This is a genomic window from Pseudomonas oryzicola (genome assembly GCF_014269185.2).
In the GTDB taxonomy this organism is placed as follows: Bacteria; Pseudomonadota; Gammaproteobacteria; order Pseudomonadales; family Pseudomonadaceae; genus Aquipseudomonas; species Aquipseudomonas oryzicola.
This window is the reverse complement of sequence record NZ_JABWRZ020000003.1, coordinates 1-53,417: the sequence shown is the minus strand read 5'-3', so window position 1 is coordinate 53,417 and position 53,417 is coordinate 1. Positions and strand designations below refer to the sequence as shown.

Below are 53,417 nucleotides of genomic sequence, written 5' to 3'. Positions count from 1 at the left end.
CGCGCCCGACCATAACGTCCGGCATTCGCCTGGGCAGCGCCGCGTGCACCTCGCGAGGGATGGGCTGCGATGAGTTCCTGGAGATCGGCGACATGATCCTGGCGCTGCTCGGCGGCGTACGCAGTGGCACCATCGACCGACGAACCGAGAACTCCATCCGCGAGGGTGTCGCCGACCTGACCCGGCGTTTTCCACTGCCTTACTGAGGCCCGATAGGCTATTGCAAAAAGGACTTTTCAATGCCGGACAAAAACTACAATGGCCAGCCCAGCCAGCCCGTTCTGATGCCCGCTGTGCTTGGCGAGCTCGTGCTCGTCAGCGAGTCGCAGCTGGCATCCATGGAGCTGAGCGTGGTCGCCCGTGTGCAGGCGATCAAGCGTGCCTGGCTTACTGCACAGGTCCATAGCCTGCTTATGGATTACGCCCTTGGGCACTAGGGGGCAGGTCATGAAAGGAGCCCCGACCTTGACGCTGAATTTGAAGGAACACACGATGACTCCCTATTCCGAGTGCGAAAACCTGCTGACCCAGATGCTTGATCTGCAGCGCTCGATCAACAGCATCATCAATCCGCACTGGCGCAACGCCCGGCAGCAGTATTACCGGGCGATCTGGATAGAATCAGCGGAACTGGCCGATCACCTGGGCTGGAAGTGGTGGCGGCAAAACGAATGCAACCTGCAGCAGGTGCATCTTGAACTGGTCGATATCTTCCACTTCGGCCTGTGCGACCTGTTGATGCGCTGGCCCGAAGACCAGCCGCCACCCGCAGCTGCGGTCAACGCCATGACCCGGCTGTTGCCCCTGCGCCACCCGGCGCCAAGCGAAAACATCCTCCGCTGCCTGGAAGACTTCGCCGGACTCTGCCTGCAAACGCGACGGTTCGATATCGCGGCGTTCTGCGAGTTGGCCGGGCAGTGCGGGCTGTCGCTGCATGGGTTGTTCAAGTCGTATGTCGCCAAGAATGCCCTCAACCGTCTGCGCCAGGAGCGTGGTTACCAGACTGGTAACTACCGCAAGACCTGGGCCGGGCGCGAAGACAACGAATGGCTGGCCGAGCTGCAGGCCAGTGTGCCGTTCTCTGCCCAGCACTATGGTGCCGATATATTCGCCGCTTTGTCCTGTACCTACGATGAGTGCCAGGCAAGGGAGGCGGTGGCCTGAGCTACTTCTTGTTCAGGGCATTGGCCAGGCGCAGCATCGCCGCTTCGATTTCATAGGCGGTGAGTGACGAGTATCCCAGCAACCAGCCCTGTTTTTTCTCTTCGCCAGCGTACAGCCGGCTCAGCCCTGGCAGTTGCACGCCGGCACTGGCAGCCTGGCGGATGGTCTGTTCTTCCGACCAGCCATCGGCCAGCAGGCAGGGAATCTGCAGGCCGCCTTGCGGACGCAGGGCGACTGCGATGCCGTCCAGGTGCTTGGCGATGGAGTCGAGCATGATCGAGCGGCGCCCGGCGTAGAGCTTGCGCATGGCGCGTACGTGGGAGTTGTAGTGGCCGTCCTCCATGAACCGCGCCAGGGTCAGCTGGAGGATTTGCGGGGTGTGGCCGTCCATGATGCTGCGCGCACAGCTGAAGGGCTTGACCAGTTCATAGGGCAGCACCATGTAGCCCATGCGCAGGCCGGGGTAGAGGGTCTTGCTGAACGTGCCCAGGTAGATGGTCCGTTGGTACTTGTCCAGGCCCTGCACGCAGGCGGTGGGCAGGCCGTCGTAGTGGAATTCGCTGTCATAGTCGTCCTCGATGATCCACTTGCCGTGCTCAGCGGCCCAGTTGATCAGTTCCAGCCGCCGCTCCAGCGGCAGGGTCGCACCGGTGGGGTATTGATGCGACGGCGTCACATACAGGCAGTTGGCACCGCTGCGGTCAGCCTGCAACAGGTCGGTGCGGATGCCCTGGTCATCGACGTCGATCGGTACGACCTTGGTCTCCGCAGTTTCAAATGCCTTGCGGGCGCCGTAATAGCCGGGGTTCTCCAGCAGGATCGGCTTGCCGGCATCCGCCAGCAGTTGAGCGCAGAGGAATAGCGCTTGGCGGGTACTGCTGAGTACCAGGACCTGGTCGGGCGAGCATTTGGCACCACGCTCAAGGTTCAGGTAGGTGGCGATGGCCTTGCGCAGCGGCTCGGCACCTTGCGGGTCGCCGTGCAAGAGGACGCTGGCGCGGTAGTCCTTCATGGCCTGGCGCTGCAGGCGCTCCCAGACATCGGTGGGGAAGGTGCGGGTTTCCGGCAGGCCGGTGGCGAAGGCCTTGATCACCTGTGTGTCGCTGATGCCGCCGCTGTCAAAGATCATCTGCCCGCGCCGACTGAGGCCAGGGCCGGCAGGCGCAGTTTCGCTGCGACGGGTGTCTTGCTGCTTCATGCGTCGGCGTGCTGCGCCACGCAATTCGGTACCGACGTTTTCCGATACGTAGCTGCCCGAACCTTCGCGGCGGCTGATGAAGCCGTCCCGGTGCAGTTGCACGTACGCGTTCTCGACAGTATCGCGGGCCACCCCCAGCGACTTGGCCAGGACACGGGTAGCCGGCAATTTGAGGCCGGGGTCCAGGGCGCCATCAAGAATCAATGAGCGCAGGGCGCGCTGGATCCGTTGATGCAGGTCGAGCAACTGAAACTCGGCGTCGCCCAGCCGCATCTTCAGGGTCTCAAGCTCGAAGGTCTTGGTCATGTGGTCTGCCTCAAGCCTTTAAAATGGCCTACAAAGGCAGGCCATTCTATCCGTAGACTCTGTTCGTCGCCAGTGCAATGCCACAGGCGCTCCCAGGCCTTTATGGCGAGATTGAACAGGGGTTGGATAAAGCATGGCAAGGTCACACAATTTCAGCGCAGGGCCTACGGCGCTGCCGATCGAAGTGCTTCGGCAAGCTCATGATGAGTTCTTCGACTTCGCCGGCACCGGCATGTCGGTGATGGAAATCAGCCACCGTTCCGAGGTGTTCATGGAGATCGCCCATGAGGCCGAGCAGGACCTGCGCACGATACTCAAGGTGCCTGACCGATACCGGGTGCTGTTCGTCCAGGGCGGGGCATCGCTGCAGTTCGCCCAGGTGCCGATGAACCTGCTGGGTGCCAAGGGCAGTGCCGATTACCTGCACACCGGGCTGTGGTCGGGCAAGGCTATCGAAGCGGCGCGGCGTTATTGCGATGTGCGCGTCGCCGCCAGCAGCGCGGCCACCGGCTTTGATCGTGTCCCGACGGTGGGGGAGCGCAACCTCGACAGCAACGCCGCCTACCTGCACTACACCGAGAACGAGACGGTGCATGGCGTGCAGTTTGTCGATGTTCCCCAGACCACTGTGCCGCTGGTGTGCGATGCCTGTTCGAGCCTGCTGTCCAAGCCCATCGACGTGGCCCGCCACGGCCTGATCTACGCCGCCGCGCAAAAGAACATGGGGGCGGCCGGTATTACCGTGGTGATCATCGACGAGGCACTGCTCGACCGCGCCCTGGCACTGACGCCGGACATCCTCAGCTATGCCCGGATCGCCAAGGCCGACTCGATGCTCAATACCCCGGCGACCTTCCCCTGGTACCTCACCGGCCTGACCCTGAAGTGGATCATGCACCAGGGCGGTATCGAGCGGATTCACCAGATCAACCAGGCCAAGGCCGAACTGCTCTACCGCACCATCGATGACAGCGAAGGTTTCTACCACAACCCCGTGCAGGCGCCTTATCGCTCGCTCAACAACGTGCCGTTCACGCTCGCCGACCAGACCCTGGAGGACACCTTTCTGCGCCTGGCCGAACAGTCCGGGCTAAATGGGCTGAAGGGCCACGCCTCGGTCGGCGGCATGCGCGCCAGTATCTACAACGCGGTATCGCTGCCGGCGGTCGAGGCCCTGAGCGATTTCATGAAAGATTTTGCCCACGTGCACGGTTGAGGCCAAGCCAGTCGGGAGACTGATGTGGTCCGCCAAGTGGTCTGGACGACCCAATGAAAGTGTAGGGGCTAGACAGGCCAGTGCGGCGCTATAAATCGATTTCCAGTCGGGGCTTGCACCCCGCTTTGCAAGGAGCACACAAATCATGCCTTCAACACCCTCCAGATCTGCATTGCGTCTGAGCGATCTGACCCACCCGATCGTCGCCGGGCTGATCTCGGTGATCGTCAACTATGGCGGTACCTTCATCCTGGTATTCCAGGCCGCCAAAGTGGCAGGGTTGAGCCCGGAATTGACGGCATCCTGGGTCTGGTCGGTGTCCATTGGCGTCGGCGTGACCGGGTTGTTCCTGAGCTGGGTCTCGCGCGAGCCGATCATTACCGCCTGGTCGACCCCGGCAGCGGCATTTCTGGTCGTGGCCCTGTCGACTACGCCCTACGCCGAAGCGATCGGCGCTTACCTGATTTCCGCCGCCGCCTTCGTGCTGCTGGGCTTGTCCGGTTATTTCGAAAAGGTCATCCGCTTGATTCCCCCGGGCGTTGCCGCCGGGTTGCTGGCCGGGATCCTGTTGCAGTTCGGGATCGGTGCCTTCGGCGGCATGAGCATCGACCCGCTGCTGGCCGGCCTGCTGATCGTCGCCTATGTGGTGCTCAAGCGTTTTACCGCTCGCTACGCGGTGGTCGGCATCCTGGTGCTGGGCCTGGCCTTCCTGCTCACCCAGGGCCGGGTCGACCTCTCGGGGCTGCAGCTGCAGTTCGCCGCCCCCGTGTTCACCATGCCGGTGTTCTCGCTCAATGCCTTGCTCAGTGTCGCCTTGCCGCTGTTTCTGATCACCCTGACCGGCCAGTACATGCCCGGCATGCTGGTGCTGCGCAATGATGGTTTCAGCACCAGTGCCAACCCGATCGTCACGGTAACCGGCCTGGGATCGCTGTTGATGGCCCCGTTCGGTTCCCATGCCTTCAACATCGCAGCGATCACTGCGGCTATCTGCACCGGCAAGGAAGCCCATGAAGAGCCGTCCAAACGTTGGGTCGCCGGTATTGCCGCCGGGGTCTTCTACATCCTCGTGGGGATCTTCGGGGTAACCTTGGCTGCCGTGTTCATGGCCTTCCCGGCCACCTTCATCACCACCCTGGCCGGCCTGGCGCTGCTGGGCACCATCGGTGGCAGCCTGGCCAGCGCGATGGCAGATGCCAAGTCCCGCGAGGCGTCGCTGATCACCTTCCTGGCGGCCGCCGCCAACATCACCTTGTTCGGTATCGGCGGCGCGTTCTGGGGGTTGCTGATCGGCCTGGTCGCCTACGCAGTACTCAATGGCCGGCTGCCTCGCCGCCAGGCCGCCGCCAACCCAACCGTCGAAGTCGCAAGCAGCAAAGGAGCCGCCAACTGATGACCAGCCTTCTGCAACAGGCCACGAATGCTGACACCATGACCCTGCATGAGCGCCACGGGCGCTACCCGCAGGCCAACACGGTCGAGGATTTTCGCCGCAACCTGGCCGCCGTGCAGCAACGAATCGCCGATGCCTGCCTGCGGGTCGGCCGCGACCCGGCGAGTGTGCGCCTGCTGCCGGTGAGCAAGACTTTCGACGAGGCCCATCTGCGCCTGGCCTATGCCGCCGGTTGCCGACTGCTGGGCGAAAACAAGGTGCAGGAGGCCCAGCGCAAGTGGGAAGCGATGAGCGACCTGAGCGACCTGCAATGGTCGGTCATCGGCCACCTGCAGACCAACAAGGCCAAGCAGGTGGCACGTTTTGCCTCGGAGTTCCAGGCGCTGGATAGCCTGCGTGTGGCTGAGGCGCTGGATCGACGCTTGCAGGTCGAAGGCCGGCAGCTGGATGTATTCGTGCAGGTCAATACCTCTGGCGAGGTCAGCAAATATGGCCTGGCGCCCGAAGCTGTTGCCGATTTTCTGCAAGCCTTGCCAGCGTTCCCGGCCCTGCGGGTTCGCGGCTTGATGACCCTGGCGCTGTTTTCGGCCGACGTTGCCCGCGTGCGCCCGTGCTTCGTTCTATTGCGCGAGTTGCGTGAGCAACTGCGCCAGCAGGCGCCGGCGGGAATCAGCCTGGACGAACTGTCGATGGGAATGTCCGGCGATTTCGAGATCGCCATCGAGGAGGGCGCCACCGTCGTACGCGTCGGCCAGGCCATCTTCGGTGCCCGGGCGATGCCCGATGCCTATTACTGGCCGACTGCGGATGCCCGTCCCGCTGATGGCAAGTAGCACCTGCAGTGCTCATTCAAGCTTTGATCCACGACCTACTGGAAGGAATGCCAATGACCTCATCACCCTCGTACCTCATGCACACCTATGCCCGTCAGCCCGTCTTGTTCAGCCGCGGTGAAGGCGCGCGCCTTTGGGACACGGAAGGGGTCGAGTACCTGGACGCAATCTCCGGCGTGGCGGTCACCAGCCTCGGTCATGCAAACCCCGAAATTGCCACGGCCATTGCCGAGCAGGCCAGCCAGCTGTTGCATACCACCAACATGTTCCGCATTCAGTGGCAGGAACAGCTGGGCCAACGCCTGTGCGAAAAGGCCGGCATGCAGCGGGCGTTCTTCTGCAACTCCGGCGCCGAAGCCAACGAGGCCGCGCTCAAGCTTGCCAGGTTGCATGGCAATGCCCGCAAAGTCGCCCAGCCACAGGTGCTGGTCATGGAAAACAGTTTTCATGGACGCACCCTGGCGACGCTCGCGGCCACCGGCAACCCGGCCGTGCAGCGCGGCTTCGAGCCGCTGATGCCGGGCTTTTTGCGCGTGCCCTATGATGACATCGAAGCCGTGCGCCAGGCCGCGGCGCAATCGCTAGGTATTGTCGCGGTGCTGGTTGAAACGGTGCAGGGCGAGGGCGGCGTCAATCCGGCATCGACTGCCTACCTGCAGGCCCTGCGTCAGGTTTGCGACGAGCACGACTGGTTGCTGATGATTGACGAAGTGCAGACCGGCATGGGTCGTACCGGCGAGTGGTTTGGCTTCCAGCACTCGGGGATCAAGCCGGATGTCATCACCTTGGCCAAGGCATTGGGCAACGGCTTCCCTATTGGTGCCTGCCTGGCACGGGGCAAAGCCGCAGAGCTGTTTTCCCCGGGGCACCACGCTTCGACCTTCGGCGGCAACCCGCTGGCCTGCCGGGTTGGTTGCACGGTGTTGAACATCATGGAACGCGAGAACAGCCCGCAACGTGCTGCCAGCCTTGGCCGGCGCTTGCTGGCAGGCCTCCAGGAGGCGCTGGCCAACCACCCTGAAGTCCTCAGCGTGCGCGGTTTGGGCCTGATGGTTGGGATCGAGTTGAACCGTCCCTGCACCGAGCTGGTGGGACGGGCACGAGATGAACAACACCTGCTGATTACCGTTACCCGTGGCACCACGATTCGCTTGCTGCCACCGCTGATCTGCGATGAGGCACAGATCGACGACATCGTCGTGCGCATCAGCCGTTTGCTGGCGTAGCCGGCACCGCTGGCAGCTATTTCTTTTTCTTGTTACAGGACCTGACCTACATGTATGACTCATCCCTGACCCTCAGCGATTTTGATGCCGAGTTGTGCGACGCCATTCATGGCGAAGCACTCCGCCAGGAAGATCACGTCGAGCTGATCGCTTCGGAAAACTATGCCAGCCCGCTGGTCATGAAAGTGCAGAACTCGGTGTTTACCAACAAGTACGCCGAAGGCTACCCGGGCAAGCGTTACTACAGCGGTTGCGAATATGTCGACGTGGCCGAGCGCCTGGCCATCGAGCGGGTCAAGAAGCTGTTCGATTGCGATTATGCCAACGTCCAGCCCCACGCCGGGGCCCAGGCCAACGCTGCGGTGTTCCTGGCGCTGATAAGCCCAGGTGATACGGTGATGGGCATGAACCTGGCCCAGGGCGGACACCTTACCCATGGCAACCCGTCCAACTTCTCCGGCCGCCATTACAAGATCGTCCCCTACGGCCTGGACCCCGAGACCGGGCTGATCAACTACGACGAAATGGAGCGCATCGCCCTCGAGACCCGGCCCAAAATGCTCATTGGCGGCTTCTCGGCCTACTCGCGTCACAAGGACTGGGCGCGCATGCGTGCCATCGCCGACAAGGTCGGGGCGATTTTCTGGGTCGATATGGCCCACGTTGCCGGCCTGGTGGCGGCGGGCGAATACCCCAACCCGCTGCCCCATGCCCATGTCGTCACCAGCACCACGCACAAGACCCTGCGTGGTCCGCGAGGCGGCCTGATTCTTTCCAAGGGGCAGGACGATACGTTCTACAAGAAGCTCGATTCGGCCGTATTCCCCGGGGTTCAGGGTGGCCCGTTGATGCACCAGATCGCGGCCAAGGCGGTGGCATTCAAGGAAGCCCTGGCGCCGGAGTTCAAGACCTATCAGCAGCAGATCGTAGTCAATGCCCGGGCGATGGCCGCGGTCTTGCAAGCGCGCGGTTACAAGATTGTTTCCGGCGGCACCGACAACCACATGATGCTGATCGACCTGTCCGCCAAACCGTATACCGGCAAGGAGGCTGATGCAGCGCTGAGCAACGCGTATATCACCGCCAACAAGAACTCGGTGCCCAATGATCCACGCTCGCCATTCGTGACTTCGGGCCTGCGCATCGGCACCCCGGCGGTGACTACCCGTGGCTTCAGCGTAAGCGACTGCGAGCAACTGGCGGGCTGGTTGTGCGATGTGCTTGACGCCCTGGAGACTGGGCGTATCGAGCAGGTCACCCAGCAGGTGCGCGAACAAGTGGTCGCACTGTGCAGGCGTCATCCGGTTTATCGTTGACGCACCCTGATTTTCCCCCAGGCTCCAACCTTTGAAGGGTTGGAGCCGCCTCAATGTCGCCCACGGACAGGAAGCCCGCGCCCAGGCCTTCTTTCTGCACGAAGGGCGACCTGCGCAAAGCTGATAGCGACACCCTCGTAGCTATTTGACACTATTCTGATGTCAGCCACTTGTTCATCGGCTGGCAACGTTGCCACCCTTGGCCTTCAAGATAACCTCGCCAGCAGAAGGGGAATCGGCATGGGCGCGAGCAAGCACGGTGTGCTGGCCAACCTGGGCATGGCCCGCAAACTCGGCCTGGGCTTTGCCCTGGTGCTGGTGCTGACCCTGGCGGTGGCGGCCATTGGCATTGCGGCGCTGCACAGTGTCAGCCAGCGCTTCGACAGCTTGCGTCAGTTGGCCCAGTTCAATACCGACCTGCTGCGCCTGCGCCAGCACGAGCAGGCGTTTGCCCTGCGCTCCGACATACAGCAGGCCGAGGCCTTGCGCAGTGGTCTGAAGAGCCTGGTCGAACGCGCCCGTGGCCTGCCGGCGCTGGCCGCGACGGAAGCCGACCTGACGGCCTATGGGCAAGCCTTCGAGGCGTTTGTCGAGGCGGTGCAGGCCAAGGAGCTGGCGCTGGACATGGCCAGCTGGTCGGTGTCCAGCGTGGCCAACAACCTCGATGTGCTGCAAGCCGGCCTGGCCGATGATGGCGTGTACACCCTCAAGCAGTCGCAAGGGCAGCAGGGCGGTGAGTTCCTGGAGCAGGCCGCGCAAGTGGCGCAGGTATCGCGGCTGATGCTGCAGGCCATGGACGAAGCGCGGGTACGCCTGGAAAAAAGCCGCAAGGGTGAAGAAGGCGTCAGCCAGGAGCGCATTGCCCAGACCGTTGAGGCCGCCAGCCTGGTCGGCCAGCTGCAGGGCGCGGTCAGCGATGCCGGCTACCAGAGCGTGCTGGGCGAAGTGGCGGGGCACATCGGCAGCTTCTCGGAGAAACTCAACGAATACACTGACCAGCTGGCCCGCGAGCAGGGCCTGAAGGCGCAACTGCAGGCCAGTGCCGAGCAGGTCACCGGGCGCGTCGACCAGGCCTACCTGGGCCAGGAGCAGGCGCTGCAGGGCGACCTGCAACGCAACGCCGTGGCCATTGGCGTGGCGACGGCGCTGGCGCTATTGGTCGGTGTGCTGGCTGCCTGGTTGATCACCCGCGCCGTGGTCGGCCCACTCAAGCACGTGATTGCCCGCGCCCAGCGCATTGCCGCCGGTGAACTGGGCTTCGACGCCCAGGCGCCACGCGGTGATGAGGTGGGGCAGCTGATGCAGGCCATGCAGCAGATGGCCGAGGGCCTCTCGGGCATTGTCAGCGGTTTGCAGCAGGGTATCGAGCAACTGGCCGGTAATGCCCAGGCGCTGTCGGCGGTGACCGAGCAGACCAACCGCGAGGTGGGTAGCCAGAAGGACGAAACCGAACAGGTGGCGACGGCCATGCAGCAGATGACCGCCACCGTCCACGATGTCGCGCGCAACGCCGAAGAGGCGGCCCAGGCGGCCCAGGCTGCGGATCAAAAGGTCGATTCCGGGCAGCAGGTGGTGCGCCAGAGCATGCAGCGTATCGAGCAACTGGCGGCGGCGGCGGAAACGGCCAGCGCTGGTATCGATAGCCTCAGTGCCGAGATTCACACCATCGGCGACGTGCTGGAAGTGATCAAGAGCGTGGCCGAACAGACCAACCTGCTGGCGCTCAATGCGGCTATCGAAGCGGCCCGGGCAGGTGAGCAAGGGCGTGGTTTTGCCGTGGTGGCTGATGAAGTGCGCGCCCTGGCGCGGCGTACCCGGCAATCGACCGAACAGATCGAGACCCTGGTCGCCAGCCTGCGCGGCAATGCCCAGCAGTCGGTGGCGCAGATCCGTGGCAGTACCGAACTGGTGCGCCTGGCAGTTGCCGATGCATTGCAGACTGAAAGCGCGCTGGGCAGCATTGCTGCAGCAGTGTCGTTGATCCAGCAGATGAACCAGCAAATTGCCGCAGCGGCCGAGCAGCAGAGTTCAGTGGCCGAAGAGATCAGCCGCAGCGTCACGCAGATCCGCAGCAGTGCCGACCAGGCGGCATTGGCAATGCAGGACAATGCCCGGTCGAGTGTCGAGCTGGCGCAGTTGGGCACCGACCTGAAGGGGATGGTGGGGCATTTCAGGTTGTGATCTGGCCCTGGGGCTTGTGTTGCCTGTACCGGCCCCTTCGCGGGCATGCCCGCTCCCACAGGGATATCACTGGGGCAGTGTGGGAGCGGGCGTGCCCGCGAAGAGGCCGGTACAGGCAACAAATACCTTCAGGCCTTGCGCGGGTTGAGGATCAGCAAGGTCAGCACCCCCGCCACAATCCCCCAGAACGCCGAACCGATGGAGAACAAGGTCAGCCCGGAAGCCGTGACCATGAAGGTAATCAACGCCGCCTCACGCTCACGTGCTTCGCTCATGGCCACGGTCAGCCCGTTCATGATCGAGCCAAACAGTGCCAGCGCGGCAATCGACAGCACCAGTTCTTTCGGCAGCGCCGCAAACAATGCCGCCAAAGTCGCGCCAAACACCCCGGCAATGCCATAGAAAATCCCGCACCACACTGCTGCGGTGTAACGTTTGGCCGGATCTTCATGGGCATGCGGGCCGGTGCAGATCGCCGCGCTGATCGCCGCCAGGTTGACCCCGTGCGAGCCGAATGGCGCCAACAGCAGCGAGGCAAAGCCGGTGGCCGAGATCAGCGGCGAGGCCGGCACCTGGTAGCCGTCCGCGCGCAGCACCGCCACGCCAGGCATGTTCTGCGAGGTCATGGCCACCACGAACAGCGGAATGCCGATACTGATAGTCGCCGCCAGTGAAAAGCTCGGCGTGGTCCATACCGGTGCAGCAACCTCCAGCCGGAAGCCGCTGAAGTCCAGCAGACCCAGGGCGCCGGACAACGTCGTGCCCACCAGCAGCGCGGCCAGCACGCAATAGCGCGGCGACAGGCGCTTGACCAGCAGGTAGCTGAAGAACATGCCCAGTACCAGCAAGGTGCGGTGCTGGGCGGCCACGAAGATTTCGCTGCCGATCTTGAACAGGATGCCTGCCAGCAGTGCCGAGGCCAGTGACGCCGGGATGCGTTTGACCAGGCGCTCGAAACTGCCGGTCAGGCCACAGATCAGCACCAGCACGGCGCAGGTGATGTAGGCGCCGATCGCTTCGCCATAACTGACCCCACCCAGGCTGGTGATCAACAAGGCTGCACCAGGGGTGGACCAGGCCACGGTGATTGGCGTGCGGTAGCGCAGCGACAGGCAGATGCTGCACACCGCCATGCCAATCGACAACGCCCAGATCCACGAAGAAATCTGCGCAGTGGTCAACCCGGCCGCCTGGCCGGCCTGGAACATCAGCACCAGCGAACTGGTATAGCCGGTGAGCATGGCGATGAAGCCGGCGACGACCGCCGATGGGGAGCTGTCCGCCAGTGGCCGCAGGCGAGCGGAAGTGGCATTGGTCATGAACAAAATCCTTGTAAAGGTGTAAGCAGTTTTTTCAGACTACAGCGAGCAAGATTGATCCTTGCCATACAGCGGCCATTGCTTTTAGCCGTACAGTCGCCAACTATTGGGCGCAAATGCAGAACTGCTTGGGAGTGAAGGGGCGATGTACAAGGTCTATGGCGACTACCAGTCGGGCAATTGCTACAAGATCAAGCTGATGTTGAGCCTGCTGGGCCGGCCGTATGAATGGCACCCGGTGGATATTCTCAAGGGCGAGACGGAAACGCCTGAGTTTCTGGCCATGAACCCCAACGGCAAGGTGCCGGTACTGCAGCTGGAGGATGGCAGCTACCTGTGGGAGTCCAATGCCATTCTCAACTTCCTGGCCGATGGCAGTGAATTCCTGCCGGCCGAGCCGCGCCTGCGCACCCAGGTGTTGCAGTGGCAGTTCTTCGAGCAGTACAGCCATGAGCCGTACATTGCCGTGGCGCGTTTCATCCAGTTCTACCTCGGCTTGCCGGATGATCGCGTGGAGGAGTACCGCAAGCTGCACAAGGGTGGATACAAGGCGCTGAGGGTGATGGAGCGGCAGCTGCAGATGACGCCGTACCTGGTCGGTGACCAGTATTCGATTGCCGATGTGGCGTTGTATGCCTATACCCACGTGGCCCATCAGGGCGGGTTCGACCTGGCCGATTACCCGGCAGTGAGGGCCTGGCTGGAGCGGGTCAGCGGCCACCCGCGGCATGTGCCGATGGTGAGTTGACCTTCAGCGGCCCTATTGCTGGCAAACCGTCAGGCCGACGCGAACCGCTCATCCAGGTAGGCAATGATGGCCTTGGACTCATACATCCAGGTCACTTTGCCTGCTTCTTCGATGCGCAGGCACGGCACCTTCACCCGGCCACCGCCTTCCGCCAGGGCCTGGCGGTGTACCGGGTCGTTCTTGGCATCGCGCAGCGCCACCGGCACGTTCAGGCGGTGCAGGGTGCGGCGGGTCTTGACGCAGAACGGGCAGGCATGGAACTGGTACAGCGCCAGGCCCTTGGCGGCTTGCTCGACCTGGGCCTGGGCGGCGGCGTCGCGCTTGCGCTTGGCTGGGCGGCTGATCCAGTCACCGAACACGATGAGCTGGCCGAGGCCAACCCGCAGGGCTTTGACGATCATGGGCAACTCCTGAACATGAAAAAGCCGACCCGGCAGGGTCGGCTTGGGGGACGGCAGCCAATCACTTGATCAGGCTGAGGAACTCGCTGCGGGTGGCGGCGTTTTCGCGGAATTCACCCAGCATCACCGAAGTGATCATGGTCGAGTTCTGTTTCTCGACACCGCGCATCATCATGCACATGTGTTTGGCTTCGATGACCACGGCCACACCCGCTGCACCGGTGACCTGCTGCACGGCCTCGGCGATCTGGCGGCTGAGGTTTTCCTGGATTTGCAGGCGACGGGCGTACATGTCGACGATGCGGGCCACCTTCGACAGGCCCAGGACCTTGCCCTTGGGCAGGTACGCAACGTGGGCCTTGCCGATGAACGGCAGCATGTGGTGTTCGCACATCGAATACAGCTCGATGTCCCGGACCAGCACCATTTCGCTGTTGTCGGAGCTGAACAGCGCGTTGTTGGTGACTTCCTCCAGTGTTTGCTCATAACCGCGGCAAAGGTATTTCATCGCCTTTGCAGCCCGCTTGGGCGTGTCGAGCAGGCCCTCACGGGAGACGTCCTCGCCCAGCTGGCTGAGGATCTCGGTGTAGTTCTGTTCCAGGGACATGGATCTACCTGTGGGAAAAAATCGCAAAGACGAAGGGTACGGCGGCGAGGGCGGCGCTGCAAGCGTGGCGTTATTCGTCGCGGCCTTCGAGCATGGTTCGCTTGAGCATCACATACACCGCGCCGGTGCCGCCGTGGCGGGCGTTGCACGAGGCAAAACCCAGTACCTGCGGGTGCTGGCGCAACCAGGTGTTGACGTGGCTCTTGATCATCGGGCGCTTGCCGTCCAGGCGCGCGGCCTTGCCGTGGGTAACGCGCACGCAGCGCACCTCCAGCCTGGTGGCTTCGGCGATGAAGTCCCACAGGGTTTCGCGGGCCTTTTCCACGGTCATGCCGTGCAGGTCCAGGCTGCCTTCGAACGGAATCTGCCCCAGCTTCAGCTTGCGTAGCTGGCCTTCCTGCACGCCGTCGCGACGCCACAGCAATTCGTCTTCGGCGCCAACGTCGATGACGAACTGGTCGGACATGCCGTCGATCACCAGGGCCTTGTCACTACGCACCGTCGCCGCCTGGCGCAGGCCGGCCAGCTGCTGGCGGTCGGCCTTGGGTTTGCCGACCTCGGCGCGGTCGTGCTTGATCGGCTTCACACCGCGCACTTCGGCCTTGAACAGGGAAAAATCGTCGTCTTGCATGATGCCTCCACGTGGGCGGCGTAGTTTACGCGACTGCAGAGCGGTATGCAGCCATGTCGGGCTTGCCTGGCCTTTTGGGGGACGCGAAAGGGGGGGGCGAAGCGCCCCTCAGGAATCCAGCTTCGCCACTTGCATCTGCGGGGCCGCGTTGCGGCCCTTTCGCGACGCAAGGCCGCTACAAAGACCGCGTACGTAGCGTGGCGGTCAATCGTGCTTTTTCATCAGGTGTGGCGCCAGGTTCAGCTCACGCCCACGCCGCAGGCGAATGCGGCTGCGACGCCAGAAGCGCACGCCCAGCCACAGCAGCAGCAAGCCAGCCACGCTCAATACGCCGGACAACGGCTTGTTGGCATTGAGGTCCGCCAGGGCAGGGTAGTTGCCCAGCAGGCCGGCGACACCGGCCATCGCCAGCAGCACGCCCAGGGTGGCCAGCAGGGCCGACAGGCCGGCCGCCAGCCGCGCCCCCCAGTTACGCGGCTCGCGTGGGCGCAGGCGCTTGGCGTCGAAACTGCCTTTGAGCTTCATTCCGCTCTCCTCTGTGGATATCCGGAATTCGACCTGGGGCCCTCCATCGCGTTCAGATCAGGCTGGCGGTGGGGGCCACGCAAGCGAAGTTGTCGGCCATCACGGCCATTTCGCACTGGTGAATCTGCGCGGCCGGGATTACCCCATCCTTGAATGCCAGGTCGCGGGTCGCCGAAGCGTCTTCCACCAGGGTGCAGCGGTAACCATAGTCCTTGGCCCGGCGCACGGTGGTGCTGACACTGGAATGGCTCATGAAACCGCACACGATCAGGTCCAGATGGCCCAGTTCCTGGAGGGTCTCGTGCAGCTTGGTGTTCTTGAACGCGTTGGGCATGCGTTTCTCGATGACGATCTCGCCTTCCAGCGGCTCCAGCCCCGGAATGAACTGGCCGGCCGGCCCCTGTGGGTCGAAGCGGCCACCGACTGTGCCCAGATGGCGAACATGGATGATCGGACGGCCGCTCTTGCGCGCGGCGTCGAGCAACCTGGCGATGTTGGCCACGGCCTCGTCCATGCCCGACAGCGCCAGGGGCCCGCTGAGGTACTCCTTTTGCGCATCGATGATGATCAGGCTGGCGTGGCTCAGCTTGGCCGGCGGGTAGTCGCGGCCAGTGAGGCGGAACATCGTGGTTGGAACGGACATCAAGGGCTCCTTGGATAGGGCTTTTGTATACCTATTGTCCCCTGCCTTGGCGCCAATGGGAATGGTTGACAATGCAAGCGGCATGATTACTGGCCTGTGGCCGGCCAGCAGGCGATCCGAGGGAACAAATGTGCGGTCGGGGCTGTTAGACTTTTGTCCGGTCTGAATTAGGAGTACCCCGTGATCACATCCCGCCTGCGCACGCTGCGCGACTACATCCGCTGGGCGGTCAGCCGCTTCCACGAGCACGACCTGTTCTTTGGCCACGGTGCCGACAACGCCTGGGACGAGGCCCGCCTGCTGGTGCTGGGCGCGGTGCACTTGCCGTGGGAGGTGGCGGACAGCTACCTGGACTGCCGGCTCGAGGACGATGAGCGGGTGCGCCTGCAGCACCTGCTGAAGCGCCGTATCGAAGAACGCGTGCCGGCCGCCTACCTGCTGGGCGAGGCCTGGTTCTGCGGCATGTCGTTCATCGTCGACCCGCGTGTGCTGGTGCCACGTTCGCCGATTGGCGAGCTGATCGAGAAACGCTTCGAACCGTGGCTGGCCAGCGAACCGGCGCGCATTCTCGACCTGTGCACCGGTTCTGGCTGCATCGGTATCGTTGCCGCCGACGTGTTCCCCGACGCCGAGGTGGTGTTGGCCGACCTGTCGTTCGACGCGCTTGAAGTGGCCAACCAGAACATCGAGCGGCATGGCCTGGACGGGCGCGTGTACACCGTGCAGGGCGACGGTTTTGCCGGTTTGCCAGGGCAGCGTTTCGATCTGATCCTGTCCAACCCGCCGTATGTCGATGCCGAGGATTTCGACGACATGCCGGCCGAGTACCACCATGAGCCGGAGCTGGGCCTGGCGTGCGGCAATGACGGCCTGGACCTGGTACGGCGCATGCTGGCCGAAGCGGCCGACCACCTGACCGACAAGGGCTTGCTGATTGTCGAAGTGGGCAACAGCCAGGTGCATGTCGAGGCCTTGTACCCTGAGGTGGACTTCGCCTGGCTGGAGTTCGAGCGCGGCGGCCACGGCGTATTCATGCTGACTGCCGAGCAGTGCCGCCAGCATCAGGAGCTGTTCAAGGGCCGCGTCTGACGCCAGGCCCTCGCCACCACGGTTACCGCGCTGCCCTTGAGCGCAGCACGGTCCTTGTGGGAGCGGGTTCACCCGCGGAGCAGGCGATGCGGTCTCAGCGGGTCGCGATCCAGATCAGCAGCCCGGCCTGGAACACTGCAAAGGCCACCAGGCAAGTGATGGTAAAGCGCAAGCCGCTGTCTTCGCGCTGGTACTTGGCGACGCGTTCGTCGCGCTCACGCAGTTGCACTTCCTTTTCCTGCAATTGCTGGTCAGCCTGCTGCAGCAGGCTGGCGGCGTCGAGGATCTCCACCCGCTGCACGTGTTCGCTGTTCCACGCCCCCTTGAGCTGGCTCACCGTGGTTTCCACGGTTCGGCCCTTCAGGTGCTGGCCGTCCTCGTACTCCACCTCGATGCCGACCCCGCGCAGGCAGTGGTCGCGGCGCAGGCGCGAGTCTTCGTTCAGCGCATCCTTGCTCGGCAGCGCCATGCCCTCGACCCGGTAATGCGACCACTTGCGCTGCAGCCACTGCACGGCCTGAGCCAGCAGGAAACGGCCCAGGCCACGGTTCAAGGGTTCCAGTTGCAGACCGGTTTCCGCGCCAATGCGTACCAGGCGTTCGCCATGGTCAACGCGGATGTCCAGGCGGTTCTGTTCCTTGTGCACCTTCTGGCCCGGCAGCCTTATTTCCATGCGCAGCAGGCTGTGGGCCTTGTCGTGGCGCTCGGCATAGCCGAACTGCACAAAGCGCAGCGGCCGTGCGCCGGTGCTGCGGTCGGTGGGCAGGGCGGCCAGGCGTAGCAGCTGGAAGTGTTCGACGCTCAGCTCGGCCCAGGGCAGGGCCGGGCTTTCCTGGGATTCTTCGGCCGGCTCTGCGGCGGCGGGGGTGGTGGTCATCAGGGCTTGTCCTCGGCTATGCCTGCTGTATCGGCAGGCATGCCCGAGACCTGAGCCCGTTTACCTCACGCCGAAGGCAAATGCTGGATGAACGTCACGATCCGCTCACCCAGCTCGCGCGCCAGCGGCAGCTCGGGGTTGAGGTAGCTGTCGCGTTGCTGGCTCATGCCCTTGGGGCTGATGCGCAACATATGGTTCATGCCGTCGATCAGGACCAGCTGGGCATCCGGCTTGGCCGCCTTGAGCCGCTCGGCGTCGTCCACATCCACCTGCACGTCGTTGCGCCCCTGCACGATCAGTGCGGGCATGGGCAAGCGGGCAAAGGCCGCCGCCGGGTTCTGCCGGAACAGCGAAATCAGGTAGGGCTGCACGCTGGGGCGGAACACCTGGCGCAGCGGTGCCGGTACTTCCAGGCTGGTTTGCCCGGCCTGCAGGCGGTCGAGCAGGGCGCTGCCACCGGCCAGTTGCGCCGGCGGCAGGCGCTGGGCCAATTGCTCGCGCAGCACATCGGCCAGCGGCCGGCCACTGCCGGCCAAGGTAATCACCGCGCTGGCGCCGGCCTGTTCGGCGGCCAGGCTGGCGATCAGCGCGCCTTCGCTATGGCCGATCAGGATCAGCGGGCCAAAGCGCGGGTCGGCCTTCAGCTTGTGGCTCCAGGCGACCACATCGGCCACGTAGCGCTCCACGCTGAGGTCACGCTCGTCGGGGGTGGCCGGCTGGCTGGCGGCGACCCCGCGCTTGTCGTAGCGGACGCTGGCGATGTGTTCGTTGGCCAACAGCAGGGCCAGGCGCTTGAGGTTGTCGACCCGGCCCGAGGCCGGGTTGTTGCCGTCGCGGTCGGTGGGGCCGGAGCCGGCGATGATCAGCACCACTGGCGGCGGGGTGGCCTGCTGTGGCAGCAGCAGGCTGCCGTGCAGCACACCCTGGCCGGTATCGAGGTCGATCGGGCGTTGCAGCACGGTGGGGGCGGCCTGGGCCAGGCCGGTGCACAGCAGGAAGAACAGGGCGACGAGGCGCGACATCATGCGGTACTACAGTGGGGAGATGTCAGTTTGACCCTATGTCCTTGGGAAGGTTCTCGGCCTGAGCATGCCAGGCGCGGCCTCTCGCTGGTAAACCCACAGGATCACGATGCCCAGCACAGGCGAGCAATCCATCTGTATACTGCCGCTTTCGTTCACTTCAGGCAGATCTCGCGGAGCGTCCATGTCCGGCAATACCTACGGCAAGCTGTTCACTGTCACCACCGCTGGCGAGAGCCATGGCCCGGCGTTGGTCGCCATTGTCGATGGATGCCCACCGGGCCTGGAAATTTCCCTGGCCGACCTGCAGCACGACCTGGACCGGCGCAAGCCCGGCACCAGCCGGCACACCACCCAGCGCCAGGAAGCCGACGAGGTGGAGATCCTCTCCGGCGTCTTCGAAGGCCGCACCACCGGCTGCTCGATCGGCCTGCTGATCCGCAACACCGACCAGAAGTCCAAGGACTATTCGGCGATCAAGGACCTGTTCCGCCCGGCCCATGCCGACTACACCTACCACCACAAGTACGGCATCCGCGACTACCGCGGCGGTGGCCGCAGCTCGGCCCGCGAAACTGCCATGCGCGTGGCCGCCGGCGCCATCGCCAAGAAGTACCTGGCCACCCAGGGCATCAGCGTGCGTGGCTACATGAGCCAGCTGGGTCCGATCGAAATCCCGTTCAAGAGCTGGGAGTCGGTGGAACAGAACACCTTCTTCAGCCCCGACCCGAGCAAGGTGCCGGAGCTGGAGGCCTACATGGACCAGCTGCGCCGCGACCAGGATTCGGTGGGCGCCAGGATCACCGTGGTCGCCGAAGGTGTGATGCCGGGCCTGGGCGAGCCGATCTTCGACCGCCTGGATGCCGAGCTGGCCCACGCGCTGATGAGCATCAACGCAGTCAAGGGTGTGGAAATCGGTGCCGGCTTCGCCTGCGTGGCCCAGCGCGGTACGGAACACCGTGATGAGCTGACTCCGCAAGGCTTCCTCAGCAACAACGCTGGCGGCATCCTCGGTGGCATCTCTTCGGGCCAGCCGATCGTTGCCCACCTGGCGCTGAAACCGACCTCCAGCATTACCACCCCGGGCCGCTCCATCGACATCGACGGCAACCCGGTAGACGTCATCACCAAGGGCCGCCACGACCCGTGCGTGGGCATCCGTGCCACGCCGATCGCCGAGGCGATGATGGCCATTGCGCTGATGGACCATCTGCTGCGCCACCGTGCGCAGAATGCCGATGTGAAAGTGGACACCCCGGTGCTGGGCCAGCTCTGATTCGCCAGTACCGGCCTCTTCGCGGGCATGCCCGCTCCCACAGGTTCATCACCGCTTTCAGAGTCTGTGGGTTCCCTGTGGGAGCGGGCGCGCCCGCGAAGAGGCCGGCACAGGTCCCCACAAGGGCATCCCATGCAGCAACCAATCCCCTACTGGCGCCTGTCCAGCTTCTACCTGTTCTACTTCGCCCTGCTCGGCTCCACCGCCCCGTTCCTGGCGTTGTATTTCGACCACCTGGGCTTCTCCCCGGCGCGTATCGGCGAACTGGTGGCCATCCCCATGCTCATGCGTTGCGTCGCCCCCAACCTGTGGGGCTGGCTGGGCGATCGCAGCGGCCAGCGCTTGCTGATCGTGCGCCTGGGCGCGTTGTCGACCCTGGCCACCTTCGCCCTGATCTTCTTCGGCAAGAGCTATGCCTGGCTGGCGCTGGTCATGGCTTTGCATGCGTTCTTCTGGCACGCGGTGCTGCCACAGTTCGAGGTCATCACCCTGGCCCACCTGCACGGGCAAACCGCCCGCTACAGCCAGGTGCGCCTGTGGGGCTCGATCGGCTTCATCCTCACTGTGGTCGGCCTGGGCCGGCTGTTCGAGTGGCTGAGCCTGGATATCTACCCGGTGGCCCTGGTCACGATCATGGCCGGGATCGTCGCCGCCAGCCTGTGGGTGCCCAATGCACAACCGCTGGAACAGGGCGAGCGCCGCAGCGCCGGTGGCTTCCTGCAGCAACTGCGTGCCCCCGGGGTGATCGCGTTCTACGCCTGCGTGGCGTTGATGCAACTCAGCCACGGGCCGTACTACACCTTCCTCACCCTGCACCTCGAACACCTGGGCTACAGCCGTGGTGCCATCGGCTTGTTGTGGGCGCTTGGGGTAGTCGCTGAAGTGCTGGTGTTCATGTTCATGAGCCGGATTTTCGCGCGCTTTTCCGTGCAGCGGGTGCTGTTGGCCAGCTTCGTGCTGGCGGCGCTGCGCTGGCTGTTGCTGGGCAACCTGGCCGGCGAGCCGGCAGTGCTGGTATTCGCCCAGCTGCTGCACGCGGCCACCTTCGGCTGCTTCCACGCTGCCAGCATCGCGTTCGTCCAGGCCAGCTTCGGCGCTCGTCAGCAGGGCCAGGGCCAGGCGCTGTATGCGGCGCTGTCCGGCACCGGCGGGGCGCTGGGGGCGTTGTATTCGGGCTATAGCTGGAAACTGCTGGGGCCCACCTTCACCTTTGGTATGGCCAGCGCCGCAGCCTTGGCCGCAGCCGTTATCATTGCCCTTTGTTCGCAAACGACCAGGACCCGCCCCTGATGAGCATTCTCAGCGTTTTTCACACTTCCAGCCCGGAGCTGCCGAACAAGGTGCTGACCCATCACGATGACCTCGCCGCCACCCTGGCCGAACAGGGCGTGGTTTTTGCCCATGCCGAACATGGCCTGCGGGTGCGCCCGGGCACGGCCGAGGAGGAGGTCCTGTGCGCCTGCCGCGAGCACCTGGACCAGTTGATGACAGCGCATGGCAGCAAAGCCTTCGTGGTGCTCAACCGCGATGGTGCCGACCCGGCGCAGGTAGACCTGCGCGATGAACACGTGCATGACGCTGACGAGGTGTTTGCCGTGATCAGCGGGCGTGCCCAGGTTGGCCTGCGTTCGGGCGACTGGGTGTATTCGCTGCTGTGCGAGAAGGGCGACCAGTTGGTGGTGCCGGCGGGGACCCGACGCTGGGTAGAGCTGGGCGATACGCCTTTTTGCCTGGCGCTGCGCCTGTATGCCAGCGAGAAAGGTGTGCAGCCGCGTTTTACCGGGGATGAAAGTGCCAGGGCGTTTCTGGGTATCGATGAATTGTAATGGCTTTACCGGCCTCTTCGCGGGCTTGCCCGCCCGCGAAGAGGCTAGTTCAGCCAAGCCCAGGCTCAGCGGTAGGTAGGCAGAGCGAAGCGCTGCTGGCTTTGCAGCATGGAAATCACCGGCAACTCGCTGGCCTGCTCGGCCAGGTCACGGCGGATGGCGCTGATCGCCCACGACAGCTGTTCGGCGCTGTGCAGTTGGCCGTAGGTCAGCACCCGACGGGTAACCTTGCCGTCGGCCGCGCGCAGGGTCAGCAGGATACCGCCGTCCGGACGGGGCTGGGTCGTGACCTGGTAGGCTGGAAATACCGAGACGAACTTTTCCTGGATGAGGTCCATATCAACTCCTGGCAGGTTAGTGGCAATCGTGAACAGGTAGATTGCACTGACCGTGCCAAGCGTTCGTCTTTGCAAATATCCTTTGAAATCAACTGGTTATGAGAATTTTGAAAATGGCTTGCCGTGCAATCTGCAAGGTCGTGCATTTTGCACAGTGCATTTTGCACGGCCCGCCTGTCGCCTATCGACGCGATAGAAACTGAACCTTTGACCGGCAACCGGGGCCTGACAAACACTTGGGCAATGTTTGATGCCAGGAGGTTCCCGATGTCCCCCCAAACCGCACCCGCCACCATGACCGCAGACGAAGCGGCCGCTTTCGCCGAGCAGGTATTCGACCGTGCCCGCCAGGGCGATGCCGACATGCTCGGGCGCTTGCTGGCCAGCGGCCTGCCGGCCAACCTGCGTAACCACAAGGGCGATACCTTGCTGATGCTGGCCAGCTACCACGGCCATCATGACGCCGTGCGGGTGCTGCTGGCACACGGCGCCGACCCGCTGATTGCCAATGACAACGGCCAGTTGCCCATCGCCGGTGCCGCGTTCAAGGGCGACCTGGCCATGATCCGCCTGCTGCTCGAGCACGGCGTGCCGGTGGATGCCGCCGCGCAGGATGGCCGCACCGCCTTGATGCTGGCGGCCATGTTCAACCGCGGCGAAATCCTCGACTACCTGCTGGCCCAGGGCGCCGACCCGGCGCGCCAGGATGCCCGCGGCGCCACCGCGCTGATGGCGGCGCAAACCATGGGCGCAGTGGACGCCGCAGCACGTCTGCAAGCGCTGGCCGGCTAACTGCAAGGGGGCATTTGCGGCTATCCTTGGCGACTTTTCATCCGTCGCAGGCCCCTTTCATGAAAACTCAGTTGCTCGAATTCATCAGCCTCATTGGCGCTGGCTGCATGCGCGAGGAGGACATCGAGCGCATCGCCGACGAAGCCGCCCAGGCCTACGCCGACCCGGCTGCCTTCCTCGCCGCCAACCCCGACATCAACTACGACGACAGCTTCCCTATCCCGCTGGGCGAATGGGTAGTGCTGGGCAGCCTGCCGGACACTGTGCTGTTCCAGGCCGACAGTTACCAGGCGCTGTTCGAGCAGATCAGCGCTTCGTTCGACCAGAGCGTACCGTTCACTCTCAAACCCAAGCAGCTGGCCCGCACCGAGCCGCTGACCGCGCTCAACCGCATCCAGGTGCAGATGGGTGCGCTGAACAAAGAGGCGGGGGGGTATGTACTGCTCAACTTCAGTCAGTTGCTGGATGACGAGCTGCAGATGGTGATGGTGGGGCAGAACGACCTGGCACGGGTGCTGGAGCTGGGGGCGGAAGTGGGCATCAGGGTTGAGCCAGCCCTGGAAGCCTTGAAGGTAGCGGTACACGTCTGATTGCATGTTTCGCTTCTTCGCGGATAAATCCGCTCCTACAGGCCGAGTGATCTCCCGGTAGGAGCGGATTTATCCGCGAAGAGTCCGGCCCAGGCAGTTGGCAACTTCAGCCCAGCGCCGTATCCAGAAACATCATCACCGCAAACCCACCCATCAGCCCCAGGGTCGCGGTGGTCTGGTGCCCATTGCGGTGGGTTTCGGGAATCACCTCATGGCTTACCACGAAGATCATCGCCCCTGCCGCCAGCCCCATGCTGATCGGGTAGGCCAGGGCAAAGCCGGTCGAGATACCCAGGCCGATCACTGCGCCCAGCGGCTCCATCAGCCCCGATCCGATCGCCACCAGCGCCGCTTTCAGGTTCGACAACCCGGTGGCACGCAAGGCCAGGGCCACGGCCAGCCCTTCGGGGATGTCCTGAATGGCGATGGCGGAGGTCAGCGGCAGGCCGATGTTCATGTCGCCGTTGGCAAAGCTCACGCCGATCGCCATGCCTTCGGGCAGGTTATGCAGGGTGATTGCCAGCACGAACAGCCAGACCCGGCTGAACCGTTCGGTTTCCGGCCCGGCTAAGCCGACGCGTTCGTGCTCGTGCGGGGTAAAACGGTCCAGGCCGAGCATCAGCAGCACGCCCAGGCCCATGCCCACGACTACGGTAAGGGCCGCAGCAGGGCCATTGCCGGTGATTTCCCGGGCAGCCTCCAGGCCCGGCAGAATCAGTGAGAACGAACTGGCTGCGAGCATCATGCCGGCGGCAAAGCCCAGCATCACGTCCTGGCTTCGCGTGCTGACGTCACGCAGCACCACTGCCAGCACTGCACCCAGGGCCGTCGCGCCGAAGCCGGACAGCCCCCCCAGCGTCGCCAGGTGCAGGTGCTGTGCATGGTCGCCGTGAATGGCGTTCCACAGGCTTGCCCCCAGCAGTACCAGCACCGCCAGCAGGCTCAGCGCCAGGCCGGCGCCGATCCACGGGCTGTTGTTGATCTGCTGGCGCCAGGCACTGATGCCTGACGGCGGGACGACGCTGTGGGTGTGTGCAGGTGGCATGGCAACCTCGAAATCGGTGGATGGGCCAGTTTATGCAGTGACCCGGGCAAACGGCCAAGGATTCCCTTCTATCGACGTGATAGCTGGCTATGCTGTGCAGCAAAGCCTTTCACAGGAGTTTTGCCATGGGGTCGACATTCAACAGCCTGGTCGGGCTGATCATCCTGGCGCTGGATATCTGGGCCATTCTCAATGTAATCAAAAGCGCCAGCGAGGTGGGTATCAAGGTGCTGTGGATCTTGCTGATTGCCCTGCTGCCGGTGGTGGGGCTGGTGATCTGGGCGATAGCCGGGCCACGGGGTAATGTGCGTTTCTGAGCGGCGCAACGGACAAAACCGGCAACACCCCCGTGACAAAATTTTCACATTGGGTTAAACAGAATTCGCACCCGCACCATGCTGCGTTGGTTCACACCTGCGCCATCTCCGCAAACCGCAATCCTAGGACTTTCCCATTCATGGCCAACCCTGACGCCTTGAAGCAACGGGGCGCGCGAGCGCCGTTCCCGCCGACCCTGAAATCCCACCTGGCCTATACGCTGCTCAGCGGCCTGGTGATCCTGCTGATGCTCAGCCTCGTGCGCCTGGCGCTGCTGGTCTACAACAGCGACATGATCGGTGAAACCTCCTATGCGACTGTCGCTGAAGGCTTCCTCAACGGCCTGCGCTTCGACTTGCGGGTGGTGGTGTACCTGAGCATTCCGCTGCTGCTGGCCATCCTCAGCCCCTGGGCCATGGCCCGGCGTGGCGTGTTTCGTTTCTGGCTGACCATCAGCTCGAGTGTGGTGATGTTCCTCGGCCTGATGGAAATGGATTTCTACCGCGAGTTCCACCAGCGCCTCAACGGCCTGGTCTTCCAGTACATCAAGGAAGACCCGAAAACCGTGTTGAGCATGCTCTGGTACGGCTTCCCGGTGGTGCGTTACCTGCTGGCCTGGCTGTTCGGTACCTGGCTGCTGAGCCTGCTGTTCAAGGGCATCGACCGCATCACCCGCGGCGATGGCAACGGCGAAGCCACCCCGCAGCGCCGCGTAGCGCCGTGGTACAACCGCCTGGCCGTGTTCATGGTAATCCTGCTGGTGGCCGTGGTTGCCGCGCGGGGCACCCTGCGCCAGGGCCCGCCGATGCGCTGGGGTGATGCCTTCACCACCGATTCCAACTTCGTCAACCAGCTGGGCCTGAACGGCACCCTGACCCTGATCGATGCCGCCAAGAGCCGGTTCGGCGAGGACCGCGCCAACATCTGGAAGCCGGTGCTGCCGCAGGACGTGGCCACGCAAAGCGTGCGCGAGCAACTGCTGACCGCCAACGACACGCTGGTCGACGCCGACGAGGCTGCCATCCGCCGCGACTTCACGCCGCCGGCCGAGCGCACCCTGCCGATCAAGAACGTGGTGGTGATCCTGATGGAAAGCTTTGCCGGCCACTCGGTGGGTGCGCTGGGCAGCCCCAACAACATCACCCCGTACTTCGACAAGCTGGCCAAGGAGGGCCTGCTGTTCGATCGCTTCTTCTCCAACGGCACCCATACCCACCAGGGCATGTTCGCCACCATGGCCTGCTTCCCCAACCTGCCAGGCTTCGAATACCTGATGCAGACCCCGGAAGGCGGCCACAAGCTGTCTGGCCTGCCGGCCTTGCTCAGCGCCCGCGATTACGACGACATGTACGTCTACAATGGCGACTTCGCCTGGGATAACCAGTCCGGGTTCTTCGGCAACCAGGGCATGACCACCTTCATTGGCCGTAACGACTTCGTCAACCCGGTGTTCTCCGACCCGACCTGGGGCGTGTCCGACCAGGACATGTTTGACCGTGGCGCCGAAGAGCTGGCCAAGCACGACGGCAAGAAGCCGATCTACGCACTGTTGCAGACCCTGTCCAACCACACACCGTACGCGCTGCCCAAGGACCTGCCGGTGGAGAAGGTCACCGGCCAGGGCCGCCTGGATGAGCACCTCACCGCCATGCGTTATTCGGACTGGGCGCTGGGCCAGTTCTTCGAGAAGGCGCGCAAGGAGCCGTATTTCAAGGAAACCCTGTTCGTCATCGTCGGCGACCATGGCTTTGGCAACCAGCAGCAGGTCACTGAACTGGACCTGGGGCGCTTCAACGTGCCGTTGCTGCTGATTGGCCCGGGCATCCAGGAGAAGTTTGGCGCGGTCAACCACACCGTGGGCACCCAGGTCGACATCGTGCCGACCATCATGGGCCGCCTGGGTGGCCAGGCGCGCCACCAGTGCTGGGGTCGCGACCTGCTCAACCTGCCTGAGGGCGACCAGGGCATGGGCATGATCAAGCCATCGGGCAGCGAACAGATCGTCGGTCTGGTGCAGGGCGACCGCATCCTGATCGAGTCCAAGGACATGACCCCGCGCATGTACCGCTACCAACTGGGGCGCGAGTTCAAGGCCGAGCTGATCGAAAGCCCGGATCAGCCGGAAATGCTGAAAAAGCTCGAGGCGTATATCCAGACGGCGACCAAGAGCCTGCTGGATAACACCGCCGGTGTGGTCCACGGTACACCGAAGTAGAAGCTCGATCGCCAGGGCCGCCATGCGGCCCTGGCGCGACACAAGGCCGCGCCTGCAAGCGCCGCGCTGCCGATATCTCAGGCGACTGAACATTCTTCTTGCCCCAAGGTCATTTATTCAGGCATCACACACCTGTGTTCCTTGAATTGAGAGGGCTCGTTCAATGAAAGAGTGGGAAGTCATCTTTGCCGATCAGAAAGGCGAACCGTCCTCGCTGGTGCTGCATGCCGAGCATTGTCCCAGTGAAGAGGACGCCGCCCGGGCCATACGCTCGCACCTGTTCCCGGTGATGGATGAACTGGACCTCAACGACTTCCAGGACCGCACCATTTCCCCCACCGCCCGCTGGCTCAAGGAGCAGAGCGGCGTGACCATCACTAGTATCCACGAAGCGCCCTGACCTGTACGTTTGCGTGGTGCCCTGGCAAGCACTACGCTGGTGGAAGGTGCCCGTTGTTCCGCAGGTTGGCACCGCATCCCTTCGCGTCTTGCATCAGCTCGAACTGCCCGGCCGCTGCCGGCAGGTGCGTAGTGCACGGAAAGTCTATCCATCGCATTATTCAGGAGGACGATTCATGAGCAGCCAGAACGACGATATCAGCAGCAACGTCCTGCGCCAGATGAAAGCAGGCGGTTTCGACTTCACCCAGATCCACCCCATCGAGTTCTACGCGGTATTCCCTGACGAGGCTGGGGCCCGTCGCGCCGCCGGGCAGTTTCGCGGCGAGTCCCTCAATGCCCAGGTGAAGGAGCTGGACGACGGTGCCTGGCACCTGGAACTGAGCAAGGTCATGTATGCCACCTATGGTGGGATAGGCGACTTCGAAGAAACCTTCGAGCAGCTGGTAACGCCCTATGGTGGCGAGGTGGAAGGGTGGGGAGTCAAGCAGGAGCGGGTCATCGCCTGAGCGTTTTGTGCTGTCTGCTTCGTGGGCGTGCCCACTCCTGCAGGTACCTGACCAGATTCAAACCTGTGGTCATCCTGTGGGAGCGGACGAGCCCGCGAAGAAGCACGCACGGCGCTCAAGGCCTGCGTTTGGCCATGTGCGCAAGATAAGCCAACAGGTTGTCCAGCTCCTGGTCGCTCAACACGCTTTGCGTAAACGCCGGCATCTTCGCCTGCGGCCATTGCCGCAGGCTCTGCGGGTCGCGAATCAGTTGCCGTAGATACCCCGGCTGGAAATACTCGGTCGGGTTGTGCGGCACATTCAGGTCCGGGCCCAGCTGTGCATCACCCGCGCCATTGAGCCGGTGGCAGGCCAGGCAGTTCTGCTGGAACAAGGCAAAGCCCTGGCGCACCGGGCTGTCGGCCGGCAGCTTCGAGTCGGGCAGCAGTGTCGGAAAGCGCGCTTCGACAGAGGCGAGCTTGCGAATCGTGGAAATCTGGTACGGCCACTGTTCCGGCCGGATGCCGCTGGCCTGCGGTGCAGTCCATACCAGGTAGAAAGGCCCGGCACTCGGTTTACCCTGGCCCAGTGCCGGCCACGGCTTGCCCGGGTCTTCCACTGCCAGCCAGGCCTGTGCCGGCCCGCGCTGCAGCAGCGGCGCGGCGGGCATCTCGGCAGCAAAACCGTCCAGTGCCACCGCCTGCAGATGGTCGCTGGCGTTCACGCCCTCGAGCAGCAAGGCCAACGGCACCGCGCGATAATGCATGGGCTGCTGATAGGACACGTCCTGGTCAATGCTGATTTCCCTGGCCTGCGGGTGGGCCAGCAGCTCGGCACTGCTCCACTGGCGCGACGTGGCGCCCAGTTCGAGGTGCAGTTGCGCCGCCGACAGCGGCAGGCTCAGGAGTAACGCTAACAGTACAAGGCAGTGGCGCATGGGTAATCTCCAACCATCAAGGCCAGCAGGTTACCTGTGCGTTGCCTGTTGACGCCACAGCGGCAATCAGCCGAACAGCCGTGTCAGGTTCGGCAGGATCAGCAGCAGAGTCGTGGCGAAGAGAATGAGCCCAGCTTGGCGAATTTTCGATTGTCGGAACATGGCGGACCGCCTTCTTGTTGTTATTCCTGAATACCCCTTGGCTTCCCTGTCGAGCTTCGGGCTGATCGCAGTGGCGTGGGTGGACGCCGGTACTGCCTGCCTCTTGAAAGTGGATATACAACCAACAGTAGGGTGTGCGTCATCCATGTTTGAGAACCCTTTGTTCTAAAAGTTTGCGATATCGACTTATCTGGCTATGAGGCCATGTGCCATCCGGCTGGCATCCTCTCGCTAGACAGTGGCGCAAGTGCCAGCAGGGCTCCGACGAAATGTGACCGTTCGTCAGTACACCCTACTTGCTTGTACGTGCCTTTCGCGTCAGTCTCTACAGCAGATTTCCACCCATGTCGTTCAGGACTATCCCTATGTCGTTACGCATCTGCATCCTTGAAACCGATGTCCTGCGACCGGAGTTGATCGCGCAGTACCAGGGCTACGGCAGGATGTTCGAACAGCTCTTCTCGCGTCAGCCGATCGCCGCCGAGTTTCGTGTGTACAACGTGATGAACGGCGACTACCCCGCCGACGAGGAAGTGTTCGATGCGTACCTGGTAACCGGCAGCAAGGCCGATTCCTTTGGTACCGAGCCTTGGATCCAGACCCTGAAGGCCTACCTGCTGAAGCTGTACGAGCGTGGCGAGAAGCTGTTGGGGGTGTGTTTCGGCCACCAACTGCTGGCGTTGACCCTGGGCGGCAAGGCCGAACGCGCCGAACAGGGCTGGGGCGTGGGCATTCATCGCTATTCGCTGGCAGCCCATGCGCCGTGGATGGACCCGGAAGTGTCGGAACTGACCTTGCTGATCAGCCACCAGGACCAGGTGACCGAGTTGCCCGAGGGGGCCACGGTGATTGCCTCCAGCGACTTCTGCCCGAACGCGGCCTATCACATAGGTGACCAGGTGCTGTGCTTCCAAGGCCACCCCGAATTCGTCCATGACTACTCCCGTGCGCTGCTGGATGCGCGCCAGGAATACCTGGGGGATGAGGTGTACCACAAGGCAGTGGCGAGCCTGGCCACCGAGCACCAGGGTGATCTGGTAGGGGAATGGATGTTGCGTTTCATCCAGCACCCCATCAGCAAGCACGACGCGGCATGACGGCCGGGTGGCCGCAACGCGGCCCGGCTTTCTAAAGCCAGCCCGACTTCTTGAAGCTGGCATAGAGCCCGGTACAGCCCAAGCCGATCACTCCCAGCACCGCGAAATACCCGTAGTGCCAACCCAGCTCCGGCATGTTCTGGAAGTTCATCCCGTAGATCCCGGCAATTGCCGTAGGGAACGCCAGGATCGCCGCCCAGGCGGCGAACTTGCGCTGCACGATGCTTTGCCGCGACGACTCCAGCAACATGCCGATCTCGATGGTCTGGCTGGCTATGTCGCGGATGCCGGCCAGGTCCTCCATCTGCCGTGTCACGTGGATCTGCACATCGCGGAAATACGGGCGCATGTTCTTGTCGATGAACGGGAAGCTCAGGCGTTGCAGTTCCTCGCTCACCTCCACCATCGGTGCCACATAGCGGCGCAGGCGCAGGATGTCGCGGCGCAGGCTGTGCAGGCGGCGGATATCGTCCTCCTGCAGGGAGCCGCCGAGCACGCTCTGCTCCAGCTCTTCGATCTCGCCATGAATGGCCTCGCTGACCGGCTGGTAGTTCTCGGTGACGAAGTCGAGCAGGGCGTACAGCACGAAGTCTTCGCCGTGCTCCAGCAGCAAAGGACGCGCCTCGCAGCGCTGACGCACCAGGGCGTAGGATTTCGAGTGGCCGTTGCGGCAGGTGATGATGTAGCCGTTGCCGGCGAAGATGTGGGTTTCGATGAACTCCAGCTTGCCTTCGTGGCGCACGGGCGAGTAGGTGACGATGAACAGGGCATCGCCGAAGGTTTCCAGCTTGGGCCGGCTGTGCTTTTCCAGGGCGTCTTCGATGGCCAGCTCGTGCAGGTTGAACTGGCGCTGCAGGTTGGCCAGTTCCTCGGCGTTGGGCTCTTCCAGGCCGATCCACACGAAGTGCCCCGGCTTGCGTGCCCACTCGCTGCCTTCGTCGATGCTGATGTTGGTGACCTTTCTGCCGGCGCTGTACACCGCCGATGCCACGACTCGACCCATGGTTGTTCGCTTATTCCGGTTGGACACGACGTACAGCTTGGGCCGTAGCAGGCTCAAGAGCAACCTAGCCTTTGGCCAGTTCGCCTTCCATGCGGTCAATGCACTGCTGCATCTGCCCCCGGCACTGTTCGATCAGCGCCGGCAGGTCCTGCAGGGTCATGCCGGCAGTGGCGATCGGGGGCAGCGAGCGCACGATCACCGTGCGCCGGCGCCAGCTGTTCAGGGCCAGGCGCCCGGCGTAACGGCTGACGCACACTGGCACGATCGGCACACCGGCCTCGATTGCCATGTGGAACGCACCCTTCTTGAATGCCAGCAGGTGCTCGCCGGCATTGCGTGTACCTTCCGGGAAAATCCAGATCGAGGTGTCGTCCTGCAGCACCCGAGTGGTCTTCTGCAGGGCCTTGCGTGCCTGGTAGGCGTTCTTGCGGTCGACCAGCACGTTGCCGCCCAGCCAGAACAGCTGGCCGAACAGCGGAATCCAGCCCAGGCTCTTCTTGCCGATGGCCACGGTGCGCTGGGGCACCACCTGGCCCAGCACGAACAGGTCGAAGTTGGACTGGTGGTTGGCGACGATCACGCAGCCGGGCGGCTGGTCCCACAGCGGGCCGACTTCGGCCTTGACCTTGAGCCGCATCAGCCAGGTGGCGGGCAGGCTGTAGAGGCGGGCGAATACACGGCTGTTGTCGGGGTTGAACGGGCGGCACAGGCCAATGATCAGGCCCACGGCGCCAACCACAAGAAAATGCAGCGCCAGCAGAAGCATGCGAAGGGAGTAGAGCATGGTACGACTCACACCAGACATTCGCCGCGCAGTGTACGGGTGTGCACTGGCGGCGGCAAACCCTGGTGTGAGCCAGTGCGCTCAGCCCATATGCTGCTGGTCCAGCTCGATCGCCTTGTCCAGCGCTTCCAGCAACCCTTTGCGCACCTTCAGCTTGGTGTTCTTGTGCGCCAGCATGTTCAGCTTCTTCAACTCGCGCGCCGCCGCCAGTGCGGCCTCTTGCAATTGTTCGGCAGGCACCACCTTGTCGAGGAAGCCGGCTTCCACCGCGCCTTGCGGGTCAAACACTTCGGCATTGATCACCGCGCGGTGGAAGGCCGAACGGCGCAAGCGGTCGCGGGCCAGTTCGATACCGGCATGGTGCATGGTCATGCCGATCTGCACTTCGTTCAGGCACACTTTGTACGGGCCTTCGACGCCGATGCGATAGTCGCCGGACAGCAGCAGGAACGCGCCCTTGGCCACGGCATTGCCCGGGCAGGCGACCACCACCGGGAACGGGTGCGAGAGCAGGCGGCGGGTGAGGGTAGAGCCGGCGGTGACCAGGCTGATGGCTTGTTTCGGGCCGCTGGTCATTACCTTGAGGTCGTAGCCACCCGACAGGATGCCTGGCTGGCCGGTGATGATCACCACCGCACGTTCTTCGGTGGCGCGGTCGAGCGCGGCGTTGAACGCTGCGATGACATCTGGCGAAATGGCATTGACCTTGCCGTTGTTCAGGGTCAGGGTGGTGATGCCGTCTTCGGCGTGGTAGGTAATCAGCTCGCTCATGGCAGAGTCCTTTTGTTGGCGTGGCGACGACGTTACCCAGCGCCAGGAGCCAGGTAAAGCAGCAAGGCTGACCGGTCGGTCAGCGTTCGCCGGGGCTCAAATGCAAATGCATGAAAAAATTGAAAAAAATGCTTGCCAAAGGAAAGACCTTCTACTAAATTAGCGCGCCTCGACAGGCTGAAAGGCTTGAAGAGAAAACGGTGAAGTGTCCGAGTGGTCGAAGGAGCACGCCTGGAAAGTGTGTATACGAGAAATCGTATCAAGGGTTCAAATCCCTTCTTCACCGCCACATTCTACGAAGAGCCCCCGCGCTGAAAAGCCGGGGGCTTTTTGTTTTCCGTGAAAAATGGGGCCGCCACGCGGCCCCCCAGTCTCAGAAACTCACCGAAGCCGAAAGGCGGGCGGTTCGCGGTGCCCCCTGGAACAGGTAGTTGTCGCCCAGGTAGTCGCCCACGTCGCGCCAGTAGCGCTTGTCGAACACGTTATCGACTGTCAGCCGCAGCACCGTGTCGTACCCCCCGACCCGCAGGCGGTATCGGCTGCCGAGATCGAACACGGTGTACCCGCCAACCTCCACGTTCCCCGCTTGGCTCGCATACTTGCTGGCGCTGTAGCGTGCGCCGCCGAGCAACGCCAGGCCCGCCACCGGCAGGGCGTATTCGGCCTGCAGCGCCGCCCGCCACCTGGGCACGTTGATCGCCTGGTGGCCCTCATAGGCATCGGTACCGCTGTTCTGCACCCGCGCACGTATGGCTGCGGCGCTGGCCTGTACCTGCAGGTTCGAAGTCACCCAGCCGCTGGCGCCCAGTTCCAGGCCGGTGTTCTTCTGCTGGCCTTGCTGGACGTAGGTGTAATGGCCGGTGCCATCCGGGCGTGCATATTGATACGCCTGGCGGATCTGGAACAGCGCGGCGCTGAGGCTCAGGCCTTGCCAGTCGTGCTTGAGGCCGAGTTCCAGCTGGTGCGACGTGGTCGGCGCCAGTATTTCCGCGGCGTTGTCGGCAAACCAGGGGGCTGTGCCTCCAGCTGACAAGCCCTTGGCGTAGCTGGCATACACCGTGGTCTCCGGCTGCGGCTTGTAGATCAACGCGGCATTGGGCAGCAACTGGTACTGCCGGGTATGGCGGCCCGCCACGCCGTTTTCGTCCCAGGTCTTTTCATCCAGGCGCACTTCACGCGCGCCCAGCACGGTCTGCCATTGCTCGCTGAAGCTGATGCGGTCGCTGACGAACAGGCCGTACTGGCGGCTGTCCAGGCGGCGTTCGCTGGCGCCGACGGGTTTGTCGGACGGGGCGAGTACGGGAGTACCCGCATGGATGTTGCCGGTGCCGAGCCACTCGTTGTAGTACGGGCGCTGATCAAGGGTGCGCCGCTGCGCACTGGTGCCTACGGTCAGGTCATGCGCCACGCCGAGTGCGTCGAAACGCCCATTGAGCATTGCCTGCGCTTCATCGGTGCGGCGGGTATCGTCGGGGCTGCGGTAGTCGTAGATATCGTAGTCGCCGTTGCTGCCGAAGAACGCGCCTTCGCTCGATCCCCAGGCAAACGAACTGTAGTCATCGATCACCACCTTGCTGCGCGAGGCGCTCAAGGTTCCGGTCCAGGCCTCGTTGAGCTGGTATTCGAAGCGTCCGCCCAGGTTCAGCGAGTCGTTCTGCACCGGCTTGGCCCAATGCTGGTAGGCGAGGCGGTCGTCGGGGTCGATGCCGTGGGGCACAGTGCTACCACCGAGCAGTTGATAGCCCGGTACCGAACGTTGCTCCCGGTGCTGGTATTCAGCATCCAGCTGCAAGGTGGCATCCGGGTTGAGCTGCCAGTCAAAGGCCAGCGAGGCGAAGTCGCGCTGGCCATCGGCGTGGTCCACATACGAGCGGATGTCTTCATGGGCCAGGTTGGCGCGCAGGCCGAATTGCCGCTCGCTGCCGAACCAGCCACCCAGGTCGGTCGCCAGGTAGCGCTCGCCTTGCGCATTGGTCGATACGGTGACGCTGCGCACGTCTTCGGCGCGCTTGGTCACATAGTTGACCAGGCCGCCTGGCTCCGACACGCCGCTCTGCAACCCTGACAGGCCTTTGAGCAATTCCACCTGCTGCTTGTTTTCCAGGGCCACGTTCTGCTCGCCGGCGATGGTCTGGCCGTTGATGCGATAGCTGCTGGCCGCATTGAGTTCGAAGCCGCGGACATTGAAGTTTTCGTAGTAACCGATGGGGGCATAGCTTTCGCCCACCGAGGCATCGCTTTGCAGCACTTCGCTGAGCAGGCGTACCTGGCGGTCTTCGAGCAACTGCTGGCTGAACACGCTGACGGCGGCGGGGGTGTCGAGCAAGGGGGCGGGCTGGAAACCGCCCACTGCAGCCTCGCGTGCCTGGTAGCCATCGTTGGCATAGGTGTCGGACACCTGCACCGGGGCCAGCAGCACACTGTCGTCGGCAAGCACCTGGGGGCAATGCAGGGCCAGGCCCAGACTGAACAGGCTCAGGGGCAGGCGAGGGGGACGCGGGGGCATGCGGTGGGGCTCCTGGATGCGCACGCCTGTACCGCCTCTTCGCGGGTACAGGCATGAAAAAGGCGGCATCTTACAGCCGCCTTGTTCATAAAACGATCCGCGCCCTGCGCTATTCAGCCTTTGCCGCCCGGCCGCCTGTGCTGACGCCAGTTGTCGTCGATCTTTGACCAGGTCTTGCCATCGGTACTGGCCATGAGCTTGCGCCCGTCCTTGAAAGTGGCCAGGAAGGTGGCTTCTTCTTCCTTGCCGCCCAGCCACAGCCCGGCCAGCAGCCCCACCGGCCCGGCCACCAGGGCGCCGGCCACGCCCCAGCCCAGCGCGCTGCCCAGGCTGCGGCTGGATTCGAGGCTGGCCAACCGCAGGTCGCTGATGCGTGCCAGGGAAATCCGCTCGCCCGGGGACGGGCTGCGCGGGGTCTTGAGTGTGAGCGATCCGTTGCGATACTCGCCTTCACCTTGCAAGAAATCGCCGGATTGCACCGTGAGTCTTGTCATAACGTCGTCCTGTCAGGGAAAGGGCATTGACCAACGCTTACTGAGCGCTGCCATGACCGGCAAGTCAACGGCCAGACGACGGAGGGTAGTGCGGTAGGTTGTCGCCGTGCCTGATGGCCTTTTCGCGGGGCAAGCCCGCGAAGAACCCAGCGCGCGTTCTTCAGGCCGTCTGCAACAGCTGCCTGCGCTTGCGCTCGGCTGCCCCCCACGCCAGCAATGCCAGCGCGCCAATCACCAGCCCAGCGACCACGATGCCCAACCAGCCCTGGTACTGGAACAATTGCGTGCCCAGCAACGACCCAAGCGCCCCGCCAATGAAGTAGCAGGTGATGTAACCGGCATTCAGCCGCGTACGCGCTTCGGGGCGCAGGGCGATCACCGCATTCTGGTTGCTCACGTGCACCAGTTGCACCGCCAGGTCGAGCATCAGCACGCCCAGCAGCAGGGCCAGCAACGATTGCTCGGCAAAGCCCAGCGGTACCCAGGACAGCAGCAACACCACCAGGCCCACGGTGGTGCCCAGTGCGCCCTTGCCCCGGTCGGCCAGACGCCCGGCCCAGTTGGCGGCCAGGGCACCCGCAGCACCGGCCAGGCCAAACAGGCCGATCACTGCATCGGAATAGTGGTACGGGTCTTTTGCCAACAAGAATGCCAGCGGCGTCCAGAACAGCGCGAACAGGCTGAATGCCAGCAGGCCGAGCAGCGAGCGCAGGCGCAGCACTGGCTCTTCCACGAACAGGCGGAACACCGAGCCGATCAACGCCGGGTATTTCAGCCCGGCATGGCTGTGGTGTTGCGGCAGGCTGCGGTACAGCGCCACGGCGGTGATGGCCATCAGCGCGGCGGCCAGTACGTAGATGCTGCGCCAGCCACCCAGCTCGGCCATGAACCCGGCGGCGGTGCGCGCCAGCAGGATGCCCAGCAACAGGCCGCTCATCAGCGTGCCGACCGCGCGCCCACGCGAATGAGGCTCGCTGAGGGCTGCAGCCATGGGCACCAGAATTTGCGCCACCACCGAGAACAGCCCGGTCAGCGCCGTGCCGAGGATCAGCCACGGCAGGCTCGCTGCGCAGGCACTGATGACCAGGCCCAGGGTGGCAATCGCGGTCATCACGCTGATCAACCGCCGCTGCTCGAACAGGTCACCCAGTGGCGCCAGCAGCAGCAGGCCGGCGCCATAGCTGAGCTGCGCGGCAATGACGATGCTGCCGGCGCTGGCGGTGCTCAGGCCAAACTGTTGGGCGATGCTGTGCAGCAACGGTTGCGCATAATAGTTGCTGGCCACGGCCAGGCCAGTGGCGGTGGCCATCAGCAGGATGAGTGCGCGGCTCAGGGTGGGGTTGTGCATGTGGTTCTCGTGGCAGTTAGGGGGAGGGGCAACCTGTACCGGCCTCTTCGCGGGCTTGCCCGCTCCCACAGGATTTTCACCGGGCCGGAGCCAGTGGGGTGCCTGTGGGAGCAGGCAAGCCCGCGAAGAGGCCGGTACAGGCAACCGTTGGATCAGGCTGCAAACCCGCCATCGACAGTCAGGCTGGCCCCGGTAATGTACCCCGCCTCAGGCCCCGCCAGGTACGCTACGAAGCTGGCGATTTCGTCCGCCTCGCCATACCGCCCGATCGCCATCAGCGGGATCAGGCTTTCGGCGAATTCACCGCTGGCCGGGTTCATGTCGGTGTCCACCGGCCCGGGCTGCACGTTATTCACGGTAATGCCTTTGGGGCCCAGGTCACGGGCCATGCCACGGGTCAGGCCGACCAACGCCGACTTGCTCATGGCGTAGGGCGCACCACCGGCAAACGGCATGCGTTCGGCGTTGGTGCTGCCGATATTGATGATGCGTCCGCCCTGGCCCATGTAGCCCGCAGCCGCCTGGCTGGCGACGAACACGCTGCGCACATTCACCGCCAGCATGTGGTCGAAGTCGGCCAGGTCGAACTCGGTCACTGGCGCCACCGCCAGCACGCCGGCGTTATTGACCAGGATATCGAGCCGGCCGAAGGCCTTCACGGTGTCATCCACGGCCAGTTGTACCGCTGCTGCATCGGCGCTGTCGGCGCGCAGTGCCAGGGCTCGGCCGCCGTTCTCGGTAATTTCCCGCGCCAGTTGTTCTGCTGGCCCGGCCGAGCTCACATAGGTGAAGGCCACCTGCGCGCCTTCACGGGCCAGGCGCCGCACGATGGCTGCGCCGATACCACGGGAGCCGCCCTGTACCAGGGCCACTTTGCCTTCGAGGGTGTGTTGCTTGGACATGCTGATCTCCTGCTGGAAGCCAGGCCGGAATGCCTTGGATGGGTGCAGTATCGGCGCTTGATTACCTGCTGATAAGATGGCAATCACTATCAGCAGAGTAAACCTTTGGTTGCTAATCATGGCCATGGAGTCGTTCAACGCTTTGGAGTGTTTCATCCGCAGCGCCGAGGTCGGCAGTTTTGCCGAGGCTGCCAGGCGCCTGAGCCTCACCCCGGCTGCGGTAGGCAAGCATGTTGCCCAGCTGGAAGCGCGCCTGGGGGTGCGGTTGTTCCAGCGTAGTACCCGCAAGCTGACCCTGACCGAGGCGGGGCAGCGATTTCTGGAGGAAGTCAGTGACAGCTTCCGCACCATCCAGTACGCCGTGGCCAACCTGGCCAGCGCCGAGGGCCAGCCGGCCGGGTTGTTGCGGGTCAGCATGGGCACGGTGTTCGGGCGCTTGTACGTGCTGCCCCTGCTGGGCGAATTCCTGCGTCGTTACCCGGGCATCACCCCGGACTGGCATTTCGACAACCGCCAGGTCGACCTGATCGGGCAAGGTTTCGATGCGGCGCTTGGCGGGGGCTTCGAACTGCCGCCAGGGGTGGTGGCGCGCAAGTTGACCCCGGCGCACCGGGTGCTGGTAGCGGCGCCGGCTTATCTGGCCCGCCATGCACCGGTCACGGAGCCACAGGCGCTGCAGCGGCATGACGGTATTCTGATCCGCTCGCCGCAGACCGGGCGCGTGCGCTCGTGGCCGTTGACCAGCCGCTGGCAGGAGCAGCAGCCCTTGGCGTTGCGTCAGGCGATGACCATGAGCGATTCGGACGCGGCTTGTGCGGTGGCCGAACAAGCGCTGGGGATTGCCCTGGTGAGCCTGCCGTTTGCGGTACCGTACCTGGAGAGTGGACGGCTGCGGCGGGTGCTGCCGGACTGGTATGTGGACGATGGGCATATCAGCCTGTATTTCGCCGAGCACAAGCTGTTGCCGGGCAAGACCCGGGCGTTTGTCGATTTTGTGGTGGAGCAGTTTGCACAACAGGGCCTGGCGGGGCGGTTCGATGCCTTGCAGGCGCTTTGAAGGTACTGCGCGGCTGCCAGGCTTGATGCGCTCCTGCAGCGGCCGCATTGGCCGCGCCAGAGTGAGGGGTAGATGTCAGGCGACATCGACAATCAACAGCGTCTGCGACCCCAGCCCCACCTCATCGTCCACGTTCTTGCCGATCAACTGCTGCCCCAGCGGCGATCGCGAGGTTATCACTGTGACCAGCGCATCTCCCTCGCCAATCTTCAATCCTGCCGCCTCGGGCCCGAGGAACAGACGCTGCTGCCTGCCGTCTTCATCCTCCAGTGTCACCAGGTTGCTCATCTGCACCCCGCGTGCCGGGTCATAATCGCGCAGCAGCAATTGCTGGTAGGTCTGTAGCGCCGTGCGAATTTCCGCGCTGCGGCGGGCCTGGCCGGTAGCCAGGTACGAGGCCTCCAGGCCCAGGGTGTCGTACTTGTTTTCGGCGATGTTCTCCTCGGCGGTGGCCGCTTCATACGCGGTCTGTGCCGCGCGGGTCAGCACGTCCAGGTCACGCTCGAGGGTGGCGACGATCTGCGCCAGCAGGCGGGGCTTGTCCATGGTCAGTAACAGAACTCCAGCACGTTGGCCTGGCTTTTGTCAGTGGGCGCGTTGCGGTTCTGCTGCAACCAGAACTGGCACTTGGGGCTGTTCAGGTTGCGCGGGTTGCTCTGGGCGGCTTCGACAGCCTGTTGCTGCTCCTGCTTGTGCAGGATGTTTTTGTAGCGCTCGAACATCTCGGTCTGGGCATCCGCCGCCGGGGTTGGCGGTGCCACTGGCCGGGCAACACCGGGTGCCACCGCCTGGGCCAATGGCTGCACCTGCTCTGGCCACCGCTGCAGGGCCAGCCACAGGCTGGCGGCGATAGCCATGGCGCCCAGCCACAGGCCCAGGGCAACGCACAGGATCAATGGTAACGGCTTGAGGGTGATCTTCAGTTCACGGTGGCGGGGCATGGTACTGTCCTGGCAGGGTGGTTCGGGGGGCATTGTCGCATGCGTCCGGGCATTTTTCCGCGCCGGTGCTTTTGTCGGCGACAATTTATCCGCAGAATTCGCGGTTTTTCCGTTGGGCGAGGGCGGGGCACATGAAAGCCACCTGGGACATCTTCTGCACCATTGTCGACAATTACGGCGATATCGGCGTGACCTGGCGCCTGGCCCGCCAGTTGGTGGCCGAACATGGCCTGGCGGTGCGCCTGTGGGTGGACGACCTGCGTGCGTTCGTGCGCCTGTGCCCGGGTGCCGATGCCACACTCGACCAACAGTGGCAGCAGGGCGTGGAGATACGCCACTGGCCAGCCGACTGGCAGTCGGTGGCAAGCGCCGACGTTGTCATCGGAGCCTTCGGCTGCCGCCTGCCAGCGGGCTATATCGAAGCGCTGGCCGCGCGACCGTCACCGGCGCTATGGCTGAACCTGGAATACCTCAGTGCCGAAGATTGGGTGGACGGTTGCCACGGCTTGCCGTCGCCGCAAGGCAACGGGTTGCGCACGGTGTTCTTCTTCCCCGGCTTTACCGCCGGCACCGGCGGCCTGCTGCGCGAGGCCCCCTTGCTGGCGCGCCGCGCCGCCTTCGAGGCCGACCCGGCGCAGCGCACTGCGTTTCTCGCCGGGCTCGGCGTACAGGTACAGGACAATGCGCGGCTGATCTCGCTGTTCGCCTACGAGAACCCGCACCTGGGTGGCTGGCTGGAGGCCCTGGCCGAAGGTACCCGGCCCAGCCACCTGCTGGTGCCGGAAGGGCGCATCCTCGGCGACCTCTGTGCCTGGCTGGGCGAGCCCACGCTGTCGCTGGGGGCGGTACGCCAGCGTGGTGCGCTGACCGTGCAGGTGCTGCCTTTCGTCAGCCAGGACGATTACGATCGCCTGCTCTGGTGCTGCGACTTCAACGCCGTGCGCGGCGAGGATTCGTTCGTGCGTGCGCAGTGGGCGGGGCGGCCACTGCTGTGGCACATCTACGTGCAGGAAGAGAATGCACACTGGGAAAAACTCGAAGCGTTCCTGGCGCTTTATCGCCAGGGCCTGTCGGATGCTGCCGGCGAAGCCCTGGTCGATCTGTGGCGCGCCTGGAACCTCGACAGCCGCACGCCGCGCGACATGCGCGCCGCCTGGGGCGAGCTACTCACGCACTGGGACGAGCTGCAGGCGCATGCCCGCCACTGGTGTGCCAAACAGGCCGCTCAGCCGGACCTTGCCATGACGCTGGTACAGTTTTACCGAAATTGGCTATGATACGCGGCCTCGATTTTTATAAATCCATCCAGATTCGGATACTGCGTAATGAAAACTGGTAAAGAACTGAAACCCGGCACCGTACTGCGGATCGACAACGACCCGTGGCTGGTACAGAAAGCCGAATTCACCAAGTCGGGTCGCAACAGCGCGATCATGAAGACCAAGCTGAAGAACCTGCTGACCGGCTACAAGACTGAAACCGTCTACTTCGCCGACGACAAGCTGGACGACGTGATCCTCGACCGCAAGGAAGTGACCCTGTCCTTCATCAGCGGTGACGCGTACACCTTCATGGACACCACCGACTACACCATGTACGAGCTGAACGCCGAAGACATCGACGCCGTTCTGCCGTACATCGAAGAAGGCATGCAGGACGTCTGCGCCCTGACCATGTACGAAGAGAAAGTGGTATCGGTCGAACTGCCGACCACCATCAGCCGCCAGGTTACCTACACCGAGAACGCTGCTCGCGGCGACACTTCGGGCAAGGTCATGAAGCCTGCCAAGCTGGCCAACGGTACTGAAGTCCAGGTTGCCGACTTCATCGAGATCGACGAGTGGATCGATATCGACACCCGCGATGGCTCCTTCAAGGGCCGTTCCAAGAAGTAATTCTTCTTGTGAAACGCAAAAAAACCCGGCCTTGGCCGGGTTTTTTTGTATCTGGATCGTTAACTGCCACACGCTCCTACAGGGAGCCTCAGACGGTCACATGCAACCGTACATCCACGTTCCCGCGGGTGGCGTTCGAGTATGGGCACACCTTGTGCGCCTTTTCCACCAGCCCTTCGGCCTCGGCCTGGGCCAGGCCCGGCAGGTTGATGTGCAGGTCGATGTCCAGGCCGAACCCGCCCGGGATCTGGCCGATGCCCACCTTCGCGGTAATCGAGGCCTCTGCCGGCAGGGCTTTCTTTTCTTGCCCGGCCACGAACTTCAAGGCACCAATGAAGCACGCCGAGTAACCGGCGGCGAACAGTTGCTCGGGGTTGGTGCCGTCACCACCCGCGCCACCCAGTTCCCTGGGGGTGCTGAGCTTGACTTCCAGCTTGCCGTCGCTGGAGCGGGACTTGCCGTCGCGCCCGCCGGTGGAGGTAGCTTCTGCGATGTACAGCGGAGTGACCTTTTGCATCTTGAGCCTCGCTAACGTGTTGTGCGCTTCCGTCTGGGGAAGGGCGCGGGTTGGTGTGGGATTTAAATTAGCGCGCAATTAGTTAGTGCGCAAGATATTTTTTTGCCGTTCGTCCGAACGACCATCCCCAGCCCGGTTGTCAGAGGTTCTTCTGCAGGTTCTCGCGCAATGTCAGCAGGTCGGCCTGCAGCTGCTGCAGCTGTTCCAGGCTGCGGCCACTGGCCTTGAGGATGCACTGCGGCACTTCCCTGGCCCGCTGTTGCAGGGCGCGGCCTTTGTCGGTCAGTTGCACCAGCACCACCCGTTCGTCTTCGCGGCTGCGGTTGCGCTGCAGCAAGCCTTCGCTTTCCAGGCGCTTGAGCAGCGGGGTCAGCGAGCCGGGGTCGGTAAGCAGATGCTGGCTGATTTCGCCCACGGTCAGGCCATCGCGCTCCCACAGCACGAGCATGGCCAGGTACTGCGGGTAGGTCAGGCCCAGGGCCTGCAGCAGCGGTTTGTAGACCTTGGTCATCAGCAACGAGGTGGAGTGCAGGGCGAAACAGACCTGGTTTTCCAGCAGCAGCTCGTCACAGGAGGCTTGGGTGTCGGCGTTCATGCAGGTCCTTGAAAGGTCATCAATGGGTAAGTCTGGCACGCTGATCATTAGTGCGCTTGATACTCGTGCAGTTCACTGCGCAAAGCCAGGTCCCAAGGTGGAATCGGGCTGAAGCGGCTCTTGAGAAATTCGAGCAGCAAACGGCTGCGAGAGTTCGTTTCGTGTTCCAGGCGTAGCGCGTAGATACCGCTGGTTTCGGCTTCCGGCAAGCCGCCATCGCAAAATAGTGGTACCAGCTCGCCGCGCAGCAGGTATTCGCTGATCAACCAGGTGGGCAGGTGGGCGATGCCCAGGCCGGCGAGAGCCCCGAACAGCAGGGTCTCGGCGTTGTTCGCGGCCATGCGCATGCGCGCCGGGCGGTACAGGCGGGTTTGCCCGGCGACGTTGAAACGCCAGGCAAAGGGGGGCGCCAGGCCGTCCCAGTCCAGGCCATCGTGCTCGGGCAGTTCGCTGGGGCAGGTGGGTATGCCGCGGCTGGCCAGGTAGGCGGGGCTGGCGCAGGCAATACGCACCATGTAGGCCAGTGGCGTGGCAACCAGCCGGGTATCGGCCAGGGGACCGGCGCGCAGCACCAGGTCGACTTCACCGAGGTGACTGCCATGCAGGTCGACGAAGCTGTCGATCAGGCGCAGTTGCACGTCCAGGCCCGGGTAGGCCACCAGGAAGTCGGCAATCGCCGGCGCCAGGTGGCGGCGGCCGAATGCGGCGGGGGCATCGATGCGGATCAGGCCCTCGGGCGCATTGCTCAGCGACACCGCTTCGGCGCGGGCCAGGCGCAGTTCTTCGATGATGCGCCTGGCCCGTTCGGCAAACGCGTGGCCCGCAGGCGTGGCGCGTACGGCGTGGGTGCTGCGGGTGAACAGGCGGCTGCCGACGGCGTTTTCCAGATTGTCGATGCGCCGGGCTACGGCAGACGGGGTCAGCGGATGACGGCGTGCGGCAGCAGAAAAGCTGCCGGTTTCCAGCACATCGAGGAACAGGCTCAGCTGGTCGGTCAGGGTATCAGGGCTCATGGTTGCCTTGCTTATGCGGATAACGCACAGCCATTGTGCGCTGCTGTGCGTTTCCCCGCCAGCCCGCAGTGGTTAGCATGCTTGCATCGTGTGTACAGGCAGAGAGGCCCTGATGATCGAGTGGGTGTTGTATATCGTGCTGGGTGCTGCCCTGGGGACCATGGGTGGCCTGTTTGGCATTGGTGGTGGGTTGATCGCCATTCCGGCGCTGGGCGTGCTGTTTGGCCTGGACCAGCAACTGGCCCAGGGGACGGCGCTGGTGATGGTGGTACCCAACGTGCTGCTGGCACTGTGGCGCTATCACCAGCGTAACCGTATCGAATTGCGCCACGCGGTGCCGTTGTCGCTGTGCAGCTTCGTGTTCGCCTGGCTGGGGTCGATCTGGGCGGTGGGGTTGGATGCGCATTCCATGCGTCTGGGCTTTGTCGGTTTTCTGGTCGCCCTGGCGGTGTGGAACGTGGCGCGGATGTTCATGAAAGTTGCGCCGCCGAGCGCCGAGCTGCGTCACCCCTGGCCATGGCTGGGCGTGCTGGGCAGCTTCGCCGGCACCATGGGTGGCTTGTTCGGCGTGGGCGGGGCGGTGGTGGCCACGCCGATCCTGACCAGTGTGTTCGGCACGACCCAGGTGGTCGCGCAAGGGTTGTCGCTGGCCCTGGCGGCGCCGAGCACCTTGGTGACCTTGCTCACCTATGGGATGCACCACAGCGTCGACTGGGGCGTGGGTATCCCGTTGGCGGTGGGCGGCCTGCTCAGCATCAGCTGGGGCGTGAAGTTGGCCCATGCGTTGCCGGAGAAGGCGCTGCGGACGATGTTCTGCGTATTTCTGGTGGTGTGTGCGGTGATGCTTGGATTCGAGCTTTGAGGGCTTGGGGCCGCTTTGCGTCGCTATCGCGACGCAAGGCCGCTCCGGCAGCAGCCCCGGTTCACTTGAACCCTTCGACGATGTAATCGGCCATGCAATCGGTGATCGGCGACGCGCTCTGCGTGCTGCGCACCAGCATCACATTGGCCACCGGCAACTGCGGCAACCCTTCGCTCTCGCCCAGGATGCGCAGGTTCCCGCCAATCAGGCTCTGCAACTGAGCGGTTACCGCCAGCCCGGCCGTGACGATGGCAAAAATCGCCGCCAGGCTCGGGCTGGTGTAGGCGATGCGGTAATCGATGCCCTGGGCTTCCAGGGCATTGCAGGTCCACGCCCGGCAGAAGCAGTCACTGTTGAACAACGCCAGCGGGATCGGCCGTTGCTCCTGTGGACAGAAACCTTCGGCGGCGGCCCATACCAGACGTTCCTGGCGCAACAGCTGGCCAATCTCGTTGCCCGGCTCGCGGGTAACGATGGTCAGGTCCAGGTCCTGGCGCAGCATCAGTTGTTTGGACGACTCGCAATGCACCTCTACCTGTACCAGCGGGTAGGCCTGGGCAAAGCTCGACAAGATGGTCGGCAGGAAGCGCATGGCGTAGTCGTCCGGCGTGCCGATACGGACCATCCCGACCATGTGTGGCATGCGCAGGGTATTGAACACTTCGCCGTGCAGCTTGAGGATACGCCGGGCATACCCCAGCAGCACCTGGCCTTCGGCGGTCAGCCGCACCTGGCGACCGTCGCGCTCGAACAGCTGGCGTTGCAGGATGTCTTCTTCCAGGCGTTTCATCTGCATGCTTACCGCCGACTGGGTGCGGTTGACCACCTCGCCGGCCCGGGTGAAGCCACCTTGCTCGGCGATGGCGACAAAGGTGCGCAATACGTCGGCGTCGAGGCTCTGGTACTGGGTCATTGCATCAATCTCCGAGATGCATGGCATCAGAAACATTCGTTGGATTGATCTTATGCCTGACAGCAGACTGGAGCCATCAACACGGAGGGCTTCACGATGAAAGGTCATGTCAGCAGCATCCAGCAACCTGCCTTTTCCCTGAACCACCTGTGGCCTGCGGCCGTACACCAGATGGCGCGGTGGCTGCAGCTATACCGTCAGCGCCAGCAGCTGGCCAGCCTCAGCGATGCGACCCTGCACGACCTGGGGCTGAGCCGGGCCGACATCCAGCAAGAGGCCGAGCGGCATTTCTGGGATGATCCGCTGCGTAAATGAGCCAGGTCGTCTGCGCTACTCACTGGCCGTTTCGCGGGTTCACCCGCTCCCGCAGGATGCCGACAGCCTTCAAGAGCTGTACTGCACCTGTGGCGGCGGGCGCACCCGCGAATGCTTCTAGCGTCGCACCTGCTTGAGGGTTTCGGCGATCAGGAACGCCAGCTCCAGCGACTGGTCGGCATTCATCCGCGGGTCGCAGTGGGTGTGGTAGCGGTCCGACAACGCATCTTCGGTAATCGGCCGGGCACCGCCGATGCATTCGGTCACGTTCTGCCCGGTCATCTCGATGTGGATGCCGCCGGCATGGCTGCCCTCGGCCTGGTGCACCTGGAAGAACTGCTTCACCTCATCGAGGATCTGCGCGAAATCGCGGGTCTTGTAGCCACTGCTGGCCTTGATGGTATTGCCGTGCATCGGGTCGGAACTCCACAGCACCTTGCGCCCCTCACGCTCGACCGTGCGGATCAGCCCCGGCAGGTGGTCGCCGACCTTGCCGGCACCCATGCGCACGATCAGGTTCAGGCGCCCGGGGTCGTTGGCCGGGTTCAGCGTGTCGATCAGGCGAATCAGCTCTTCGGGGTTCATGCTGGGGCCAACCTTGACCCCGATGGGGTTGTGCACGCCGCGCAGGAACTCCACATGGGCACCGTCCAGCTGGCGGGTGCGGTCGCCAATCCACAGCATGTGGGCCGAACAGTCGTAGTAGTCGCCGGTCAGGCTGTCCTGGCGCACGAACGCTTCTTCGTAGTTCAGCAGCAGTGCTTCGTGGGCGGTGAAGAAGCTGGTTTCGCGCAGTTGCGGCGCACTGTCCAGGCCGCAGGCGCGCATGAACGCCAGGGTTTCATCGATGCGGTTGGCCAGCTGGTGGTACTTGTCCGCCAGCGCCGAGTTGGCGATGAAGTCCAGGTTCCATTTGTGCACCTGGTGCAGGTCGGCAAACCCGCCCTGGGCGAAGGCCCGCAGCAGGTTGAGGCTGGCGGTGGCCTGGTGGTAGGCCTGCAGCAGGCGTTCCGGGTCGGGGATGCGGCTCTTGGCGTCGAAACCGATGCCGTTGACAATGTCGCCGCGGTAGGCCGGCAGGGTGATGTCGCCGATGGTTTCATCGCCCGAGGAGCGTGGCTTGGCGAACTGTCCGGCCATGCGCCCGACCTTCACCACCGGGCAGCCGGCAGCGAAGGTCATGACGATGGCCATCTGCAGCAGCACCTTGAAGGTGTCGCGGATTTTCGCCGCCGAGAACTCGGCGAAGCTCTCGGCGCAATCGCCGCCCTGCAGCAGGAAGGCGCGGCCTTCGGTGACTTCGGCAAATTGCCGGCGCAGCTCGCGCGCTTCGCCCGCGAACACCAGCGGCGGATAGCTGGCCAAGGTCTGTTCGACCTTCAGCAGGTGCGCGGCGTCGGGGTAGGTCGGTTGCTGCTGGATCGGCAGGGCGCGCCAGCTGTCAGGGCTCCACGGTTGGTTCATCTCGGGCTCGATCTGGTCGGTTGTAGGCTATGGGCCATGGTAACAGTTGGCGCTGTGCTTGTTGCATCAAGGGTGTTGGCGGACAATGCGCGTTTTTGCGCGGGATGGGTGGTGAACATGACGACGGAACGGCAAGAGCGGCTACTGGCACGGGTGGAAGATGCCTTTGGCGTCATCAGCGTGTATGAAGTCGACGACTACCGCTTTCTGGAGTTTGGCGATGCGATCGAGCAGAGCTGCGTGTTCACCGCCGACCCCAGCTGGCTGGAGTACGACTATACCCGCGCCATGCTGGTTGGGGCGTTGTGCCATGCGCAGCCGGAAAGCGCGCTGTTTCTCGGCCTGGGCGCCGGCACGCTGACCCAGGCGTGCATGAAGTTCCTGCCGCTGGACGACATCGAGGCCATCGAGCTGCGCCCGGATGTGCCGCGCCTGGCCATGGAATACCTAGGCCTGGACGACGACCCGCGTTTGTATGTACGCATCGGTGATGCCCTGGAGCTGCTACCCACGGCGGAAAAGGCCGACCTGCTGTTCGTCGACCTGTACACCGACCACGGGCCGGGGGTAGGGCACCTGGCGTGGAATTTCCTGGAAAGCTGCCAGCAGCAGCTCAACCCCGGCGGCTGGCTGGTGATCAACCAGTGGGCCACCGACGACGGCAAGCCGCTGGGCGCGGCGTTGCTGCGCGGGTTGTACCACCGGCATTACTGGGAGCTGCCGGTGAAGGAGGGCAATGTGATCCTGCTGGTGCCGGCGGACCTGGAGCAGACGCTGGACCTGGATGGGCTGAAAGCCCGGGCCGAGGCGCTGGCGCCGCGCCTGGGGTACAGCCTCGAGGGGCTGATCCGCGAGATTCGCCCGGCTACCTGAGTTGGCTTCTTCGCGGGCACGCCCGCTCCCACAGGAATATCATTGTGCTCAAGGGCGGTGAGTATCCTGTGGGAGCGGGCGTGCCCGCGAAACAGACGACGCGGTATCGCAGACAGGAATCGTTTCAGCCGCACATTGCTGATGGCCCGACACTGGCCAGGCACCCTGAAAATATTCCTCACGTCTTTGCACCATTTCGGGTATAGTACGCGCCGGTCTTTTAGCGGACCGCAAAATCAGGTGGTGCAAACCCTCCGAGTCCAGCTTCGGCTGCACGTCCGCTAGGCGGACTTTCCCAAGTTTTCTTTTTCAATCGTTTTCGCAAATCCCCGCCGCCAAAGCTGCCTGGGTGACCTGTCGGTCTTTCATGGCTTGTGCAGCTTTGGAGCATGGGTCTTTGCGGATGCACCTAGAGGCAGACCCATGACCCAGGAAACCGGCGGCTTCGCCGCTCTCGATCTCAATCCGAACATTGTTGCTGCCGTTCTGGCGACCGGCTACGAAGAGCCGTCCGCCATTCAGCAACAATCGATCCCGATCATCCTCGCCGGTCACGACATGATCGGCCAGGCGCAGACGGGCACCGGCAAGACCGCTGCCTTCGCCCTGCCGATCCTCAACAAGATCGATGTGAGCAAGCGCGAACCGCAAGCCCTGATCCTGGCGCCAACCCGTGAGTTGGCGCTGCAAGTTGCTACCGCTTTCGAAACCTACGCCAAGCAGATGCCGGGCGTGAACGTGGTCGCCGTCTATGGTGGTGCCCCGATGGGCCCACAACTGCGTGCGATCCGCAATGGCGCGCAAATCGTCGTGGCCACTCCGGGCCGCCTGTGCGACCACCTGCGCCGTGACGAAAAGGTGCTGTCCACCGTGCAGTACCTGGTCCTGGACGAAGCCGACGAGATGCTCAAGCTGGGCTTCATGGACGACCTCGAAGTGATCTTCGATGCCATCCCGGCCAGCCGCCAGACCGTGCTGTTCTCCGCTACCCTGCCGTCGTCGATCCGCTCGATCGCCGAGCGTCACCTGCGCGAGCCCAAGCACGTCAAGATCCAGAGCAAGACCCAGACCGTCACCGCGATCGAGCAGGCCCACCTGATGGTCCACGCCGACCAGAAGATCCCGGCTGTGCTGCGTCTGCTGGAAGTGGAAGAGTTCGACGCGCTGATCGCCTTCGTGCGTACCAAGCAAGCCACCCTGGACCTGGCCGCCGCGCTGGAAGCCAAGGGCTACAAGGCTGCTGCGCTGAACGGCGACATCGCCCAGAACCAGCGTGAGCGTGTCATCGACTCGCTCAAGGATGGCCGCCTGGACATCGTCGTCGCCACCGACGTTGCCGCCCGTGGCCTGGACGTACCGCGCATCACCCACGTGTTCAACGTCGACATGCCGTACGACCCGGAGTCCTACGTGCACCGTATCGGCCGTACCGGCCGCGCCGGTCGCGATGGCCGTGCACTGCTGCTGGTGACTCCGCGTGAGCGCCGCATGCTGCAGGTCATCGAGCGTGTTACCGGGCAGAAGGTGGCCGAAGCGCGCCTGCCGAATGCCCAGGCCGTGCTGGATGCCCGCATCAAGAAGCTGACTTCGAGCCTGGCGCCGTTGGTAGCCGAAGCCGAAGCCACCCATGGCGAGCTGTTCGACCGCCTGACCAACGACCTGGGTTGCAGCGCGCGTGCCCTGGCTGCCGCCCTGCTGCGCAAGGCCACCAATGGCCAGGCGCTGGACCTGGCTGCAGTCGAGCGTGAGCAACCGCTGGTGCCAAGCTTCACCCCGCGTGAGCGCAGCGCTGAGCGTGGTGAGCGTGGCGAACGTCCGGAGCGTGGTGACCGTGAGCGCCGTGCGCCGATGCCGCTGGCCGAAGGCCGTGTGCGTTGCCGTACCGCCCTGGGTGCCCGTGATGGTATCGCTGCCAAGAACCTGCTCGGCGCGATCCTCAACGAGGGTGGCCTGGCCCGTGACGCCATCGGCCGCATCCAGGTGCGCGACAGCTTCAGCCTGGTCGAGCTGCCGGAAGACGGCCTGGAGAAGCTGCTGTCCAAGCTCAAGGACACCCGCGTGGCTGGCAAGCAGCTGAAGCTGCGTCGCTACCGCGAGGATTGATCCTGGCGCAATGAAAAAATCCCCGGCCTAGGTCGGGGATTTTTTTGCCTGTACCATCTTGGGGCTGTTTTGCAGACCTTGTGTCGCGAAGGGGCGCAGCGCGCTCCCGGCGTACTTCAGTCGAACCGATAAATGTCCATTCCCAGGGCCCCCAGGGTGAACCCCTGGTGCACCACCGCAAATTTGCCCCCCGCCCCAAGGGCAAAGAACAGCGGCAGGAAGTGCTCATCGCTGGGATGGTTGCGCACCGCATTCGGCGCTTGCTGCCGGTAGTCCAGCAGCGCTGCCTGGTCATCCACTTGCAGCTTTTCCACTACCCAATCCCTGAACACTCGCGCCCAAGGCTCGATCACTTCCGGCCCGGCGTGCCAGTCCAGTTCGCCCAGGCTGTGGGTAATGCTGCCCGAGCCGATCAGCAGTACGCCCTGGTCACGCAGGCTCGCCAGCGCCTGGCCCACCTTGAGTTGCAATGCCGGCCCCAAATGGCTGGGCAGCGAAACCTGCACCACAGGGATGCTTGCATCCGGGTACATCAGCGACAGCGGTACCCAGGCGCCGTGGTCGAACGGGCGTTGCGGGTCCAGCCGGGCCGGCAACCCGGCAGCGGTCAGCAGGGCGCAGGCCTGTCCGGCAAGGGCGGGCTCTCCCGGTGCCGGGTATTGCACGGCATACAGGGCCTGTGGGAAACCGTAGAAGTCATGCCACGTCTCGGGCCGTTCACTGCCGGTCACCAGCAGTTCGCGGCTTTCCCAGTGCGCCGATACCACCACGATCGCTTTCGGCCGCGCCAGGCTGTTGGCCAGCCCGGCCAATGCCGGCCCGCTGGCCCCGGGTTGCAGGGCGAGCATGGGGGAACCATGGGAAATGAACAGGCTGGGCAGCATGGCGGGGTCCTGGTGGTTAAGATGTATTCATCTTCGAACACCTACACATCGAAATCCAAACCAAGTTTTACTGGTAAATCATCTAAAAATCGGGAGTGATCATGGAGCCAGCGTTCTGGCAGCAGCGGTGGGCCGACAACCAGATCGGTTTTCATCAGGCGCAGGTGAACCCCTACCTGCAAAAGTATTGGTCACAGCTGCAGCGGCTGCCGGGTAGTCGCGTGCTGGTGCCGCTGTGCGGCAAGAGCCTGGACCTGGCCTGGCTGGCTGGGCAGGGGTATCGCGTGTTGGGCGTAGAGTTGTCGCGGCAAGCGGTGGAGGCATTCTTCCGTGAGCATGGGCTTGAAGCCGAGGTGCAACAGCGCGGGGTTTTCGAAGTTTGGCGCAGTGGTGACGTTGAGCTCTGGTGTGGGGATTTCTTTGCGTTGAAGGTCGAGGATATTGGCGATTGCGCGGGGCTGTATGACCGGGCGGCGTTGATTGCCTTGCCGCCGCAGATGCGTGTGGCTTACATGCAGCTGTTGTCGGGCTTGCTGCCGGCGGGTTGCCAGGGGTTGGTGGTGACTCTGGATTATGACCAGGCTTTGCTGGGCGGGCCGCCGTTTTCGGTGGGGGATGAGGAGCTGAGGCAGGGATTTGCCGGATGGCAGGTGGATGAGCTGGAGGCTGTGGAGGTGATTGAAGAAAGCCCGAAGTTTTCGCAGGCCGGGGTATCGAGTTTGTTGGAGCGGGTTTATCGGGTCAGCCGCTGACAGGTGTGTAGCCTGCACCGGCCCTTTCGCGGGTGAACCCGCTCCCACAGGTACTGCACAATCCTCAAGGTGTGTGGTGAACCTGTAGGAGCGGGTTTACCCGCGAAGAGGCCGGCACAGGTGTACAAAAAAAGGGCGACCGCAGTCGCCCTTTTGTTTTACCGGTTGGATCAACCGCGACGGCGCAGGGCCTCGATGCGGTCTTCCAGCGGCGGGTGGCTCATCAGCAGGCCAGCCAGGCCGTGCTTGAGGCCGCCATTGATGCCGAAAGCCTTCAAGGTATCAGGCATGTGCACTGGCAGGCCTTGCTCCACGCGCAGGCGTTGCAGGGCGCCGATCATCGCTGCAGTACCGGCCAGCTGTGCACCGGCTTCGTCGGCGCGGTATTCGCGGCGGCGCGAGAACCACATCACGATCATGCTGGCCAGGATGCCGAGGACCAGTTCGGCAACGATGGTCGCCACGTAATAGGCGATGCCCTGGCCTTCTTCGTTCTTGAAGATGACCTTGTCGACGAAGTTGCCAATGATGCGTGCGAAGAACATCACGAAGGTGTTGACCACGCCTTGAACCAGCGCCAGGGTGACCATGTCGCCGTTCGCCACGTGGCCGATCTCGTGGGCCAGTACCGCGCGTACCTCATCGGGCGAGAAGCGCTCCAGCAAGCCCTGCGACACCGCGACCAGCGCGTCGTTGCGGTTCCAGCCGGTGGCGAAGGCGTTGGCCTCGTAGGCTGGGAAAATGCCCACCTCGGGCATCTTGATCCCGGCCTCGCGGGACAGCTCCTCGACCGTTTGCAACAACCACTGCTCGTGGCGGGTGCGCGGCTGGCTGATGATCTGGGTGCCGGTGGTCATCTTCGCCATCCACTTGGAGATGAACAGCGAGACGAGGGAGCCGGCAAAGCCGAACACGGCGCAGAACACCAGCAGGCTGCTGAGGTTCAGGTCGACCCCGTTGGCGGCAATGAACCCGTTGAAACCGAACAGGCTCAGGGTAATGCTTGCAACCAGCACCACCGCAAGGTTGGTGGCTACAAACAACAGAATGCGCATCATGGTTGTTACGTTCTCCTGACGGATGAGTTGTCGCTTACTGCGGGGTATATAAGGTGCCGGCCGTGCTGATTCAATCGGGTGACTATTTCAAACTGTGTACGGCGGAGTATGGCAGAGGATGGCAGGGGGGCTGTGGGATAGAGCGTTGCAGGATGTAAGAAGCGGCTCATGCCTTGAAATCTCCGGCGG

The 53,417-nt window shown here is 63.7% G+C and carries 58 protein-coding genes, 1 tRNA gene and 1 pseudogene (1 of these 60 running past the window's edge); 31 read left to right on the top strand and 29 right to left on the bottom strand.

Features of this window, described 5'->3' with window-relative positions:
* The 3 genes in view from HU760_RS22425 to HU760_RS22415 are tightly spaced (at most 55 nt apart) and all read left to right on the top strand, a layout consistent with a single transcriptional unit that may run on beyond the window.
* Nucleotides 1-206, top strand: the 3' portion of a protein-coding gene (locus HU760_RS22425) for a serine hydroxymethyltransferase (protein ID WP_186678025.1). 1,093 nt of this gene lie to the left of the window's left edge; 206 of the gene's 1,299 nt are visible here — the last part of the coding sequence; its start codon lies beyond the left edge, outside the window; its stop codon occupies nt 204-206.
* 33 nt (nt 207-239) lie between these two features.
* A complete protein-coding gene (locus tag HU760_RS22420; RefSeq protein ID WP_186678023.1) occupies nt 240-437 on the top strand; it encodes a hypothetical protein in 198 nt (65 codons plus the stop codon).
* Nucleotides 438-492: 55 nt separating this feature from the next.
* Nucleotides 493-1,164, top strand: coding sequence for a dUTP diphosphatase (locus HU760_RS22415; RefSeq protein ID WP_186678021.1), 672 nt, complete (start codon nt 493-495; stop codon nt 1,162-1,164).
* Nucleotide 1,165: 1 nt separating this feature from the next.
* Here the strand turns inward: HU760_RS22415 and pdxR are convergent, their stop codons facing one another.
* Nucleotides 1,166-2,668, bottom strand: a complete 1,503-nt coding sequence (pdxR, locus tag HU760_RS22410) for a MocR-like pyridoxine biosynthesis transcription factor PdxR (protein WP_186678018.1) — start codon at nt 2,666-2,668, stop codon at nt 1,166-1,168.
* 133 nt (nt 2,669-2,801) lie between these two features.
* On the opposite strand from pdxR, the gene serC reads away from it, so the two are divergent.
* The 7 genes and pseudogenes from serC (at nt 2,802) to HU760_RS24795 (ending at nt 10,833) form a co-directional block, all read left to right on the top strand.
* On the top strand, nt 2,802-3,884 hold the full coding sequence (serC, locus tag HU760_RS22405) for a 3-phosphoserine/phosphohydroxythreonine transaminase (RefSeq protein WP_186678016.1): 1,083 nt from the start codon (nt 2,802-2,804) through the stop codon (nt 3,882-3,884).
* A gap of 145 nt (nt 3,885-4,029) precedes the next feature.
* Complete coding sequence (locus HU760_RS22400; RefSeq protein WP_186678014.1) at nt 4,030-5,277, top strand: benzoate/H(+) symporter BenE family transporter; 1,248 nt, start codon at nt 4,030-4,032, stop codon at nt 5,275-5,277.
* Complete coding sequence (locus HU760_RS22395; RefSeq protein WP_186678007.1) at nt 5,277-6,110, top strand: YggS family pyridoxal phosphate-dependent enzyme; 834 nt, start codon at nt 5,277-5,279, stop codon at nt 6,108-6,110. The genes HU760_RS22400 and HU760_RS22395 overlap by 1 nt, the downstream gene beginning before the upstream one ends.
* 53 nt (nt 6,111-6,163) lie before the next feature.
* Entirely contained in the window at nt 6,164-7,336 is a 1,173-nt protein-coding gene (locus tag HU760_RS22390; protein ID WP_186678004.1) for an aspartate aminotransferase family protein, read from the top strand.
* 50 nt (nt 7,337-7,386) lie between these two features.
* Complete coding sequence (gene glyA, locus HU760_RS22385) at nt 7,387-8,652, top strand: serine hydroxymethyltransferase (RefSeq protein ID WP_186678001.1); 1,266 nt, start codon at nt 7,387-7,389, stop codon at nt 8,650-8,652.
* Nucleotides 8,653-8,811: 159 nt separating this feature from the next.
* Nucleotides 8,812-9,975 (top strand): annotated as a pseudogene (locus HU760_RS24800) (HAMP domain-containing protein); the annotation flags it as partial.
* Nucleotides 9,952-10,833 (top strand): methyl-accepting chemotaxis protein, encoded by an 882-nt coding sequence (locus tag HU760_RS24795; RefSeq protein WP_437179866.1) that lies wholly within the window; start codon nt 9,952-9,954, stop codon nt 10,831-10,833. The pseudogene HU760_RS24800 and the gene HU760_RS24795, both read left to right, overlap by 24 nt.
* Nucleotides 10,834-10,961: 128 nt before the next feature.
* On the opposite strand, the gene HU760_RS22375 is transcribed toward HU760_RS24795, so the two are convergent.
* Nucleotides 10,962-12,152: a benzoate/H(+) symporter BenE family transporter gene (locus HU760_RS22375; RefSeq protein ID WP_186677995.1), complete on the bottom strand. Its 1,191-nt coding sequence runs from the start codon at nt 12,150-12,152 to the stop codon at nt 10,962-10,964.
* 145 nt (nt 12,153-12,297) lie between these two features.
* Here HU760_RS22375 and HU760_RS22370 point away from each other — a divergent pair, with 145 nt between their 5' ends.
* Nucleotides 12,298-12,900 (top strand): glutathione S-transferase family protein, encoded by a 603-nt coding sequence (locus HU760_RS22370; RefSeq protein WP_186677992.1) that lies wholly within the window; start codon nt 12,298-12,300, stop codon nt 12,898-12,900.
* 29 nt (nt 12,901-12,929) lie between these two features.
* On the opposite strand, the gene HU760_RS22365 is transcribed toward HU760_RS22370, so the two are convergent.
* The 5 genes from HU760_RS22365 to HU760_RS22345 form a co-directional block, all read right to left on the bottom strand.
* Nucleotides 12,930-13,301 (bottom strand): glutaredoxin family protein, encoded by a 372-nt coding sequence (locus HU760_RS22365; RefSeq protein WP_186677989.1) that lies wholly within the window; start codon nt 13,299-13,301, stop codon nt 12,930-12,932.
* A 61-nt stretch (nt 13,302-13,362) separates the two neighbouring features.
* Complete coding sequence (gene folE, locus HU760_RS22360) at nt 13,363-13,908, bottom strand: GTP cyclohydrolase I FolE (RefSeq protein WP_170028840.1); 546 nt, start codon at nt 13,906-13,908, stop codon at nt 13,363-13,365.
* A 70-nt stretch (nt 13,909-13,978) separates the two neighbouring features.
* A complete protein-coding gene (locus HU760_RS22355) occupies nt 13,979-14,539 on the bottom strand; it encodes a Smr/MutS family protein (RefSeq protein ID WP_186677986.1) in 561 nt (186 codons plus the stop codon).
* A 204-nt stretch (nt 14,540-14,743) separates the two neighbouring features.
* Nucleotides 14,744-15,064 carry a hypothetical protein gene (locus tag HU760_RS22350; protein WP_186677983.1) on the bottom strand — a complete coding sequence of 107 codons (321 nt, stop codon included), beginning with the start codon at nt 15,062-15,064 and terminating at the stop codon, nt 14,744-14,746.
* 52 nt (nt 15,065-15,116) lie between these two features.
* Entirely contained in the window at nt 15,117-15,707 is a 591-nt protein-coding gene (locus HU760_RS22345; RefSeq protein WP_063911663.1) for a cysteine hydrolase family protein, read from the bottom strand.
* A 180-nt stretch (nt 15,708-15,887) separates the two neighbouring features.
* Here HU760_RS22345 and prmB point away from each other — a divergent pair, with 180 nt between their 5' ends.
* A complete protein-coding gene (gene prmB, locus HU760_RS22340) occupies nt 15,888-16,796 on the top strand; it encodes a 50S ribosomal protein L3 N(5)-glutamine methyltransferase (protein WP_186677980.1) in 909 nt (302 codons plus the stop codon).
* Nucleotides 16,797-16,890: 94 nt separating this feature from the next.
* Here the strand turns inward: prmB and HU760_RS22335 are convergent, their stop codons facing one another.
* Together HU760_RS22335 and HU760_RS22330 are read right to left on the bottom strand one after the other, a co-directional pair.
* Nucleotides 16,891-17,673, bottom strand: a complete 783-nt coding sequence (locus HU760_RS22335) for a hypothetical protein (RefSeq protein ID WP_186677977.1) — start codon at nt 17,671-17,673, stop codon at nt 16,891-16,893.
* Between the two features lie 65 nt (nt 17,674-17,738).
* Nucleotides 17,739-18,698 (bottom strand): alpha/beta hydrolase, encoded by a 960-nt coding sequence (locus tag HU760_RS22330; RefSeq protein WP_186677974.1) that lies wholly within the window; start codon nt 18,696-18,698, stop codon nt 17,739-17,741.
* A 181-nt stretch (nt 18,699-18,879) separates the two neighbouring features.
* On the opposite strand from HU760_RS22330, the gene aroC reads away from it, so the two are divergent.
* The 3 genes from aroC (at nt 18,880) to HU760_RS22315 (ending at nt 21,797) form a co-directional block, all read left to right on the top strand.
* Nucleotides 18,880-19,971, top strand: a complete 1,092-nt coding sequence (gene aroC, locus HU760_RS22325) for a chorismate synthase (RefSeq protein ID WP_186677971.1) — start codon at nt 18,880-18,882, stop codon at nt 19,969-19,971.
* A 132-nt stretch (nt 19,972-20,103) separates the two neighbouring features.
* Nucleotides 20,104-21,261, top strand: a complete 1,158-nt coding sequence (locus HU760_RS22320) for an MFS transporter (protein ID WP_186677958.1) — start codon at nt 20,104-20,106, stop codon at nt 21,259-21,261.
* Complete coding sequence (locus tag HU760_RS22315) at nt 21,261-21,797, top strand: oxidase (RefSeq protein WP_186677954.1); 537 nt, start codon at nt 21,261-21,263, stop codon at nt 21,795-21,797. The genes HU760_RS22320 and HU760_RS22315 overlap by 1 nt, the downstream gene beginning before the upstream one ends.
* A 65-nt stretch (nt 21,798-21,862) precedes the next feature.
* Here HU760_RS22315 and HU760_RS22310 read toward each other — a convergent pair whose 3' ends face one another.
* The gene (locus tag HU760_RS22310; RefSeq protein WP_170028849.1) at nt 21,863-22,135 is read right to left on the bottom strand and encodes a DUF3509 domain-containing protein; all 273 of its coding nucleotides are present in this window, start codon (nt 22,133-22,135) and stop codon (nt 21,863-21,865) included.
* A 267-nt stretch (nt 22,136-22,402) separates the two neighbouring features.
* Between HU760_RS22310 and HU760_RS22305 the strand changes: the two genes are divergently transcribed.
* The gene (locus tag HU760_RS22305) at nt 22,403-22,927 is read left to right on the top strand and encodes an ankyrin repeat domain-containing protein (protein ID WP_186677951.1); all 525 of its coding nucleotides are present in this window, start codon (nt 22,403-22,405) and stop codon (nt 22,925-22,927) included.
* Between the two features lie 59 nt (nt 22,928-22,986).
* On the top strand, nt 22,987-23,517 hold the full coding sequence (locus HU760_RS22300) for a hypothetical protein (RefSeq protein ID WP_186677948.1): 531 nt from the start codon (nt 22,987-22,989) through the stop codon (nt 23,515-23,517).
* Between the two features lie 106 nt (nt 23,518-23,623).
* Here the strand turns inward: HU760_RS22300 and HU760_RS22295 are convergent, their stop codons facing one another.
* Nucleotides 23,624-24,562: a ZIP family metal transporter gene (locus HU760_RS22295; RefSeq protein ID WP_186677946.1), complete on the bottom strand. Its 939-nt coding sequence runs from the start codon at nt 24,560-24,562 to the stop codon at nt 23,624-23,626.
* 125 nt (nt 24,563-24,687) lie between these two features.
* Here HU760_RS22295 and HU760_RS22290 point away from each other — a divergent pair, with 125 nt between their 5' ends.
* The 4 genes from HU760_RS22290 (at nt 24,688) to HU760_RS22275 (ending at nt 28,003) form a co-directional block, all read left to right on the top strand.
* Nucleotides 24,688-24,879 (top strand): PLDc N-terminal domain-containing protein, encoded by a 192-nt coding sequence (locus HU760_RS22290; protein ID WP_186677943.1) that lies wholly within the window; start codon nt 24,688-24,690, stop codon nt 24,877-24,879.
* A gap of 140 nt (nt 24,880-25,019) precedes the next feature.
* The gene (locus tag HU760_RS22285) at nt 25,020-27,095 is read left to right on the top strand and encodes an LTA synthase family protein (RefSeq protein WP_186677940.1); all 2,076 of its coding nucleotides are present in this window, start codon (nt 25,020-25,022) and stop codon (nt 27,093-27,095) included.
* Between the two features lie 163 nt (nt 27,096-27,258).
* Complete coding sequence (locus HU760_RS22280; RefSeq protein WP_186677937.1) at nt 27,259-27,495, top strand: hypothetical protein; 237 nt, start codon at nt 27,259-27,261, stop codon at nt 27,493-27,495.
* A gap of 175 nt (nt 27,496-27,670) precedes the next feature.
* Complete coding sequence (locus tag HU760_RS22275; RefSeq protein WP_186677934.1) at nt 27,671-28,003, top strand: ribonuclease E inhibitor RraB; 333 nt, start codon at nt 27,671-27,673, stop codon at nt 28,001-28,003.
* 115 nt (nt 28,004-28,118) lie between these two features.
* Here the strand turns inward: HU760_RS22275 and HU760_RS22270 are convergent, their stop codons facing one another.
* Both HU760_RS22270 and HU760_RS22265 read right to left on the bottom strand, forming a co-directional pair.
* Nucleotides 28,119-28,919: a cytochrome c gene (locus HU760_RS22270; protein ID WP_186677932.1), complete on the bottom strand. Its 801-nt coding sequence runs from the start codon at nt 28,917-28,919 to the stop codon at nt 28,119-28,121.
* Between the two features lie 66 nt (nt 28,920-28,985).
* Nucleotides 28,986-29,228 (bottom strand): hypothetical protein, encoded by a 243-nt coding sequence (locus HU760_RS22265; RefSeq protein ID WP_186678281.1) that lies wholly within the window; start codon nt 29,226-29,228, stop codon nt 28,986-28,988.
* 218 nt (nt 29,229-29,446) lie between these two features.
* Between HU760_RS22265 and HU760_RS22260 the strand changes: the two genes are divergently transcribed.
* Entirely contained in the window at nt 29,447-30,178 is a 732-nt protein-coding gene (locus HU760_RS22260) for an amidotransferase (protein ID WP_186677929.1), read from the top strand.
* Nucleotides 30,179-30,209: 31 nt separating this feature from the next.
* Here the strand turns inward: HU760_RS22260 and HU760_RS22255 are convergent, their stop codons facing one another.
* From HU760_RS22255 to HU760_RS22245, 3 genes are all read right to left on the bottom strand, one after another.
* On the bottom strand, nt 30,210-31,181 hold the full coding sequence (locus HU760_RS22255; protein ID WP_186677926.1) for a magnesium and cobalt transport protein CorA: 972 nt from the start codon (nt 31,179-31,181) through the stop codon (nt 30,210-30,212).
* Nucleotides 31,182-31,245: 64 nt separating this feature from the next.
* Nucleotides 31,246-31,965, bottom strand: a complete 720-nt coding sequence (locus HU760_RS22250; protein WP_186677923.1) for a lysophospholipid acyltransferase family protein — start codon at nt 31,963-31,965, stop codon at nt 31,246-31,248.
* An 81-nt stretch (nt 31,966-32,046) separates the two neighbouring features.
* On the bottom strand, nt 32,047-32,736 hold the full coding sequence (locus HU760_RS22245; RefSeq protein WP_186677922.1) for a crotonase/enoyl-CoA hydratase family protein: 690 nt from the start codon (nt 32,734-32,736) through the stop codon (nt 32,047-32,049).
* 199 nt (nt 32,737-32,935) lie between these two features.
* Here HU760_RS22245 and HU760_RS22240 point away from each other — a divergent pair.
* Nucleotides 32,936-33,025: transfer RNA gene (locus tag HU760_RS22240), tRNA-Ser, on the top strand.
* Nucleotides 33,026-33,109: 84 nt separating this feature from the next.
* Here HU760_RS22240 and HU760_RS22235 read toward each other — a convergent pair.
* The 4 genes from HU760_RS22235 to HU760_RS22220 form a co-directional block, all read right to left on the bottom strand.
* Nucleotides 33,110-35,242, bottom strand: a complete 2,133-nt coding sequence (locus tag HU760_RS22235) for a TonB-dependent siderophore receptor (RefSeq protein ID WP_186677921.1) — start codon at nt 35,240-35,242, stop codon at nt 33,110-33,112.
* 113 nt (nt 35,243-35,355) lie between these two features.
* Nucleotides 35,356-35,736, bottom strand: coding sequence for a hypothetical protein (locus HU760_RS22230; RefSeq protein ID WP_186677919.1), 381 nt, complete (start codon nt 35,734-35,736; stop codon nt 35,356-35,358).
* A gap of 160 nt (nt 35,737-35,896) precedes the next feature.
* The gene (locus HU760_RS22225; protein WP_186677917.1) at nt 35,897-37,084 is read right to left on the bottom strand and encodes an MFS transporter; all 1,188 of its coding nucleotides are present in this window, start codon (nt 37,082-37,084) and stop codon (nt 35,897-35,899) included.
* Nucleotides 37,085-37,236: 152 nt separating this feature from the next.
* Nucleotides 37,237-37,986 carry a 3-oxoacyl-ACP reductase family protein gene (locus tag HU760_RS22220; RefSeq protein ID WP_186677915.1) on the bottom strand — a complete coding sequence of 250 codons (750 nt, stop codon included), beginning with the start codon at nt 37,984-37,986 and terminating at the stop codon, nt 37,237-37,239.
* A gap of 118 nt (nt 37,987-38,104) precedes the next feature.
* On the opposite strand from HU760_RS22220, the gene HU760_RS22215 reads away from it, so the two are divergent.
* Entirely contained in the window at nt 38,105-39,043 is a 939-nt protein-coding gene (locus HU760_RS22215) for a LysR family transcriptional regulator (protein ID WP_186677913.1), read from the top strand.
* Between the two features lie 75 nt (nt 39,044-39,118).
* On the opposite strand, the gene HU760_RS22210 is transcribed toward HU760_RS22215, so the two are convergent.
* Both HU760_RS22210 and HU760_RS22205 read right to left on the bottom strand, forming a co-directional pair.
* Nucleotides 39,119-39,589 carry a GreA/GreB family elongation factor gene (locus tag HU760_RS22210; RefSeq protein WP_186677910.1) on the bottom strand — a complete coding sequence of 157 codons (471 nt, stop codon included), beginning with the start codon at nt 39,587-39,589 and terminating at the stop codon, nt 39,119-39,121.
* A 2-nt stretch (nt 39,590-39,591) separates the two neighbouring features.
* Nucleotides 39,592-39,984 (bottom strand): hypothetical protein, encoded by a 393-nt coding sequence (locus HU760_RS22205; protein WP_186677907.1) that lies wholly within the window; start codon nt 39,982-39,984, stop codon nt 39,592-39,594.
* Between the two features lie 131 nt (nt 39,985-40,115).
* On the opposite strand from HU760_RS22205, the gene earP reads away from it, so the two are divergent.
* On the top strand, nt 40,116-41,261 hold the full coding sequence (gene earP, locus HU760_RS22200) for an elongation factor P maturation arginine rhamnosyltransferase EarP (protein ID WP_186677904.1): 1,146 nt from the start codon (nt 40,116-40,118) through the stop codon (nt 41,259-41,261).
* A gap of 48 nt (nt 41,262-41,309) precedes the next feature.
* Nucleotides 41,310-41,879, top strand: coding sequence for an elongation factor P (gene efp, locus HU760_RS22195; protein WP_170028870.1), 570 nt, complete (start codon nt 41,310-41,312; stop codon nt 41,877-41,879).
* An 88-nt stretch (nt 41,880-41,967) separates the two neighbouring features.
* Here the strand turns inward: efp and HU760_RS22190 are convergent, their stop codons facing one another.
* The 3 genes from HU760_RS22190 to HU760_RS22180 all read right to left on the bottom strand — a co-directional run bounded on the left by HU760_RS22190 (nt 41,968) and on the right by HU760_RS22180 (nt 44,004).
* Nucleotides 41,968-42,396, bottom strand: a complete 429-nt coding sequence (locus HU760_RS22190; RefSeq protein ID WP_186677888.1) for an organic hydroperoxide resistance protein — start codon at nt 42,394-42,396, stop codon at nt 41,968-41,970.
* Nucleotides 42,397-42,535: 139 nt separating this feature from the next.
* The gene (locus tag HU760_RS22185; RefSeq protein WP_170028872.1) at nt 42,536-42,991 is read right to left on the bottom strand and encodes a MarR family winged helix-turn-helix transcriptional regulator; all 456 of its coding nucleotides are present in this window, start codon (nt 42,989-42,991) and stop codon (nt 42,536-42,538) included.
* 47 nt (nt 42,992-43,038) lie between these two features.
* On the bottom strand, nt 43,039-44,004 hold the full coding sequence (locus HU760_RS22180) for a LysR family transcriptional regulator (protein ID WP_186677885.1): 966 nt from the start codon (nt 44,002-44,004) through the stop codon (nt 43,039-43,041).
* A gap of 112 nt (nt 44,005-44,116) precedes the next feature.
* On the opposite strand from HU760_RS22180, the gene HU760_RS22175 reads away from it, so the two are divergent.
* The gene (locus HU760_RS22175) at nt 44,117-44,866 is read left to right on the top strand and encodes a sulfite exporter TauE/SafE family protein (RefSeq protein WP_186677882.1); all 750 of its coding nucleotides are present in this window, start codon (nt 44,117-44,119) and stop codon (nt 44,864-44,866) included.
* 61 nt (nt 44,867-44,927) lie between these two features.
* On the opposite strand, the gene HU760_RS22170 is transcribed toward HU760_RS22175, so the two are convergent.
* On the bottom strand, nt 44,928-45,779 hold the full coding sequence (locus HU760_RS22170) for a LysR substrate-binding domain-containing protein (protein ID WP_186677879.1): 852 nt from the start codon (nt 45,777-45,779) through the stop codon (nt 44,928-44,930).
* 96 nt (nt 45,780-45,875) lie between these two features.
* Here HU760_RS22170 and HU760_RS22165 point away from each other — a divergent pair, with 96 nt between their 5' ends.
* Nucleotides 45,876-46,094, top strand: a complete 219-nt coding sequence (locus HU760_RS22165) for a DUF1127 domain-containing protein (protein WP_186677878.1) — start codon at nt 45,876-45,878, stop codon at nt 46,092-46,094.
* 117 nt (nt 46,095-46,211) lie between these two features.
* Here the strand turns inward: HU760_RS22165 and HU760_RS22160 are convergent, their stop codons facing one another.
* Nucleotides 46,212-47,558 (bottom strand): class II 3-deoxy-7-phosphoheptulonate synthase, encoded by a 1,347-nt coding sequence (locus HU760_RS22160; protein ID WP_003247094.1) that lies wholly within the window; start codon nt 47,556-47,558, stop codon nt 46,212-46,214.
* A 117-nt stretch (nt 47,559-47,675) separates the two neighbouring features.
* Here HU760_RS22160 and HU760_RS22155 point away from each other — a divergent pair, with 117 nt between their 5' ends.
* Nucleotides 47,676-48,431 (top strand): spermidine synthase, encoded by a 756-nt coding sequence (locus HU760_RS22155; protein ID WP_186678269.1) that lies wholly within the window; start codon nt 47,676-47,678, stop codon nt 48,429-48,431.
* 423 nt (nt 48,432-48,854) lie between these two features.
* Nucleotides 48,855-50,534 (top strand): DEAD/DEAH box helicase, encoded by a 1,680-nt coding sequence (locus HU760_RS22150; RefSeq protein WP_186677875.1) that lies wholly within the window; start codon nt 48,855-48,857, stop codon nt 50,532-50,534.
* Between the two features lie 116 nt (nt 50,535-50,650).
* Here HU760_RS22150 and HU760_RS22145 read toward each other — a convergent pair whose 3' ends face one another.
* On the bottom strand, nt 50,651-51,418 hold the full coding sequence (locus HU760_RS22145) for a DODA-type extradiol aromatic ring-opening family dioxygenase (protein WP_186677866.1): 768 nt from the start codon (nt 51,416-51,418) through the stop codon (nt 50,651-50,653).
* A 101-nt stretch (nt 51,419-51,519) separates the two neighbouring features.
* On the opposite strand from HU760_RS22145, the gene HU760_RS22140 reads away from it, so the two are divergent.
* On the top strand, nt 51,520-52,170 hold the full coding sequence (locus HU760_RS22140) for a thiopurine S-methyltransferase (RefSeq protein WP_186677865.1): 651 nt from the start codon (nt 51,520-51,522) through the stop codon (nt 52,168-52,170).
* Nucleotides 52,171-52,340: 170 nt separating this feature from the next.
* Here HU760_RS22140 and htpX read toward each other — a convergent pair whose 3' ends face one another.
* A complete protein-coding gene (gene htpX / locus HU760_RS22135; protein WP_186677863.1) occupies nt 52,341-53,228 on the bottom strand; it encodes a protease HtpX in 888 nt (295 codons plus the stop codon).
* Nucleotides 53,229-53,417: the final 189 nt, after the last annotated feature.

What these genes read in the sequence shown, in the direction of transcription:
- HU760_RS22420 (WP_186678023.1), top strand. Translation starts at nt 240, where the DNA reads ATGCCGGACAAAAACTACAATGGCCAGCCCAGCCAGCCCGTTCTGATG.
- HU760_RS22415 (WP_186678021.1), top strand. Translation starts at nt 493, where the DNA reads ATGACTCCCTATTCCGAGTGCGAAAACCTGCTGACCCAGATGCTTGAT.
- pdxR (WP_186678018.1), bottom strand. Translation starts at nt 2,668, where the DNA reads ATGACCAAGACCTTCGAGCTTGAGACCCTGAAGATGCGGCTGGGCGAC.
- serC (WP_186678016.1), top strand. Translation starts at nt 2,802, where the DNA reads ATGGCAAGGTCACACAATTTCAGCGCAGGGCCTACGGCGCTGCCGATC.
- HU760_RS22400 (WP_186678014.1), top strand. Translation starts at nt 4,030, where the DNA reads ATGCCTTCAACACCCTCCAGATCTGCATTGCGTCTGAGCGATCTGACC.
- HU760_RS22395 (WP_186678007.1), top strand. Translation starts at nt 5,277, where the DNA reads ATGACCAGCCTTCTGCAACAGGCCACGAATGCTGACACCATGACCCTG.
- HU760_RS22390 (WP_186678004.1), top strand. Translation starts at nt 6,164, where the DNA reads ATGACCTCATCACCCTCGTACCTCATGCACACCTATGCCCGTCAGCCC.
- glyA (WP_186678001.1), top strand. Translation starts at nt 7,387, where the DNA reads ATGTATGACTCATCCCTGACCCTCAGCGATTTTGATGCCGAGTTGTGC.
- HU760_RS24795 (WP_437179866.1), top strand. Translation starts at nt 9,952, where the DNA reads ATGCAGGCCATGCAGCAGATGGCCGAGGGCCTCTCGGGCATTGTCAGC.
- HU760_RS22375 (WP_186677995.1), bottom strand. Translation starts at nt 12,152, where the DNA reads ATGACCAATGCCACTTCCGCTCGCCTGCGGCCACTGGCGGACAGCTCC.
- HU760_RS22370 (WP_186677992.1), top strand. Translation starts at nt 12,298, where the DNA reads ATGTACAAGGTCTATGGCGACTACCAGTCGGGCAATTGCTACAAGATC.
- HU760_RS22365 (WP_186677989.1), bottom strand. Translation starts at nt 13,301, where the DNA reads ATGATCGTCAAAGCCCTGCGGGTTGGCCTCGGCCAGCTCATCGTGTTC.
- folE (WP_170028840.1), bottom strand. Translation starts at nt 13,908, where the DNA reads ATGTCCCTGGAACAGAACTACACCGAGATCCTCAGCCAGCTGGGCGAG.
- HU760_RS22355 (WP_186677986.1), bottom strand. Translation starts at nt 14,539, where the DNA reads ATGCAAGACGACGATTTTTCCCTGTTCAAGGCCGAAGTGCGCGGTGTG.
- HU760_RS22350 (WP_186677983.1), bottom strand. Translation starts at nt 15,064, where the DNA reads ATGAAGCTCAAAGGCAGTTTCGACGCCAAGCGCCTGCGCCCACGCGAG.
- HU760_RS22345 (WP_063911663.1), bottom strand. Translation starts at nt 15,707, where the DNA reads ATGTCCGTTCCAACCACGATGTTCCGCCTCACTGGCCGCGACTACCCG.
- HU760_RS22335 (WP_186677977.1), bottom strand. Translation starts at nt 17,673, where the DNA reads ATGACCACCACCCCCGCCGCCGCAGAGCCGGCCGAAGAATCCCAGGAA.
- HU760_RS22330 (WP_186677974.1), bottom strand. Translation starts at nt 18,698, where the DNA reads ATGATGTCGCGCCTCGTCGCCCTGTTCTTCCTGCTGTGCACCGGCCTG.
- aroC (WP_186677971.1), top strand. Translation starts at nt 18,880, where the DNA reads ATGTCCGGCAATACCTACGGCAAGCTGTTCACTGTCACCACCGCTGGC.
- HU760_RS22320 (WP_186677958.1), top strand. Translation starts at nt 20,104, where the DNA reads ATGCAGCAACCAATCCCCTACTGGCGCCTGTCCAGCTTCTACCTGTTC.
- HU760_RS22315 (WP_186677954.1), top strand. Translation starts at nt 21,261, where the DNA reads ATGAGCATTCTCAGCGTTTTTCACACTTCCAGCCCGGAGCTGCCGAAC.
- HU760_RS22310 (WP_170028849.1), bottom strand. Translation starts at nt 22,135, where the DNA reads ATGGACCTCATCCAGGAAAAGTTCGTCTCGGTATTTCCAGCCTACCAG.
- HU760_RS22305 (WP_186677951.1), top strand. Translation starts at nt 22,403, where the DNA reads ATGTCCCCCCAAACCGCACCCGCCACCATGACCGCAGACGAAGCGGCC.
- HU760_RS22300 (WP_186677948.1), top strand. Translation starts at nt 22,987, where the DNA reads ATGAAAACTCAGTTGCTCGAATTCATCAGCCTCATTGGCGCTGGCTGC.
- HU760_RS22295 (WP_186677946.1), bottom strand. Translation starts at nt 24,562, where the DNA reads ATGCCACCTGCACACACCCACAGCGTCGTCCCGCCGTCAGGCATCAGT.
- HU760_RS22290 (WP_186677943.1), top strand. Translation starts at nt 24,688, where the DNA reads ATGGGGTCGACATTCAACAGCCTGGTCGGGCTGATCATCCTGGCGCTG.
- HU760_RS22285 (WP_186677940.1), top strand. Translation starts at nt 25,020, where the DNA reads ATGGCCAACCCTGACGCCTTGAAGCAACGGGGCGCGCGAGCGCCGTTC.
- HU760_RS22280 (WP_186677937.1), top strand. Translation starts at nt 27,259, where the DNA reads ATGAAAGAGTGGGAAGTCATCTTTGCCGATCAGAAAGGCGAACCGTCC.
- HU760_RS22275 (WP_186677934.1), top strand. Translation starts at nt 27,671, where the DNA reads ATGAGCAGCCAGAACGACGATATCAGCAGCAACGTCCTGCGCCAGATG.
- HU760_RS22270 (WP_186677932.1), bottom strand. Translation starts at nt 28,919, where the DNA reads ATGCGCCACTGCCTTGTACTGTTAGCGTTACTCCTGAGCCTGCCGCTG.
- HU760_RS22265 (WP_186678281.1), bottom strand. Translation starts at nt 29,228, where the DNA reads ATGGATGACGCACACCCTACTGTTGGTTGTATATCCACTTTCAAGAGG.
- HU760_RS22260 (WP_186677929.1), top strand. Translation starts at nt 29,447, where the DNA reads ATGTCGTTACGCATCTGCATCCTTGAAACCGATGTCCTGCGACCGGAG.
- HU760_RS22255 (WP_186677926.1), bottom strand. Translation starts at nt 31,181, where the DNA reads ATGGGTCGAGTCGTGGCATCGGCGGTGTACAGCGCCGGCAGAAAGGTC.
- HU760_RS22250 (WP_186677923.1), bottom strand. Translation starts at nt 31,965, where the DNA reads ATGCTCTACTCCCTTCGCATGCTTCTGCTGGCGCTGCATTTTCTTGTG.
- HU760_RS22245 (WP_186677922.1), bottom strand. Translation starts at nt 32,736, where the DNA reads ATGAGCGAGCTGATTACCTACCACGCCGAAGACGGCATCACCACCCTG.
- HU760_RS22235 (WP_186677921.1), bottom strand. Translation starts at nt 35,242, where the DNA reads ATGCCCCCGCGTCCCCCTCGCCTGCCCCTGAGCCTGTTCAGTCTGGGC.
- HU760_RS22230 (WP_186677919.1), bottom strand. Translation starts at nt 35,736, where the DNA reads ATGACAAGACTCACGGTGCAATCCGGCGATTTCTTGCAAGGTGAAGGC.
- HU760_RS22225 (WP_186677917.1), bottom strand. Translation starts at nt 37,084, where the DNA reads ATGCACAACCCCACCCTGAGCCGCGCACTCATCCTGCTGATGGCCACC.
- HU760_RS22220 (WP_186677915.1), bottom strand. Translation starts at nt 37,986, where the DNA reads ATGTCCAAGCAACACACCCTCGAAGGCAAAGTGGCCCTGGTACAGGGC.
- HU760_RS22215 (WP_186677913.1), top strand. Translation starts at nt 38,105, where the DNA reads ATGGCCATGGAGTCGTTCAACGCTTTGGAGTGTTTCATCCGCAGCGCC.
- HU760_RS22210 (WP_186677910.1), bottom strand. Translation starts at nt 39,589, where the DNA reads ATGGACAAGCCCCGCCTGCTGGCGCAGATCGTCGCCACCCTCGAGCGT.
- HU760_RS22205 (WP_186677907.1), bottom strand. Translation starts at nt 39,984, where the DNA reads ATGCCCCGCCACCGTGAACTGAAGATCACCCTCAAGCCGTTACCATTG.
- earP (WP_186677904.1), top strand. Translation starts at nt 40,116, where the DNA reads ATGAAAGCCACCTGGGACATCTTCTGCACCATTGTCGACAATTACGGC.
- efp (WP_170028870.1), top strand. Translation starts at nt 41,310, where the DNA reads ATGAAAACTGGTAAAGAACTGAAACCCGGCACCGTACTGCGGATCGAC.
- HU760_RS22190 (WP_186677888.1), bottom strand. Translation starts at nt 42,396, where the DNA reads ATGCAAAAGGTCACTCCGCTGTACATCGCAGAAGCTACCTCCACCGGC.
- HU760_RS22185 (WP_170028872.1), bottom strand. Translation starts at nt 42,991, where the DNA reads ATGAACGCCGACACCCAAGCCTCCTGTGACGAGCTGCTGCTGGAAAAC.
- HU760_RS22180 (WP_186677885.1), bottom strand. Translation starts at nt 44,004, where the DNA reads ATGAGCCCTGATACCCTGACCGACCAGCTGAGCCTGTTCCTCGATGTG.
- HU760_RS22175 (WP_186677882.1), top strand. Translation starts at nt 44,117, where the DNA reads ATGATCGAGTGGGTGTTGTATATCGTGCTGGGTGCTGCCCTGGGGACC.
- HU760_RS22170 (WP_186677879.1), bottom strand. Translation starts at nt 45,779, where the DNA reads ATGACCCAGTACCAGAGCCTCGACGCCGACGTATTGCGCACCTTTGTC.
- HU760_RS22165 (WP_186677878.1), top strand. Translation starts at nt 45,876, where the DNA reads ATGAAAGGTCATGTCAGCAGCATCCAGCAACCTGCCTTTTCCCTGAAC.
- HU760_RS22160 (WP_003247094.1), bottom strand. Translation starts at nt 47,558, where the DNA reads ATGAACCAACCGTGGAGCCCTGACAGCTGGCGCGCCCTGCCGATCCAG.
- HU760_RS22155 (WP_186678269.1), top strand. Translation starts at nt 47,676, where the DNA reads ATGACGACGGAACGGCAAGAGCGGCTACTGGCACGGGTGGAAGATGCC.
- HU760_RS22150 (WP_186677875.1), top strand. Translation starts at nt 48,855, where the DNA reads ATGACCCAGGAAACCGGCGGCTTCGCCGCTCTCGATCTCAATCCGAAC.
- HU760_RS22145 (WP_186677866.1), bottom strand. Translation starts at nt 51,418, where the DNA reads ATGCTGCCCAGCCTGTTCATTTCCCATGGTTCCCCCATGCTCGCCCTG.
- HU760_RS22140 (WP_186677865.1), top strand. Translation starts at nt 51,520, where the DNA reads ATGGAGCCAGCGTTCTGGCAGCAGCGGTGGGCCGACAACCAGATCGGT.
- htpX (WP_186677863.1), bottom strand. Translation starts at nt 53,228, where the DNA reads ATGATGCGCATTCTGTTGTTTGTAGCCACCAACCTTGCGGTGGTGCTG.